Source organism: Burkholderia sp. Tr-862 (assembly GCF_011753085.1).
Taxonomy (GTDB): Bacteria; Pseudomonadota; Gammaproteobacteria; order Burkholderiales; family Burkholderiaceae; genus Burkholderia; species Burkholderia ambifaria.
On the sequence record NZ_VWWG01000032.1, the window covers coordinates 1 to 53,742 of the forward strand.

At 68.0% G+C, this 53,742-nt stretch carries 51 protein-coding genes and 1 pseudogene; 17 read left to right on the plus strand and 35 right to left on the minus strand.

The features are described from left to right. Positions 1-50: 50 nt before the first annotated feature. A complete protein-coding gene (locus F3J14_RS12355; protein ID WP_011660790.1) occupies positions 51-1,277 on the minus strand; it encodes an aromatic ring-hydroxylating dioxygenase subunit alpha in 1,227 nt (408 codons plus the stop codon). Positions 1,278-1,550: 273 nt separating this feature from the next. Here F3J14_RS12355 and F3J14_RS12360 point away from each other — a divergent pair, with 273 nt between their 5' ends. Next, a complete protein-coding gene (locus F3J14_RS12360; RefSeq protein WP_166723226.1) occupies positions 1,551-2,111 on the plus strand; it encodes a DNA-binding protein in 561 nt (186 codons plus the stop codon). Positions 2,112-2,168: 57 nt separating this feature from the next. Here F3J14_RS12360 and F3J14_RS12365 read toward each other — a convergent pair whose 3' ends face one another. The 3 genes and pseudogenes from F3J14_RS12365 to F3J14_RS12375 all read right to left on the minus strand — a co-directional run. Further along, positions 2,169-3,485, minus strand: a complete 1,317-nt coding sequence (locus F3J14_RS12365; RefSeq protein ID WP_166723227.1) for a Zn-dependent hydrolase — start codon at positions 3,483-3,485, stop codon at positions 2,169-2,171. Further along, complete coding sequence (locus tag F3J14_RS12370) at positions 3,485-4,462, minus strand: dihydroorotate dehydrogenase (protein WP_166723228.1); 978 nt, start codon at positions 4,460-4,462, stop codon at positions 3,485-3,487. The genes F3J14_RS12365 and F3J14_RS12370 overlap by 1 nt, the downstream gene beginning before the upstream one ends. Continuing rightward, positions 4,455-4,937: pseudogene (locus tag F3J14_RS12375) on the minus strand (dihydroorotate dehydrogenase electron transfer subunit); the annotation flags it as partial. The pseudogene F3J14_RS12375 and the gene F3J14_RS12370, both read right to left, overlap by 8 nt. A gap of 489 nt (positions 4,938-5,426) precedes the next feature. Here F3J14_RS12375 and ispH point away from each other — a divergent pair. Together ispH and hpnH are read left to right on the plus strand one after the other, a co-directional pair. Next, positions 5,427-6,368 (plus strand): 4-hydroxy-3-methylbut-2-enyl diphosphate reductase, encoded by a 942-nt coding sequence (gene ispH / locus F3J14_RS12380; RefSeq protein ID WP_166723229.1) that lies wholly within the window; start codon positions 5,427-5,429, stop codon positions 6,366-6,368. A gap of 12 nt (positions 6,369-6,380) precedes the next feature. Then, positions 6,381-7,541, plus strand: coding sequence for an adenosyl-hopene transferase HpnH (gene hpnH / locus F3J14_RS12385; protein WP_166723230.1), 1,161 nt, complete (start codon positions 6,381-6,383; stop codon positions 7,539-7,541). 152 nt (positions 7,542-7,693) lie between these two features. Here the strand turns inward: hpnH and F3J14_RS12390 are convergent, their stop codons facing one another. The 4 genes from F3J14_RS12390 to F3J14_RS12405 all read right to left on the minus strand — a co-directional run bounded on the left by F3J14_RS12390 (position 7,694) and on the right by F3J14_RS12405 (position 9,216). Then, positions 7,694-7,954 carry a hypothetical protein gene (locus F3J14_RS12390; RefSeq protein ID WP_166723231.1) on the minus strand — a complete coding sequence of 87 codons (261 nt, stop codon included), beginning with the start codon at positions 7,952-7,954 and terminating at the stop codon, positions 7,694-7,696. 181 nt (positions 7,955-8,135) lie between these two features. Further along, positions 8,136-8,615 carry a hypothetical protein gene (locus F3J14_RS12395; RefSeq protein ID WP_166723232.1) on the minus strand — a complete coding sequence of 160 codons (480 nt, stop codon included), beginning with the start codon at positions 8,613-8,615 and terminating at the stop codon, positions 8,136-8,138. Next, the gene (locus F3J14_RS12400) at positions 8,612-8,824 is read right to left on the minus strand and encodes a hypothetical protein (protein ID WP_166723233.1); all 213 of its coding nucleotides are present in this window, start codon (positions 8,822-8,824) and stop codon (positions 8,612-8,614) included. The genes F3J14_RS12395 and F3J14_RS12400 overlap by 4 nt, the downstream gene beginning before the upstream one ends. Before the next feature lie 14 nt (positions 8,825-8,838). After that, entirely contained in the window at positions 8,839-9,216 is a 378-nt protein-coding gene (locus F3J14_RS12405; protein WP_166723234.1) for a hypothetical protein, read from the minus strand. Between the two features lie 494 nt (positions 9,217-9,710). Here F3J14_RS12405 and F3J14_RS12410 point away from each other — a divergent pair, with 494 nt between their 5' ends. Together F3J14_RS12410 and F3J14_RS12415 are read left to right on the plus strand one after the other, a co-directional pair. After that, positions 9,711-10,064 (plus strand): DOPA 4,5-dioxygenase family protein, encoded by a 354-nt coding sequence (locus F3J14_RS12410; protein ID WP_166723235.1) that lies wholly within the window; start codon positions 9,711-9,713, stop codon positions 10,062-10,064. A gap of 101 nt (positions 10,065-10,165) precedes the next feature. Further along, positions 10,166-10,597 carry a nuclear transport factor 2 family protein gene (locus F3J14_RS12415; protein ID WP_166723236.1) on the plus strand — a complete coding sequence of 144 codons (432 nt, stop codon included), beginning with the start codon at positions 10,166-10,168 and terminating at the stop codon, positions 10,595-10,597. Positions 10,598-10,630: 33 nt separating this feature from the next. Here the strand turns inward: F3J14_RS12415 and F3J14_RS12420 are convergent, their stop codons facing one another. The 5 genes from F3J14_RS12420 to F3J14_RS12440 all read right to left on the minus strand — a co-directional run bounded on the left by F3J14_RS12420 (position 10,631) and on the right by F3J14_RS12440 (position 16,005). Then, positions 10,631-11,251 (minus strand): hemolysin III family protein, encoded by a 621-nt coding sequence (locus F3J14_RS12420; RefSeq protein WP_006761278.1) that lies wholly within the window; start codon positions 11,249-11,251, stop codon positions 10,631-10,633. Between the two features lie 211 nt (positions 11,252-11,462). Continuing rightward, positions 11,463-11,669 carry a YbdD/YjiX family protein gene (locus tag F3J14_RS12425; protein WP_006480280.1) on the minus strand — a complete coding sequence of 69 codons (207 nt, stop codon included), beginning with the start codon at positions 11,667-11,669 and terminating at the stop codon, positions 11,463-11,465. A 12-nt stretch (positions 11,670-11,681) separates the two neighbouring features. Then, the gene (locus tag F3J14_RS12430) at positions 11,682-13,760 is read right to left on the minus strand and encodes a carbon starvation CstA family protein (RefSeq protein ID WP_166723237.1); all 2,079 of its coding nucleotides are present in this window, start codon (positions 13,758-13,760) and stop codon (positions 11,682-11,684) included. Positions 13,761-14,045: 285 nt separating this feature from the next. Beyond that, positions 14,046-14,474 carry a PRC-barrel domain-containing protein gene (locus F3J14_RS12435; RefSeq protein ID WP_105832582.1) on the minus strand — a complete coding sequence of 143 codons (429 nt, stop codon included), beginning with the start codon at positions 14,472-14,474 and terminating at the stop codon, positions 14,046-14,048. A gap of 400 nt (positions 14,475-14,874) precedes the next feature. Beyond that, entirely contained in the window at positions 14,875-16,005 is a 1,131-nt protein-coding gene (locus tag F3J14_RS12440; RefSeq protein WP_012367089.1) for a 3-deoxy-7-phosphoheptulonate synthase, read from the minus strand. Positions 16,006-16,266: 261 nt separating this feature from the next. On the opposite strand from F3J14_RS12440, the gene F3J14_RS12445 reads away from it, so the two are divergent. Genes F3J14_RS12445 through F3J14_RS12455 form a run of 3 tightly spaced genes read left to right on the plus strand, consistent with a single transcriptional unit; the run spans position 16,267 to position 18,538 of the window. Continuing rightward, positions 16,267-16,821, plus strand: coding sequence for a hypothetical protein (locus tag F3J14_RS12445; protein ID WP_166723238.1), 555 nt, complete (start codon positions 16,267-16,269; stop codon positions 16,819-16,821). Positions 16,822-16,847: 26 nt separating this feature from the next. Beyond that, positions 16,848-17,273: a hypothetical protein gene (locus tag F3J14_RS12450; RefSeq protein WP_244103676.1), complete on the plus strand. Its 426-nt coding sequence runs from the start codon at positions 16,848-16,850 to the stop codon at positions 17,271-17,273. Continuing rightward, positions 17,273-18,538 (plus strand): hypothetical protein, encoded by a 1,266-nt coding sequence (locus F3J14_RS12455; RefSeq protein ID WP_166723239.1) that lies wholly within the window; start codon positions 17,273-17,275, stop codon positions 18,536-18,538. Before F3J14_RS12450 ends, F3J14_RS12455 begins: the two co-directional genes overlap by 1 nt. 43 nt (positions 18,539-18,581) lie before the next feature. Here the strand turns inward: F3J14_RS12455 and F3J14_RS12460 are convergent, their stop codons facing one another. Further along, a complete protein-coding gene (locus tag F3J14_RS12460) occupies positions 18,582-19,292 on the minus strand; it encodes a YceH family protein (protein WP_166723240.1) in 711 nt (236 codons plus the stop codon). A gap of 424 nt (positions 19,293-19,716) precedes the next feature. On the opposite strand from F3J14_RS12460, the gene F3J14_RS12465 reads away from it, so the two are divergent. Continuing rightward, entirely contained in the window at positions 19,717-20,481 is a 765-nt protein-coding gene (locus F3J14_RS12465) for an SDR family oxidoreductase (protein ID WP_166723241.1), read from the plus strand. A 17-nt stretch (positions 20,482-20,498) separates the two neighbouring features. Here F3J14_RS12465 and F3J14_RS12470 read toward each other — a convergent pair whose 3' ends face one another. From F3J14_RS12470 to F3J14_RS12480, 3 genes are read right to left on the minus strand one after another with little or no spacing between them, the layout of a single operon-like run. Beyond that, positions 20,499-21,203, minus strand: a complete 705-nt coding sequence (locus F3J14_RS12470) for an MOSC domain-containing protein (protein WP_166723242.1) — start codon at positions 21,201-21,203, stop codon at positions 20,499-20,501. Further along, complete coding sequence (locus F3J14_RS12475) at positions 21,200-22,096, minus strand: dihydrodipicolinate synthase family protein (protein WP_166723243.1); 897 nt, start codon at positions 22,094-22,096, stop codon at positions 21,200-21,202. The genes F3J14_RS12470 and F3J14_RS12475 overlap by 4 nt, the downstream gene beginning before the upstream one ends. A 50-nt stretch (positions 22,097-22,146) precedes the next feature. Next, complete coding sequence (locus F3J14_RS12480) at positions 22,147-22,929, minus strand: aldolase (RefSeq protein ID WP_166723244.1); 783 nt, start codon at positions 22,927-22,929, stop codon at positions 22,147-22,149. A 134-nt stretch (positions 22,930-23,063) separates the two neighbouring features. Between F3J14_RS12480 and F3J14_RS12485 the strand changes: the two genes are divergently transcribed. Together F3J14_RS12485 and hutC are read left to right on the plus strand one after the other, a co-directional pair. Then, positions 23,064-23,606, plus strand: coding sequence for an XRE family transcriptional regulator (locus tag F3J14_RS12485; protein ID WP_166723245.1), 543 nt, complete (start codon positions 23,064-23,066; stop codon positions 23,604-23,606). Positions 23,607-23,637: 31 nt separating this feature from the next. Next, positions 23,638-24,375: a histidine utilization repressor gene (gene hutC, locus F3J14_RS12490; protein ID WP_166723246.1), complete on the plus strand. Its 738-nt coding sequence runs from the start codon at positions 23,638-23,640 to the stop codon at positions 24,373-24,375. A 100-nt stretch (positions 24,376-24,475) separates the two neighbouring features. Here hutC and F3J14_RS12495 read toward each other — a convergent pair whose 3' ends face one another. Both F3J14_RS12495 and F3J14_RS12500 read right to left on the minus strand, forming a co-directional pair. Continuing rightward, complete coding sequence (locus tag F3J14_RS12495; RefSeq protein WP_166723247.1) at positions 24,476-25,324, minus strand: phytanoyl-CoA dioxygenase family protein; 849 nt, start codon at positions 25,322-25,324, stop codon at positions 24,476-24,478. A gap of 58 nt (positions 25,325-25,382) precedes the next feature. Next, positions 25,383-26,186, minus strand: coding sequence for an ABC transporter substrate-binding protein (locus tag F3J14_RS12500; RefSeq protein ID WP_166723248.1), 804 nt, complete (start codon positions 26,184-26,186; stop codon positions 25,383-25,385). A 531-nt stretch (positions 26,187-26,717) separates the two neighbouring features. On the opposite strand from F3J14_RS12500, the gene F3J14_RS12505 reads away from it, so the two are divergent. After that, positions 26,718-27,584 carry a LysR family transcriptional regulator gene (locus F3J14_RS12505; RefSeq protein WP_166723249.1) on the plus strand — a complete coding sequence of 289 codons (867 nt, stop codon included), beginning with the start codon at positions 26,718-26,720 and terminating at the stop codon, positions 27,582-27,584. 67 nt (positions 27,585-27,651) lie between these two features. Here the strand turns inward: F3J14_RS12505 and F3J14_RS12510 are convergent, their stop codons facing one another. Together F3J14_RS12510 and F3J14_RS12515 are read right to left on the minus strand one after the other, a co-directional pair. Next, positions 27,652-28,140, minus strand: coding sequence for a nuclear transport factor 2 family protein (locus F3J14_RS12510; RefSeq protein WP_011659839.1), 489 nt, complete (start codon positions 28,138-28,140; stop codon positions 27,652-27,654). 64 nt (positions 28,141-28,204) lie between these two features. Then, positions 28,205-29,389, minus strand: a complete 1,185-nt coding sequence (locus tag F3J14_RS12515) for an amidohydrolase family protein (protein ID WP_166723250.1) — start codon at positions 29,387-29,389, stop codon at positions 28,205-28,207. Between the two features lie 556 nt (positions 29,390-29,945). On the opposite strand from F3J14_RS12515, the gene F3J14_RS12520 reads away from it, so the two are divergent. Further along, the gene (locus F3J14_RS12520) at positions 29,946-30,572 is read left to right on the plus strand and encodes a glycine zipper 2TM domain-containing protein (RefSeq protein WP_166723251.1); all 627 of its coding nucleotides are present in this window, start codon (positions 29,946-29,948) and stop codon (positions 30,570-30,572) included. A gap of 274 nt (positions 30,573-30,846) precedes the next feature. After that, positions 30,847-31,353, plus strand: a complete 507-nt coding sequence (locus F3J14_RS12525; protein ID WP_166723252.1) for a GNAT family N-acetyltransferase — start codon at positions 30,847-30,849, stop codon at positions 31,351-31,353. A gap of 52 nt (positions 31,354-31,405) precedes the next feature. Here the strand turns inward: F3J14_RS12525 and F3J14_RS12530 are convergent, their stop codons facing one another. Then, complete coding sequence (locus F3J14_RS12530; RefSeq protein ID WP_166723253.1) at positions 31,406-33,400, minus strand: glycoside hydrolase family 28 protein; 1,995 nt, start codon at positions 33,398-33,400, stop codon at positions 31,406-31,408. A 325-nt stretch (positions 33,401-33,725) separates the two neighbouring features. Between F3J14_RS12530 and F3J14_RS12535 the strand changes: the two genes are divergently transcribed. Then, entirely contained in the window at positions 33,726-35,084 is a 1,359-nt protein-coding gene (locus F3J14_RS12535; protein ID WP_166723254.1) for an aspartate aminotransferase family protein, read from the plus strand. 58 nt (positions 35,085-35,142) lie between these two features. Here F3J14_RS12535 and F3J14_RS12540 read toward each other — a convergent pair whose 3' ends face one another. The 5 genes from F3J14_RS12540 to F3J14_RS12560 all read right to left on the minus strand — a co-directional run bounded on the left by F3J14_RS12540 (position 35,143) and on the right by F3J14_RS12560 (position 41,206). After that, positions 35,143-36,429, minus strand: coding sequence for a serine hydrolase (locus F3J14_RS12540; RefSeq protein WP_166723255.1), 1,287 nt, complete (start codon positions 36,427-36,429; stop codon positions 35,143-35,145). Further along, entirely contained in the window at positions 36,429-37,625 is a 1,197-nt protein-coding gene (locus F3J14_RS12545; RefSeq protein WP_166723256.1) for a serine hydrolase, read from the minus strand. The genes F3J14_RS12540 and F3J14_RS12545 overlap by 1 nt, the downstream gene beginning before the upstream one ends. 64 nt (positions 37,626-37,689) lie before the next feature. Beyond that, positions 37,690-39,105, minus strand: coding sequence for a dihydropyrimidinase (gene hydA / locus F3J14_RS12550; RefSeq protein WP_166723257.1), 1,416 nt, complete (start codon positions 39,103-39,105; stop codon positions 37,690-37,692). 10 nt (positions 39,106-39,115) lie between these two features. Further along, complete coding sequence (locus F3J14_RS12555; RefSeq protein WP_166723258.1) at positions 39,116-39,844, minus strand: aspartate/glutamate racemase family protein; 729 nt, start codon at positions 39,842-39,844, stop codon at positions 39,116-39,118. A gap of 63 nt (positions 39,845-39,907) precedes the next feature. Continuing rightward, complete coding sequence (locus tag F3J14_RS12560) at positions 39,908-41,206, minus strand: MFS transporter (RefSeq protein ID WP_166723259.1); 1,299 nt, start codon at positions 41,204-41,206, stop codon at positions 39,908-39,910. Positions 41,207-41,378: 172 nt separating this feature from the next. On the opposite strand from F3J14_RS12560, the gene F3J14_RS12565 reads away from it, so the two are divergent. After that, entirely contained in the window at positions 41,379-42,092 is a 714-nt protein-coding gene (locus F3J14_RS12565) for a GntR family transcriptional regulator (protein WP_166723260.1), read from the plus strand. 66 nt (positions 42,093-42,158) lie between these two features. Here the strand turns inward: F3J14_RS12565 and F3J14_RS12570 are convergent, their stop codons facing one another. Together F3J14_RS12570 and F3J14_RS12575 are read right to left on the minus strand one after the other, a co-directional pair. Further along, positions 42,159-43,343, minus strand: coding sequence for a M20 aminoacylase family protein (locus F3J14_RS12570; RefSeq protein WP_166723269.1), 1,185 nt, complete (start codon positions 43,341-43,343; stop codon positions 42,159-42,161). A 38-nt stretch (positions 43,344-43,381) separates the two neighbouring features. Further along, positions 43,382-44,626 (minus strand): diaminopropionate ammonia-lyase, encoded by a 1,245-nt coding sequence (locus F3J14_RS12575; RefSeq protein ID WP_166723261.1) that lies wholly within the window; start codon positions 44,624-44,626, stop codon positions 43,382-43,384. A 181-nt stretch (positions 44,627-44,807) separates the two neighbouring features. Here F3J14_RS12575 and F3J14_RS12580 point away from each other — a divergent pair, with 181 nt between their 5' ends. Beyond that, complete coding sequence (locus F3J14_RS12580; protein WP_166723262.1) at positions 44,808-45,284, plus strand: Lrp/AsnC family transcriptional regulator; 477 nt, start codon at positions 44,808-44,810, stop codon at positions 45,282-45,284. Between the two features lie 2 nt (positions 45,285-45,286). On the opposite strand, the gene F3J14_RS12585 is transcribed toward F3J14_RS12580, so the two are convergent. The 6 genes from F3J14_RS12585 to F3J14_RS12610 all read right to left on the minus strand — a co-directional run. After that, positions 45,287-45,904 carry a 3'-5' exonuclease gene (locus F3J14_RS12585; protein WP_166723263.1) on the minus strand — a complete coding sequence of 206 codons (618 nt, stop codon included), beginning with the start codon at positions 45,902-45,904 and terminating at the stop codon, positions 45,287-45,289. 230 nt (positions 45,905-46,134) lie between these two features. Continuing rightward, on the minus strand, positions 46,135-47,856 hold the full coding sequence (locus F3J14_RS12590) for a tannase/feruloyl esterase family alpha/beta hydrolase (protein WP_166723264.1): 1,722 nt from the start codon (positions 47,854-47,856) through the stop codon (positions 46,135-46,137). A 28-nt stretch (positions 47,857-47,884) separates the two neighbouring features. Further along, positions 47,885-49,033 (minus strand): porin, encoded by a 1,149-nt coding sequence (locus tag F3J14_RS12595; RefSeq protein WP_166723265.1) that lies wholly within the window; start codon positions 49,031-49,033, stop codon positions 47,885-47,887. Between the two features lie 64 nt (positions 49,034-49,097). After that, complete coding sequence (mhpT, locus tag F3J14_RS12600) at positions 49,098-50,303, minus strand: 3-(3-hydroxy-phenyl)propionate transporter MhpT (RefSeq protein ID WP_166723266.1); 1,206 nt, start codon at positions 50,301-50,303, stop codon at positions 49,098-49,100. 230 nt (positions 50,304-50,533) lie between these two features. Further along, a complete protein-coding gene (locus F3J14_RS12605) occupies positions 50,534-52,441 on the minus strand; it encodes a feruloyl-CoA synthase (protein WP_166723267.1) in 1,908 nt (635 codons plus the stop codon). Beyond that, a partial coding sequence (locus F3J14_RS12610) for an aldehyde dehydrogenase (protein WP_166723268.1) occupies positions 52,438-53,742 on the minus strand: 1,305 nt, incomplete at its 5' end. The genes F3J14_RS12605 and F3J14_RS12610, both read right to left, overlap by 4 nt.

Here is a 53,742-nt window from a genome sequence, read left to right on the forward strand (position 1 = left end):
TCCCGTCAGCATGCCGGCGCCGCGGCCCGGCCCGCCGAGCGCACGGCCGCTCAAGCGCGCATCACCGGCGAGTTCGCCGGGATCTCGTATTCGACGTGCGACTCGTCGAAGATGTCGCCGAATTCGCGCTGCTGGCGGAACGTCGGGTCCGGCGCGCAGCTCATCGGCAGATAGCCGCCCATCCATGCGCGCAGGTCGGTCACGTCCGGCGCGCCGCCGTACACGTTCGCGACCGGCCGCTCGCCGCGCGCGACCGCGTCGATCTGCTCCTGCAGCATCTGGCGGAACATCACGATCCCGCGATCGGACGCGCCGAGGTTCTCGCGCGAACGATCGAAGATCGGGCCCTGCGTCTCGACCGCCATCGCATCCTGGCTCATGAACGTGTCCATCAGGTAGCGGCCCGCCGCGTCTGTGCGCGCCGGCTGCCGGACGATCTTCGGCGCCTCATCCGCGGGCGGCTGCGCGCCGTCCGCGTTCGGCGTGAACGACACCCAGACGATCCGCGTCGTCGTATCGTCGACCGGCACGCGCCAGTGCATCTCGGTCATGATCCGCAGCATGTTCGGGAACACCATCAGGTTGCCCCAGCCACGGCCCTCGCCTTCGTATTCCCAGCTCTTCACGATGCCCCAGTCGAAGCGCTGGAAGCCGAACCGCTTGAACGGCTTGCCGAACCCGGACGCGTCGCGCATGCCGAGGTGCTCGAAGTATTTCGAGTGCGTATAGAAGGTGTGCGTGACGTCGACAGCGTTTTCCTGCACCTGGAACCAGTTGCACGCGAGATCGTCCTGCACCTCGAAATGGCGGACGCCGTCGTTGCGCACGAGGATGTCCCAGTTCGGAAACGCGGGCTTCTGCTCCGCCGGCCCCATGTATGCGAAGATCAGCCCGCCGCATTCGTGCGTCGCATAGCTGTCGATCAGCTTCTTGCAGACGCGGCTCGCCTTCGCCGATTCGAACGGCCGCTCCACGCATTCGCCGGCCGCGTTGTACTGCCAGCCGTGATACGCGCAGCGGATCGTGGCTTCCTCGACGAAGCCGTACAGCAGCGATGCACCGCGATGCGGGCAACGCTCCTGCACGAGCAGCACGCCGCCGTTGCCGGTGCGCGCGAGCACCAGATCCTCGCCGAGAATCCGCACGCGTTTCGTCTGGCCGGCTTCGGCCAGCTCCGACGAATAACCGACCGGATGCCAGTAGCGACGCAGCAACTCGCCGCACGGCGTGCCGGGCCCCACGCGGGTCAGCAATTCGTTGGTGGCGTGGTCAAGCATGAATACACCTCTCTCTCAGGTTGTAGCGGGCTGTATCGCCCCGGAGACGTCTGCGTACCGGCGAACCCTCGAGTCGCGATACGCCCGTCGATAAATCTATTTTTTTAGACTAAATAAAGTGAAGGAAAAATGCAAGGCGGGAAAATCCACAATTTTCAGCCTGTCATCGCCGTCCCATCGCCAGAAATCGGCCGATGTGTATAATTAAAAAGACAACGGCACGCGCGCTCGCTGAAATCGACGCGCCGCGCGTCGGCCAACCAGGAGGACAAGATGGCGATCATTGGCGTGATGGGCTCGGGCAAGAACGAATGGCCGGAGTTGGCGACGCCGCTCGGAACGTGGATCGCCGCGCAAGGATTCGACCTGCTGACCGGCGCCGGCCGCGGCGTGATGCTGTCGATCGCGCGCGCCTACGCGACGACGCCGGGGCGCCGCGGCCGCTCGATCGGCATCGTGCCGAGCGAAGCGCACCCGCTGTTCGGCTTCGTGCCGATCGCCGGCTATCCGAATCCGTTCATCGACCTGCCTATCGTCACGCCACTGCCGCGCAAGGAAGCGGATGCGCCGGACGACGCATTGAGCCGCAACTACGTGAACGTGCTGACGAGCGACGTCATCGTCGCGCTGCCGGGGAGCAAGGGCACGCTCGACGAGATCCGCCTCGCGACGCGCTTCGCGAAGCCGTTGATCTGCACCGGGCCCGCGAGCGCGTTCGATGGCGTCGCGGCCGGCACGCGCATCGTGTCGGCGCTCGATGACGTCTACGCATTCGTGCTCGCGCAGGTGAACCGCGCGGAAGGCGGCGCGGGCGCACACGTTCCGTCGGCGTGAACCGGACGCCTTCCGGATCCACAGCGCGTCGGCCGCCATCGCTTCCCGTGTCGCCGGTCACAGCCGCGCAATCGTGTCGGCGAGCACGCGCACGCCCAGCATGAAATCATCGATCGACATCGCCTCGTGCGGGTTGTGCGACCCGTGATCGTTGCGCACGAACAGCATCCCGCTTGGCACGCCCGCGTTCGCGAACAGCGCCGCGTCGTGGCCCGCGCCGCTCGGCAGCGTCGCATACGGCACGTCGAGCCGCGTGCACGCGTCGGCAAGCGCGGCGCGCAGGGTGGCATCCATCCGCGCCGGCGCGCTCGCCAACCGCCGGTCGAAATCGAATCGCACGCCACGCTCGCGCGCGATCGAATTGCATTCGGCGATCAGCAGCTCATGGAAGACGTCGAGCGTCTCCGTGCTCTCGCTGCGCGCCTCGAAGCTGAAATGCACCTGGCCGGGAATCCGCGAAATCGAATGCTCGTCCTGGTCGGTCGACACGATGCCGGTTGTCACGACGAGATCGATGTTTCGTTCGAGCAGCCGGCGCCAGTGCTCGTCGAGCCGCGTGATCAGCTCGGCGACCGCGAAGATCGCGTCGTGCCGCAGGTCGCGCGGCACCGCGCCGGAGTGGCCGGCCTCGCCGATGCAGCTGATGGAGTTGTGCCGCACGTTGCCGCGAATGCCGGACACGACCGCGACCGGCAGCCCGCGCGCGACCATCACGGGCCCCTGCTCGATGTGGAGCTCCAGATACGCATGCGCGCGCCGCACGTCGAACAGCGGCTTGCGCGCCCGCACCGCGTCGATGTCGACGCCCGCCGCCGCCATGCAGTCGGCCAGCGGGCGGCCGGTGCTGCGATGCTTCATCGCGAGATCGTCCGGCGTCAGCCGGCCGAACAGCGCGCTCGATCCCATGTAGGCCTTGCCGAACCAGGCGCTCTCTTCGCCGCGCAGCGCGATCACGTTCAACGGGTGCGGCGACGCGGGGCCGCTGCGCCGTTGCGCGACGAGGCACAGCAGCCCCGCGACGATGCCCGCGAGCCCGTCGTAGTTGCCGCCATGCGGCACCGAGTCGAGGTGCGAGCCGACCCAGATCGCACGCGCATGCGGGTCCGCGTCGGGCAGGCTGAAGATCAGGTTGGCCGCGCGGTCGGCGCGCACCGCGATGCCCTCGCGTTCGGCGTGCGCCGCCAGCCGCTGCGCGGCCGCCGTTTCGCTGTCGCCGTAGCTCTCGCGCGTGACGCCCACGCCGTCGGCCGACAGCACGCGGATCTCGTCGAACCACTGCTCGGCGAGCGCCGTCAGTTCGGCAAGCGGCAGCGCCGCCGCGTCGTGCACTTCGATGTCCGCCGGCGCGTCCGGCCTGTCGGTATGCGCGTTCATCACGCCCCCGCCGTCGTGCCGCCCGCGCGCGCCGGCGCCGCGCAAAAGCGCCGCCAGCGCTCGCTCAGCTCCGCGTCGAGCCTGACCTGCCCGGTCAGCGACGCGATCGCGCCGATGCCCTCGTCCGCGCAAAACTGCTCGAGCCCATCGATGATCGTGCGCATCACGCCCGGATCGCGGAACGACGCAGTGCCCACCTGCACCGCGCTCGCGCCGGCGAGCAGGAACTCGATGGCGTCGGCGGCGCTCCGGATGCCGCCGCAGCCGATCACCGGAATCGACACGGCGCGGTAGCACTGGTGGACGAGCCGCAGCGCGATCGGCTTGATCGACGGCCCGGACAGGCCGCCCATCACGTTGCCGAGCGACGGCCGGCGCGTGCGCACGTCGATCGACATGCCGAGCACCGTGTTGCCCATCACGATCGCATCGGCGCCCGCGTCCTGCGCCGCTTGCGCGATCTTCGCGATGTTGCCCGCGTTCGGCGTCAGCTTCACCCACAGCGGATGCCCGGTGCGCGTGCGGATCGCGTCGACGACCTGCCGGGTCATGCCCGCGTCCATCCCGAACGCCATGCCGTCCGCCTCGAGATTAGGGCACGAGATGTTCGCCTCGATCGCCGCGACGTCCGGCCGCGACAGCGCCTCGCACGCGCGCGCGAACGCGTCCGCCGTATCGGCGGACACCGACGCGACGACCGGCGTGCCGTGGCCCGTGTACGCGGGCAGCACGTGTTCGAGATAGTCGTCGATGCCGCGGCTCGGAATGCCGATCGAATTCAGCATGCCGTCACCCGCGTCGGCGACACGCGGCGTCGGGTTGCCCGGGCGGCTGACGGGCGACACGCTCTTGATCACGAGCGCGCCGAGCCCGGTCAGGTCGAGCGCATCGCGATACTCGATCGCGAAACAGCCGGATGCCGGCATCACGGGATTGCGCAGGCGCAGTTCGCCCACGCGTACGCTCAGGTCAGCCAACTTCCACCTCCACCTCCGTCACCACGTCGCGAATCGCGAACACCGGGCCCTCGCGGCACACGCGCCGGAATGCGCGGGTCGCGCCGTCGTCGAACATCCGCACGCACGACAGGCAGACGCCCATCCCGCATGCCATCCGCTGCTCGAGCGCGACCTCGCCGCGCATCGACGGATGGCCGGCGAGCACGCGCTGCAGCAGCGCGAGCAACCGTTGCGAGCCGCACGTGTAGACCGCGTCCGGCCGATCGCGTGCGATCCCGGCGCGCAGCAACGCGTCCACGTTCGCGACCGCCGACGAGCCGTCGCTGTCGAACACCGCATGCACGTCGGCCGGCGCGCCGCGCAGGAATTCCGCGGTCATCAGGTCGTCCGGCGTGCGCGCCGACATCACGACCGTCAGCGCAATGCCCGCCCGCGCCGCGCGCTGCACGAGCGGCGCCATCGTCGCGAGACCGACGCCGCGCGCGACGAGCAGCACGATCCAGATCAGCAGCGACAGGCCGGACACCAGGAAGGTAATCGCCAGCATCATCGGCAAGCCTCCTGCCGGACACCGGCACGAACGGCCCGGCCGCCCGCGGCGCACGATCGGTCGAGCATATTGAGGGTCGGAGTAAAAGAGCCCGTGACCGCAGGGGCGGCAGGGCAATACGCGTAAGAATCGACGGTCATCGAATGGCCTTGAAATGAGCGCGACGCCGGGCAGCCGGACCGGCTACCCGCGAAACCGCGCAGTTTACCGGGTTCCGCGCGCGCCAGCGCCGACGCGGCTCTGGTGCGGATGCAACACGATGGATACAGCACCAGAGCACGGACGGCCCGATAGGGTTAAAATGCGCGATTAATTCGGGGTTCCGGGGCCTGGCCTGGCCGGTTCGTTCCTGCCTTCATAACATCAAGCCGGGGCGAGCGAGCCGTGCCAGCTCCTCGAACCCCGGCGTCTGTCGTCGGAGTTCGCTCATATATGCGAGTCATCCTTGCCCAGCCCCGCGGCTTCTGTGCGGGGGTTGTCCGCGCAATCGAGATCGTCGATCGCGCGCTGCAACAGCACGGCGCGCCGGTCTATGTGCGTCATGAGATCGTGCATAACCGGCATGTCGTCGAAAATCTGCGTAATAAAGGGGCACGATTCGTTGAGGAGCTCGACGAGGTGCCGCACGGCGCCGTGGCGATCTTCAGCGCACACGGTGTCGCCCAGACGGTCGAACGCGACGCCGAAACGCGCGGGCTCGACGTGCTGGACGCCACCTGCCCGCTCGTCACGAAAGTGCACGTGCAGGGCCGCCAGTACGTCGCGGCGGGCCGCCGGCTGATCCTGATCGGCCACGCGGGCCATCCGGAAGTCGAAGGCACGATCGGCCAGATTCCGGCCGAGGTGATCCTCGTGCAGAGCGAGGCAGAAGTCGATACGCTGACGCTACCGGTCGATACGCCGGTCGCGTACGTCACGCAGACTACATTGTCGGTCGACGACACGCGCGGCATCATCGAAGCGCTGCAGCGCCGGTTCACCGACATCGTCGGCCCGGACACGCGCGACATCTGCTACGCGACGCAGAACCGCCAGGCCGCCGTGCGCGAACTGAGCCGCCAGGTCGACGTGCTGCTGGTCGTCGGTGCGACGAACAGCTCGAACTCGAACCGCCTGCGCGAGATCGGCACCGAAAGCGGCGTGCCAAGCTATCTCGTCGCCGACGGCTCGGAAGTGAAGCCCGAATGGTTCGCGGGCGTGCAGACGGTCGGCCTGACCGCCGGCGCGTCGGCACCCGAGGAAATGGTTGAGGATGTAATCGGCGCGCTGCGCGCGCTGGGGCCCGTCGATGTCACGACGATGGCGGGCCGTGAAGAAAAAGTCGAATTCAAGTTGCCGGCGAAGCTTACGCAAGCTGTCGCCCGCGAAGTTTAAGGAGGACAACTCTTGTCTATTCCGCTGCTCCAGCAAGTCCGCGTCGGCGCATACATCATGCGTCAACACCTGTCCGGCAACAAACGCTATCCGCTCGCGCTGATGCTCGAGCCGCTGTTCCGCTGCAACCTCGCGTGCAACGGCTGCGGCAAGATCGACTATCCGGACCCGATCCTGAACCAGCGCCTGTCCATCGAGGAATGCCTGGAAGCCGTCGACGAGTGCGGCGCGCCCATCGTGTCGATCGCCGGCGGCGAGCCGCTGCTCCACAAGGAGATGCCGGAAATCGTCAAGGGCATCATGAAGCGCAAGAAATTCGTGTACCTGTGCACGAACGCGCTCCTGATGGAAAAGAAGATGGACGACTACGAGCCGAATCCGTACTTCGTCTGGTCGGTCCACCTCGACGGCGACAAGGAGATGCACGACCATTCCGTGTCGCAGGAAGGCGTGTACGACAAGGCGGTCGCGGCCATCAAGGAAGCGAAGCGCCGCGGCTTCCGCGTGAACATCAACTGCACGCTGTTCAACGATGCGATCCCCGAGCGCGTCGCGAAGTTCTTCGACACGCTGGGGCCGATCGGCGTCGACGGCATCACCGTGTCGCCGGGCTACGCATACGAGCGCGCGCCGGATCAGCAGCACTTCCTGAACCGCGACAAGACGAAGAACCTGTTCCGCGAGATCCTGAAGCGCGGCGAAGGCGGCAAGCGCTGGTCGTTCAGCCAGTCGTCGCTGTTCCTCGACTTCCTGGCCGGCAACCAGACGTACAAGTGCACGCCGTGGGGCAACCCCGCACGCACCGTGTTCGGCTGGCAGAAGCCGTGCTATCTGGTCGGCGAAGGTTACGTGAAGACCTTCAAGGAACTGATGGAAGACACGAACTGGGACAACTACGGCGTCGGCAACTACGAGAAGTGCGCGGACTGCATGGTCCACTGCGGCTTCGAAGCCACGGCCGTGATGGATACGATCTCGCATCCGCTGAAGGCGCTGCGCGTGAGCAAGAAGGGCATCAAGACCGACGGCCCGTTCGCACCGGACATCTCGATCGCGAAGCAGCGTCCGGCCGAGTACGTGTTCTCGCGCCACGTCGAGATCAAGCTCGACGAAATCCAGCGCGCCGGCAAGGGCAAGCTGCAGAAGCCGGCGAAGCCGGCAACGGCGGCTTAAGCGCGTGTCGCTGCGCGGGGGCTGACGCCTCCGCGCCGGCAGGCGGCAAGGAAGCGCCACGGAGTTCGCTCCGTGGCGCTTTTGTTTTGTCGGGCCTCGTCAAGGGGACCGCCGCGCATCCGCGCACGCATCAGAATGCGCACACCGCTCGCCTAGTGTCTCGACTCCGCCGCCGCGATCAGCTGCCATGCGGTCGGGCCGGGATCGAGCAGCGGGTCGGACGGCGGATCGAGATCGTGCCGATGAGTCTCCTCGGACGGCAGCGTCTGCCACTTCGCAATGCCAATCTCGTCGCCGCACACGGTGCACCGATAGATGCCCGCGATCTTCACTTCGCTGCCCGGCGGCAGGTTCTCGCGGAATGCGCGGCCGATTCCGCACGTGAAGTAGCCGCCGATCCTGTATAGCGCCATCGCTCCTCCTGACCGAAACGAATGCGTTCGCGCCGACACGCACGATCGTCGCAAACGCGAGGATGGATCGTCATCGACCGAACCCGTTCGGCTCCTGTCGTGACATTAGACGGCGAGCGTCAGCCCCCGTGAATGGGACTCGTACGAAACACGGCCCGGGCGTCGGTCGCGTGGCCGCCGCTCAATGCAGAACGGCCGGCTCCCGCATCTTCGCCGCCGCCTGCGCGACCAGTGCCGGCTGTTCGGCCGACGCAAACGTGCAGACGTGATTCCATAGCTCGGCGAGCCGATGTCGCGTGAGCGTCGCGACGCACGCGTCGTTCGCGGCGAGCACGCGCTCGAGCACCGCGCATTCGTCGTCGTGCAGCGTCCATGCGCCGCTTTGCGCGGCGCGCGCCACGCTCGCGTCGAGCACGCGCTCCGCCTCGACGCAGAGGTCGATGCTCGCATCGGCGGATACCGCATCGTCGAGCGCGAGGAACACCAGATAGACGCTCGTACGCAGCCGCATCAGCAACGTTTCGCTGCCGTGCTCGCCGCGCAGCGCGACGAGCGCCATGTGGCATTTCAGCGAGATGTCGCGCACATGCGCGGGCGGCAGCGGCAGCAGCCACTCGCGCGTCAACGGCGGGCGGCGACGGCCTTTCCGGACGGCCTTCATGATTCGTCCTCGCTTGCGGCGACGTCGTCCGCATCGAATGCCGGCCACCCGGTGCGGCACGCGACGCCACCGCGGCTCGCGTCGCGATTGCCGCTCGCGCGGCGCCGCGCGCCGTACACGTCGTCCCGCCGCCGCGTCGCGCACGCCTCAGGCAGCCGGCGAATCAGCGACGCGCGCAACGCAGCGGGGAGTCGGTTCGCGCATGCCATGCTCGTCTCCCGCATCAGAACGTGTTCTCGCCCTTCAGGTAGTACGCGGTCTTCACGAAGAACGCCTTCACCGGATGGCCGCTCTGCGCGTCGCGCGCGGCACGCTGTTGCATCGCCGCCTTCTCTTCCTGCGAGCGGTCGGGCAACGGGTTGCGCACGCGCTCGAGCGCACGCTGCATCGCGAGCGGATAGTTCTGGTTGCCGGCTGTCGTCGCACGATAGCCGGCGCGCGTCATCTGCATCAACTGCACGTCGGTCTCGGCGCGTGCCGCCTTCCAGTTCAACGGTGCGGCGTTCGACTGCCACTCGGTGTCGACGGACTGCGCGAAGCTCGTGGCGGGCAGCACGACAAGCGCGCCGGACAGGACGGCAAGGGAAACAAGGGATCGCATCATGGCCTCCAGATGGTTGCTTCCGCATCGATCTTGATGATCGATGCGGTGCAATCATCGTATGTCGCGGGGCCGTGCGCTTGAATAGCCGATTCCGCAATTGATATTTTCGGCACCGGCAGCCGGTGCGCGATCCGCGCATTTCGCCACTACCGCCTGACCGGAATTTCTTTATTTCATTCAACTACCTGATCGCGTTTTCGCAGACGATTCGAAGCGGCACGTGAATCGCCTTTGCAGTTTTCGAAATGACATATTGCCGTCGAGATTTCGACCGAAGGCCGGCCCGACAAGGCTTTCGGCGCGATGCAGGATGCGGGGACGAAAGCGAGAAAAAGTCTCGTCGAACGACCCGGTTTCCCTGACGCGCGACAAATCCTCCGCGCCGATTTACCGCTCCGAGACAAGACGTGTCCGACGAGTAAGCGCGATAATTGAGCATTAGCCGTATGCCACGGCTCTCATGCCCTCCCTATTCTTCACTCGAGTCCGCCATGTCCGCCATCGACACCACCACCATCGACAGTTGGCACGCACACGTCTACTTCGACGCCGCGAGTCGCGACGCGGCCTGGGCGTTTCGCCTCGTCGTCGAAGAACGGTTCGGCGCGATCATCGAGCTCGGCCGCTTTCACGAACGCCTCGTCGGCCCGCATCCGGCGTGGTCGTACCAGATCGCGTTCGACGCCGCGCGGTTCGACACCATCGTGCCGTGGCTCGTGCTGAATCACGGCGCGCTCGACATCTTCCTGCATCCGAACACGAACGACGAACTGCGCGACCACCGCGACAGCGCGGTGTGGATCGGCCAGTCGCATGAACTGAATCTCGGCGCGCTGGGGGGCTGACGGGCGGCTTGCGCGACATCCACGTTTCGGTTCGCGCTGAAACGTCCGGCGGCGTTGCATCAATACAGTGGTGCCGTTATCCACGCTTGCCGGAACCCGTCATGACACACGCCGACACCGATGCGCAACGCATCCATCGAGACTGGCACGCCGCCGTCGTCGCACGCGACCTCGATGCGCTGATGTCGCTGTACGCGGACGACGCGATCCTCGAAACGCCGCTGATCGTCGTCACGCTGCCCGATCAGGGCACGGGCGTGCTGCACGGCAAGGCCGCGATCGGCGCGTTCTTCGCGGCGGGCCTGCGCAATCCAGGCAACAAGCTCGGACGCTGGCACCGCACGGGCCTGTTCTTCTCGAACGGGCGGCAACTCATATGGGAATATCCGCGCGAAACGCCGGAAGGCGATCAGATCGATCTCGTCGAGGTGATGGATCTGCGCGACGGGCTGATCGCGCATCACCGCGTCTACTGGGGATGGGTGGGGTTCATGGCGCTGCGCGGCGCAGCACAAGCGGCCGGACGCGAATGACGCGCACCGTGCCGTCCACGCTCACGCTCACGCTCACGCAACGTACATCGCGACACTGACGAACTGGCACAGGCTGCCGGCCAGCACGAAAAGGTGCCAGATACCGTGCCCGTGGCGGATGCGCTCGTCGTTGATGAAGAAGTAGATGCCCGCGCTGTAGATGACGCCGCCGGCCACGAGCCATGCGGTACCCACCGGCGGCAACGCATGGATCAGCGGGCGGATCGCGACGAGCGCGAGCCAGCCCATCAGCACGTACAGCACCATCGACACGATGCGCGTGCGCCGTCCGAGCGTGAGCTCCTGCGCGATCCCGAATGCGGCGAGCCCCCAGCTCACACCGAACAGCGACCAGCCCCACGGGCCGCGCAGCGTGACGAGCGCGAAGGGCGTGTAGCTGCCCGCGATCAGCAGATAAATGGCCGAATGGTCGCACTTCTGCAGGATCGCCTTGAGCCGCGGGTTGCGCACGCTGTGGTACAGCGTCGAAATTGCATAGAGCAGGATCAGCATCGCGCCGTACACGCTGAAGCTCACGATCTTGTAGGGATCGCGATCGAGCGCGCCCATCGTCACCAGCGCGACCAGCCCTGCCACCGACAACACCGCGCCGACGAGATGGGAAATGCTGTTGAAACGCTCACCGACATGCACGACGGATTCTCCTGCGCGGATTCATCGGAAAAAGCAAAAACTCTATGATACCGGCGCGGCGAGCGAGCCATGCTGAAGCCGGTCAAACGCCGCGGCGACGGCCGCGCCGCGCGCGCCGCCCGGCCCCAAAGAAAAAAGCGCCGCGAATGCCTTCGCGGCGCTTCCTGGTCCGGCACCGGACCGCCCTACCGGGCGGCTTCACCGGCCCGGTTCAGCAACACTTCCCCGCCCCCGACCCGTACCGCGCATTCTGACGCTCGCGGAAGAATTCCTCGTACGTCATCGGCTCGCGGTCCGGATGGGTTTCGCGCATGTGCGCGACGTAGGTGTCGTAGTCGGGCAGGCCGACCATCAGCCGCAACGCCTGCCCGAGGTAACGCCCCGCGCTGCGCAGGTCGCTGCCGAGATCGCTGAACATCGCGGCCTCCCGTTATCGTCCGCTGCCGAGCGCCTGCGCGGCCGGCATCGGCTCGTACGGCGTCTCGCGCACGGTCGGCTTCGACTCGCGGCGCGCGCGCAGCACGGCGAGCAGGCCGTACACCGCGATCGCCACGACGACGAAGATGAACAGGCCCGCCAGCGCCGCATCGATGTAGTCGTTGAAGATGATCCGCTGCATCTGCGCGATCGACTTCGCCGGCGCGAGCACCTTGCCTTCGTCCACCGCGGCCTGCAGCTTCGCGGCGTGCGCGAGGAAGCTGACCTTCGGATTCGAATCGAAAATCTTCTGCCAGCCGGCCGTCAGCGTGCAGATCAGCAGCCACGCGGTCGGCACGATCGTCACCCACGCGTAGCGCTCGCGCTTCATCTTGAACAGCACGACGGTGCCGAGCACCAGCGCGATCGCGGCGAGCATCTGGTTCGAGATGCCGAACAGCGGCCACAGCGTGTTGATGCCGCCGAGCGGATCGACCACGCCCTGGTACAGGAAATAGCCCCACGCGGCCACGCACAGCGCGGTGGCGACCAGGTTCGCGGGCAGCGACTCGGTGCGCTTGAGCGCCGGATGGAACGTGCCGAGCAGGTCCTGCAGCATGAAGCGGCCCGCGCGCGTGCCGGCGTCGACGGCCGTCAGGATGAACAGCGCCTCGAACAGGATCGCGAAGTGATACCAGAACGCCATCATCGCTTCGCCGCCGATCACCTGGTGCAGGATGTGCGCCATGCCGACGGCCAGCGTCGGTGCGCCGCCCGCGCGCGCGATGATCGTCGTCTCGCCCACGGCCTTCGCGGTCTGCGTCAGCATGTCGGGCGTCAGCACGAAGCCCCATTGCGTGACCGTGTTCGCGACGGCTTCCGGCGTCGAGCCGAGCACGGCCGCCGGTGCGTTCATCGCGAAGTAGATGCCCGGCTCGATCACGCACGCGGCGACGAGCGCCATGATCGCGACGAACGATTCCATCAGCATCGCGCCGTAACCGATGAAGCGCGCGTTGGATTCGTTGTCGATCAGCTTCGGCGTCGTGCCCGACGAGATCAGCGCGTGGAAACCCGACACCGCGCCGCACGCGATCGTGATGAACAGGAACGGGAACAGGTTGCCCGACCACACCGGGCCGGTGCCGTCGACGAACTTCGTCAGCGCGGGCATCTTCAGTTCCGGTGCGACGACCAGGATGCCGATCGCGAGACCGAGGATCGTGCCGATCTTCAGGAACGTCGACAGGTAGTCGCGCGGCGCGAGCAGCAGCCACACCGGCAGCACCGACGCGACGAAGCCGTAGCCGATCAGGATCCACGTGAGCTGCGTGCCGTTGAACGTGAACCACGCGGCGAGCGTCGGCGAATCGTGCACGTGCTGGCCGAACGCGATCGATGCCATCAACAGCACGAAGCCGATGATCGACACTTCGCCGATGCGGCCCGGACGGATATAGCGCGTGTAGACGCCCATGAACAGCGCGATCGGAATCGTCGCGGCGACGGTGAACGTGCCCCACGGCGAATTCGTCAGCGCCTTCACGACGATCAGCGCGAGCACCGCGAGGATGATCACCATGATCAGGAACGCGCCGAACAGCGCGATCACGCCGGGCACCGTGCCGAGCTCCATCTTGACGAGGTCGCCGAGCGAGCGGCCGTCGCGGCGCGTCGAGATGAACAGCACGATGAAGTCCTGCACCGCGCCGGCGAACACGACGCCGGCCAGGATCCACAGCATGCCGGGCGTGTAGCCCATCTGCGCGGCGAGCACGGGGCCGACGAGCGGCCCGGCGCCGGCGATCGCGGCGAAGTGATGGCCGAACAGCACGTACTTGTTGGTCGGTACGTAGTCGAGGCCGTCGTTGTACTTGACCGCCGGCGTCATCCGCAACCCGTCGAGCTGCATGACCTTGCTGGCGATGAAGCGGCTGTAGAAGCGATATGCGATCAGATACACGCAGACTGCGGCGATCACGATCCAGAGCGCGCTGACGCGTTCGCCGTGCGCAAGTGCGATCGTCCCGAATGCGAACGCGCCGAGCAGCGCGACCGCGATCCAGAGCAGGGTACTGGAAGCCCGATTCATGGCGTCTCCTGGTCTCCAATGTGTTTTTGAGTGGATGCGGCGAGGGGCCGAACCCGCGTGACGTCGATGCGTCGTGCCGCGTCTCGAGAAAGCCGCGGCGGTGGGCCGTAGTATTCCGCGCGATGGGGGCGGCTTACAAGCGCACAACTACGTATGCGGGGCTACGTAGAATTACGTAGACAGGGAGGGATGAGGGTGCGCGGCGGTGAGGGATCGCCGCGCGGTGCGGCACTACGTGGCAATCGGCCGGCCCGGCACATCGCGCACCGGGCCGGGCTGCTTGCATCAGTGCTTGTCGTCGACCTTCTTCGGCTTCGGCGGCGACGGCACCTTCGCGTACTGGAACGCCGGCGTCGCCTTCAGCGCATCCTTCGTCGCGCCCGGCAGGTAGATGTTGCCGTTGCGCACGTCGAGCGACCCGATCGGCACCGCGACGTCATGCGCGGCCACGCCGAGGAAGCCGCCGGCCGACACGATCGCCGCCGACACCGAGCCGTCCGGCGCGACGATCAGGTCGCGCACCGTGCCGACTTTCTGGTTCGCGTCGTTGTACACGACCTTGCCGAGCACGCTCTTCTTCACGCTCCAACCTTCGAGCAGCGCCTGCGATTGCTCGACGGTCACGCTGAGCGGCTGCGCGCCGGCGATCTGCGCGTGCGCGCTGACGCTCGATGCGAGGACGGTTGCTGCGATGAGGGTCTTGTAGAACTTCATGTAGTTGCACTCCGGTTCGGTTGTTGTTGATTCCGGGAGCGAAGCGACGCGGGCGCAACGGCTGATCGGTGAGCACCCCGCGCTTCGTCGGTCGCGTGGCGGTCGGCCGCGCCGCCACTGCGTGTGTGCATGACGGACCGGCATGGCCGGGCCGCAGCGTGCAGCACGGCTTCATGGTAGCGACATTCGCCGGATCGTGCGTCCAGCGTGCAACGCGGCAGGCGGATCGAGCCGGAGCCAGATCAATGACCATGCGGATAGTTGGTGCGCGCGGCGCGGAAAAAGCGACGTCGCGGCCTGTCGATCAGGAGAACATGGCAAACAGCCAACCGGTCGTCACCGGCGCATCGAACTACGCGGCGGGCGCCACCCCGCCACCCTGCCCCGCAGCCACGCCGCGTCACGCGTTGCGCGAATACACCCGGCGATGCCGCACCGCCTCGGCCAGCACATCGAGCACCGGCTCGGTCTGCGACCAGCTCAGGCACGCATCGGTGATCGACACGCCGTACTGCAACGGCACGCCCGGCTTCAGGTCCTGACGCCCGGCCTCGAGATGGCTCTCCACCATCACGCCGACGATCCGGTGCTCGCCCTGCCCCAACTGCCGTGCGAGATCCTGAGCGACGTCGATCTGCCGCTCATGCGACTTGTTCGAGTTCGCATGCGAGCAATCGACCATCACCTGCTCGCGCAACCCGCTCTTGCGCAGCACCGCGCAGCTCGCCTCGACGTGCTCGGCGTCGTAGTTCGGCCCGTTCTTGCCGCCGCGCAGGATCACGTGCGCATCGTCATTGCCGCGCGTCTCGAAGATCGCGGCCATCCCCATCTTCGTCATCCCCATGAACGCGTGGCTCGCGCGCGCGGCGACGATCGCGTCCGACGCCACCTGCACGCCGCCGTCGGTGCCGTTCTTGAAGCCGATCGGGCAGCTCAGCCCCGACGCGAGCTGGCGATGGCTCTGGCTCTCGGTCGTGCGCGCACCGATCGCGCCCCACGCGATCAGGTCGGCAATGTATTGCGGGCTCAGCAGGTCGAGGAATTCGGTCGACGCCGGCAGGCCCAGCGCGTTGATGTCGAGCAGCAGTTGCCGCGCGGCGCGCAGCCCTTCGTTGATGCGGAAACTGCCGTCCAGCCGCGGATCGTTGATGTATCCCTTCCAGCCGACCGTCGTGCGCGGCTTCTCGAAGTACACGCGCATCGTGATCAGCAGGTCGTCCTTCAGTGCATCGGCGGCGGCCTTCAGGCGGCGTGCGTAGTCGAGCGCCTGGTCGTGGTCGTGGATCGAGCACGGGCCGACGACGAGCAGCAGCCGGTCGTCGCGGCCGTGCAGGATGTCGCCGATCGCGCGGCGGGTGTCCTCGACGAGCGTCTGCGTGGCGGCCGGCACCGGCAGCTCGTCCTGCAGCAGCGCGGGGGAAATCAGCGGACGCACGGCGCCGATGCGGACGTCGTCGATGCGCGTGGTGTCCTGCGTCGCGTCGGCGCTGCCTACCTCGCGATCGTGGGAAGGATTGTCGAGGTTCTGCATGGGAATTCTCCGGGGGACGTCTGGATGATTGGCAGCCTCGATTATGGCACTCGCGCAAGGCGGCACGCCGCTCGCGCAGAACTTCCGCGCGAGCGCGCGCATCGCGAAGCGAGCCGGCCGTTCGGCCGAGTGGTCGCACGTCACCGAAGTACCGTACGATCGTGGCTGTCCCCTGCCGATTCGGGCCCTCGTTCGACGCCGGCGGCACGACGCACCATCCGTCCGTGATTGAGCGTTCGCAACTTGATCCAACCCGCCAAGATGACCGTATCCGAACTGCTCAGCGCCATTCGCCAGCCCTACGCCGACCTGCTCGCGCAAGCGGCGGCGCAACCGGCGGCCGTTGTCGAACCGGCCTACCGGAAAGCCGACGGCACGCTGGCCACCGAAGGCCCGCTCGCGCTGCCGTGCCGCGCCGACCTCGTTCACACCGGAGGCGAATCGGCCGGCCAGCCGGCGATGGTCGACTCGACCTCGCAACTGGATTTCGGACCGTTCGCGTTCGAACTCGACACGGCGGCCGTGTCGATCCGGCCGTTCGTGTGGGACTGGGTGACGGTCGAAGCCGACGGCCTCGACGAAGCCGCGGCCACCGACGCGTTCAAGGCATGGTTCTTCGCGTGGTTCGACACCGACGACGCACGCGCGCCGGCCGAGGACGGCCTGCACGGCATCGTTCACTATCTGTCGGAGCCGGTGCGCACGGAGCACGGATGGCGGGTCAACGCGGATCTCGGTTCGGCGCCGGGCGCGGCCGTGGAGGACCTGCTGTTCCGGCTCGTCGACGCAGGCGCCACGCGAATCGTGCTCGGTTGATGCCGCACTTTACCCTTCGTCGGATCATGATGAAAAAAACCCTTATCGCCCTACTGCTCTTCGCGTCACTGCCCGCGTTCGCCAAGGTTTCCACCGACGTGTACTGCTTCAAATCGGACGGCGACAAACCCGTACGCTTCGAGATGCGCACCTACTACGACGACGCCGTCGATTGGTCGGGCGGCATGGTCCGCTATGCGAAAGCGAAAACGGCGCTGCCGCTAGTGGTCGAGCACGTCGATGAGGAAGTGCTCGTCGAAGGCCGCCCGCATCAGTTCACGACGACCTGGGTCGAAATGGTGGACGGCAGGATCAATGGGCGGTACGAGATGATGTCGCAGGGTGCGATGATCTATTCGATGACCTATACCAGCGCGCGCACCGGCAAGCGAACCGCGTTCAGCAGGGCACTGGACGTCGACGCATCCGAGCAAACCGGGTGCCGCTGGTGATGCGCGCACTGATCCGGATTGTGCTGGCGCTGATCGCGCTGCGCGCTGCGGCAGCCGACGCCGCGCCGCGCGTCGTCTATCGCGGCATGCTGCAAGGCGCCGGCGAGGTCGTGATGGAACTCGACCGCCGGCCGGCGGCGGACGGCACGATCTCGGGCCGCTATTTCTATACGCAGTACGGTGTCGACATTCCGCTGCACGGCCAGCCCACGCAGCTCGTCGAGCCGCTCGAGCGCACCGCGTTGCCGGACGAGGTGCGCGACATGACGCGAAACAGCGGCGGCGCCGATTTCGCCCATCCAGCGGCAACCTGGCGCGGCACGCGGGACAACGATGGCTATCGCGGCCAGTGGACCGACGCGCGTACCGGCAAGACGCGGAACTTCACGCTGCGACGCGTCGCCGAATACGATCCCGATGCGGTTGCGCCCGGCTCCGTCGAAGCCCTCTCCGATCGTATCGCCGGCGGCGTCGGCAGCGGCATCGCAAGCGGCGCGGCCATCGACATGCGGCAGGCGCCTTATGCGACGCTGAAGCTCGCCGGGCACGCACAGCCGGCCGGCCGCGAAATCGGCGACGGCACCGTCGCATACCGGATGTGGCGCGATCCGCGCACGAAACTCATGTATCCGCGTCTGAGCCGCCACCCCGATTCGGGGGTCATGGCACGGGTCAACCGCTTGCTCGAGCAGCAGCACTGGCAGATGAATCTCGCCGCGCTCGAATGCGCGTCGACGCGCTATACCGACGACGGGCCGGCCGCCGGCTCGCTCGGCGGCTTCGACGACGAACAGGTAACGGTCACGTGGCTGTCACCCGTGGCGCTCGGCATCGTGGAATCGGGCAGTACGTACTGCGGCGGCGCCCATCCGAACAATCACTACGATCCGGTCACCTTCGACCTGCTGCGCGGTGCATACCTCGACTGGAATCGCATGATCGATGCGGCTGCGCCGGCCAAGGACGATGAATCGGCAACGAGCGCCGCGCTGGTGAAGTTCATTGCGCGGCTGCGCGACGCAGCCGCACCGGGAAAACAGCCGACGAGCGACGACGGCGATTCGCTGTCGTGCGCCGACGTGTTCCCGCAGTATCTGGCATTCGAACTCGATGCTCCCGGCAAGCTGTCGTTCGTCGTATCCGGAATCGGCCACGCGGCGGGCGCGTGTCTGGGGCCGCAGCTCGACGCGCCGTTTGCCGCGCTCGCGCCGATCCTCAGACCGGGCGGTGCGCGTTACCTCGTCCCGGGCGTCAAGCTAAAGTAATGCGGCGCGGCGCAGGCGCCGCCGTCATCGCATCGGGAGCCCGTCAGCCCGCGTCGCCTGGCGCGTCGACGTCGATCCCGAGTTCGGCCGCCATCCGCTGAACGAGCGCGTTCAGCCGCGCCACTTCATCCGCAAGCCGCTTCTGCTCGGCCTTCAGCGCCTCGAACTCGGACGGCGGAACGGAATCCGTGCCGCCACCGGTATCCGAACCGGCGAAGTCGGCGACGTTCACCTCGCCGCACATCAGGTGCATCCAGCGGTTCTCGCGCGCACCGGCCGCACGCGGCAGCCGGATGACGAGCGGCTGCGCACGCGCCGCGAGTTCGTCGAGGAAGGCCTCGACCGACGAGATGTCCGCGAAGCCGTGCAGGCGCGCGCTGTTCAGGCGCAGTTCGGCGGCCGTCTGCGGGCCGCGCAGCAACAGGATCGTCAGCAGCGCGATCGCCTGGCTCGGGATGCCGAGCACGCGATTCATGTTGTGCTCGAAACGCGGCACGCGGCTGCTGCTGCCCTCCATCACGAGGCTCAGGTGCTTGAGGCTGTCGAGCGCGGTCGTGACCTCGTCCTCGCTGACGTTCATCACCGGCGAGCGTGCGGTTTTCTGGTTGCAGCCCGCGGTCAGCGCATTCAGCGACAGCGGATAGGTGTCCGGCACCGTGTGCTGCTTCTCCACGAGCACCCCGAGAATGCGGGCCTCCAGGGGCGTGAGTTCGCGCAAGGCGCGTGGCGTGGGCATATCCGGCGTGGTGTTCATGGATGGCGTCGCAGCGTGCAGCAGGTGAAGGGAAACGTCGCGGCCCGTCCGGCGTCGCGAACGGGCGAGCCATATGATAGCTCGCGGCGTGGGGGCCGGCGCCACTTGCCGCCGCGCCGCGCGCACTTGCCGCAGACGGCTTTCGTCCAACGTATCCGCCGTGCGGCGGCGCGCGACGATGCGTGCATTCGGCGCCGCGCATTCACGCCGCGCGGCCGTGCCTGGCATCGCCGCGCGTTTGCGCGTCGTGCAAGCCGGCGCTACGATACGCGTTCAGCCGGAGAGGCGGCGCCGCAAGCGGCCGCCTTCGCACGCCACGCCGGCACCGCGCATCGCCCGTCGCGCACGCCGGGTTGCCGCGCATGCGCGCCACTCGCCACTCGCCACTCGCCAACACGGCTCAACTGTTCACTCGTTCACCACCATGACTGCATCCTCTTCAGCGCCGAACGTGCGCGCCATCGTCACCGGACACACGCGCGGCCTCGGCGCGTCGCTCGCGGAACAGCTGTTGCAGGAAGGCATCGCCGTGCTCGGCGTGTCGCGCAGCCGTCATCCGTCGCTCGCCGCGCAGGCCGGCGACCGATTCGCCGAAATCGAACTCGACCTGTCGGATACGTCGGCCGTCGCGGCGTGGCTGGCCGGCGACACGCTGCGCAGCTTCGTCGACGGCGCGTCGATCGTGCTGCTCTTCAACAACGCGGGCATCGTCGATCCGATCGGACCGCTCGACGCGCAGGATCCGGCGCTCGTCGCACGCACGGTCGGCCTGAACGTCGCGGCGCCGCTGATGCTGTCGGCCGCGCTCGTGCAGGCGGTATCGGCGCCGACCGAATGCCGGATCCTGCACGTGTCGAGCGGCGCCGCGCGCAACGCATACGCGGGCTGGAGCGTCTATTGCGCGACCAAGGCCGCGCTCGATCATCACGCACGCGCCGTCGCGCTCGACGCGAACCGCGCGCTGCGGATCTGCAGTGTCGCGCCGGGCGTCGTCGATACGGGCATGCAGGCGACGATCCGCTCGACCAGCGAAGAGAACTTCCCGATGCGCGAGAAATTCGACCAGTTGAAGGCGAGCGGCGCACTGTCGACGCCCGAGGCCGCCGCGCGGCACCTGATCGGCCACGCGCTGAGCGACACGTTCGGCGCCGAGCCGACGGCCGACGTGCGGAACCTGCCGGCGGGTTAAGCCGCGCACGCGGCGCGTCAGCCTTCGAGCCGCTTCGTCCAGTCTTCGACCTGCCGCTGCGTCCGGCGCTTGTCGAGCATCTTGCGCCAGCCGGACGGCAATACCGGAACGCCGCACAGCGCATCGAGCGCGGCCATGTCGAGCGTGCGCCGGTACAGCACATCGAGCACCGTCGACAGTGGCCATTGCGGATACCGGCGCTCGCGCAGCGCCAGCACATCGCCCGGCGCCACCCAGCCTTCGTCCAGCACACGGTAATACCAGCCGGTCCGGCCGCTTTGCTGCACGAGCGCCGCCATGCGCGGATGGTCGAAGCGCGCATTGAGCTTCCAGCACGGCTGCCGCGACTGCGACACCTGCAGCACGGCGCCGCCCAGCGTGAACACGTCGCCGAGACACACGTCGTGCTCGGTCACGCCGTGCGTCGACAGGTTCTCGCCAAATGCGCCCGGCCGCCCGAGCACGTCACGCACCCCGATCTGCGCGGACCACCACGCATAGTGATCGTACGCATAGTGATGGACCGCCTTGTCGGGCCCGCCGTGATGCCGCGCATCGGCCTGCCCGTCGCCCGCAAAGCCGAGCGCGCCGAGCCACAGACGCGCGTCGACCGGCTGCTTGTCGATCGCACTCATGTGCGGCGTGCCGGCCAGCGGCCGGCTCGTGCCGACCCGCACCGCGGCGATGGCGACCGCGATCGCCGGCCGCGCGTCGCCGCTCATGCCGGCACACCGTCCGGCAGTGCCGCAAGCAGGCGTTCGAGCTCGCGCGTGCGCACGTCGCCGAGCGGCAGCAACGGCCGCCTCGGGTCGCCCGCGTCGAAGCCGCGCAGCCGCAACCCGGCCTTCACGGTCACCGGCAGGCCGCCGTCGACGATGAACCGCAGCAGCGGCAACTGCGCGTGAAAAACCGTCCTGGCGCGCGCCAGGTCGCCCGCGCGCATCGCATCGACCAGCGCAATCGGCAACGCGGCATTCAGGTTTGGCGCGGCCGTGCACCATCCGGCCGCGCCCGCGGCCAGCGCGGCAAGCGCCATCGGATTGCTGCCGTTGTAGAACGGGATCGTCCCGTCGCTCAACTGCGCGAGCCGGTGCATCCGCCCGATGTCGCCGGTGCTCTCCTTGACCATCGTCACGTTGTCGACGGTCCTGCAAATCGTCGCGATCAGGTCGGGCGACATGTCGACGCCGCTCGTCGCGGGGTTGTTGTACAGCATGATCGGGATGCCGATGGCGTCGCCGATCGCGCGGTAGTGCGCGACGATCTCGTCGTTGCCGAGCTTCCAGTACGACACGGGCAGCACCATCACGGCGTCGGCGCCGGCCTGTTCGGCGATGCGCGCGCGGCGCACCGCACCGGCCGTCGTGAGATCGGAGATGCCGACGACGGTCGGCACGCGCCGGCGCACCGCGCGAATCGACGCGGTGGCGACCGCCTCCCATTCGGCGTCGGACAGGTACGCGCTCTCGCCGGTACTGCCCAGCGGCGCGATCGCGTGGACGCCATCGGCGATCAGGCGCTCGATCAGCGCATCGAGCGCCGGCAGGTCGATGCCGCCGTCGGCGACGAACGGCGTAACCGGATAGGCGATGATGCCTTGCAGCAGGATGGACACGATGTGGATTCCTCAATGATGAATGGACGAGACGGAAGCGATGCGTCCGCTCATGCAATACAGTCCCGATGCGTGCGCAATGCGCGACGCGCGTAGTAGTCGAACGTCACGGCATCGCGCTTCGGCTTCGAAATCCAGTCGTGCGCTTCCCGCGCGAGTGCCGGCGGCACCGGCTTGATCTCGCCGGCCGACATCGCCAGCAGTTGCAGCTTCGCGGCCCGCTCGATCAGCAGCGCGAGGATGCAGGCTTCCTCGATCGTCCTGCCGACCACGAGCTGGCCGTGATGCGACAGCAGGATCGCACGCTTGTCGCCGAGCGCCTTCGAAATGATCTCGCCTTCCTCGTTGCCGACCGGCACGCCCGGCCAGTCCTTCAGGAACGCGCAATCGTCGTACAGCGGGCAGGTGTCCATGTGCGACACGACGAGCGGCTGCTCGAGCATCGACAGCGCCGCGACATGCGCCGGATGCGTATGGATGATGCAGTTCACGTCCGGGCGCTCGCGATAGATCCACGTATGGAACCGGTTAGCCGGGTTCGGAATGCCTTCGCCGTCGACGACGTCGAGATCCTCGTTGACGCGCAGCAGGTTCGCGGCCGAGATCTCGTCGAAGCCGAGCCCCAGCCGCTGCGTGTAGTACGTGCCGGCGTCGCCCGCGCGGCAGGTGATCTGCCCGGCCAGGCCCGAATCGTGACCGGCGTCGAACAGGATCCGGCACGTGAGCGCGAGCTTTTGCCGCGCGGACCAGCCGCTGTCGCCCACCTCGTTCTCGAGACGCCGCTCCGCCAGCGCGACCAGCGCCTCCTTCGTCAAATTCAGCGTTTCCGCCATGTTCACCTCCTGATTGGATCGGATCTGCCGCGCCGTCCGCGGCCGTGTCCGTGGACACGCAAGACACACGATACACCACAGGACACGTTGTGTCATGCGTTACAATCGACTTTTCGAAGGACACCTGGCGCCCCATGACGATTCGCCTGAAGCTGCTCAGAAAACAGAAGGGCTGGACGCTCGATGTGCTGGCCGACGAGACCGGCCTGACCAAGAGCTACCTGTCGAAAGTCGAGCGCGGCCTGAGCGTGCCGTCGATCGCGGTCGCGCTGAAGCTGTCGAAGGCGCTGAACATCGACGTCGAGCAGCTGTTCTCGGAAAGCCACAACCGCGAGCTGATCACGGTCACGCGCGCCGGCGAGCGCACGGCGATGGGTGCGGCGGCCGACGGCCACGCGCACCGCTTCGAAAGCATCGCGGCCGGCGTCGCGCCGAAGAAGATGCTGCCGTTCGTCGTGCATCCGCCGCACGAATTCGCCGCGTCGACGTTCCGCGAGCACGAAGGCGAGGAATTCCTGTTCGTGCACAAGGGGCGCGTCGAAATCGAATTCCCGAACGAGACGGTGCAACTCAAGACCGGCGATTCAGTCTATTTCAACGCACTCATCCCGCACCGCACGCGCAGCCTCGGCACCGCGCAGGCGGAGATCCTGGTCATCGTCAGTCACGACGACTAGCCTCGTCACTTCTTCGCGCAAGGATCTTCCGATGGTCACCAAGACCACCGCACCGTTCCAGCAGATCAAGACGCTCGTTCGCCAGAATGTCGACGCGGGCGACTGGCGCCCGGGCGACCGCATTCCGTCCGAACTCGATCTCGCCGCGCAATTCGGCGTCGCGCGCATGACGGTCAACCGCGCGCTGCGCGAGCTGACCGAGGAAGGCGTGCTCAAGCGCATCGCGGGCGTCGGCACCTTCGTCGCCGAAGTGAAGCCGCAGTCGAACCTGCTGATGATCGCGCACATCCGCGACGAGATCCGCGCGCGCGGGCACGAATATCGCTGCCGCGTGCTCAGCCAGTCGCGCGAGCCCGCGTCGTTCGACGTCGCGGCCGCGTTCGGGCTGGCGGTCAACACGCCGGTCTTTCACGTGGTGTGCGTGCACGAGGAAAACGGCCGCCCGATCCAGCTCGAGGATCGCTACGTGAATCCGGCCGCCGCGCCCGAATTCATCGATCAGGACTTCCAGGCCGAGCCGCCGTCCGAATACCTGTTCAACAACGTGTCGCACTACGAACTGGAGATCGAGCACGTCGTCGACGCGTCGCTGCCGACGAGCGAACAGGCGCGGCTGCTCGACATGCGCGCCGACGAGCCGTGTCTCACCCTCACGCGCCGCACCTGGACGAACGGGCTGCCCGTCACGTTCGTGCACTTCCTGCATCCGGGCAACCGCTACCGGCTCGGCTCGCGCTTCAAGCCGGGCGCCGGACGGCATCAGACCTGAACCCGCTTCGGCACCTGAAAACGACCACGCGCGGCGGCCGCTTCATCGCGAAACGGCCGCCGCGCGTGTGACGGCGCTCGATGTCGTCGATATTCGCCGCTCAGATCGCCCCGACCTGCCCCGCGTCGCGCGTCCACACGACCGGAAACAGCGGATGCTCGAGCGGCGCGCCGTCCGGCAGTTCGTCGGCCAGCCCCGGGAAATCGGGCGACGTCTTCCAGCGGCGCGGCGCGTGACGGATGTCGTCGCCGACGAAGCGGATCGAGAACGCGCGCCGGCGGTTCTGCGTACCGCCCGACGCATGCAGCGTCAGCATCCGGAAGCACACCATGTCGCCGGGCTCGAGCGCCCAGTGCCGAATCGGGAATGCCGAACGGTCGGCCTCGATGTCGGGCAGATCGGCGAGGCTGCCTTCGGGGAACCACTTCGCCTCCTTGTCCATGAACGTGCGCGGCATCAGCCATGGCCCCTGGTGCGAACCCGCGACGAATTCCAGCGTCGATTCGAGCGGTACCGGGTCGACCGGAATCCACATGCTGACGTTGTCGTCGCCTTCGATGTTGTAGTACGGCTGGTCCTGGTGCCACGGCGTGCGCTGCCGCGTGCCGGGCTCCTTCACGAGCAGATGGTCGTGATGCAGGCGAACAGTCTTCGTGCCCATCAGCGCGGCGGCCACCGACGGCGCGGGCGACCGCACGATGAAGTCGCGATACGCATCGTTGTGCCGCCAGTTGCAGAAGTCCTCGAAGAACCAGCCCGGATCGTCGGGCCGGCTCGCGACCTTCGCTCGCACGCTCGGCTGCGCGAGGTTCGCGTCGATGCCGGCGCGCAGCGCGGCCACTTCGTCGGGCGAGAAAATGCCCTTGATGCACACCGCGCCTTCGTCGCGGAAGGCGGCGATCAGTTCGGGCGTCACGGCTTTCGCGACGCGGTCCTGGATACTCGTCATGGCTTGCCTGTCGATTGAATGAAGCACGGGATCATGGGGGGGCATGGGGCGCATGCGGTCACGGCGCGGCGGTCAACTGCTGCTTCGCGCCGTAGATGTCGAAGTCGAAGTATTTCGCGGCGATCTTCTGGTACGTGCCGTTCGCGCGGATCGCGGCGATCGCGTCGTTCAGCCGCTTCTTCATGTCGGCGTCGCCCTTGCGCACGCCCATCGCGACGCCGTAGCCGGTGATGCGCACGTCGGTCACGTCGGGGCCCGCGAACGCGTAGCCTTTGCCGCGCGGCGTCTTCAGGAACGAATAGCCGGCCTGCGTCTTGTCCTGGAAGGTCGCGTCGAGACGGCCGTTCACCAGATCCTGATACACCTGGTCCTGGTTCTGGTACGACACGATCGTCACGCCCTTGGTCGCCCATTCGGCCTTCGCGTACGCCTCCTGCGTGGTGCCCTGGTCGATCCCGACGCGCTTGCCGGCGAGCGACGCCGCGGTCGGCAGCAGCTTCGAGCCAGCCGGCGCGACGAGCGCGCCCGGTGACGCGTACAGCTTGTTCGAGAAGTCGATCTGCTTGAGCCGCTCGTCGGTGGCCGTCATCGCGGACATGATCACGTCGAACTTGCGCGCGCGCAGCCCCGGAATCATCCCGTCGAAGCCCTGCTCGACCCACACGCACTTCGCGCGCAGCTGCTCGCAGATCGCATCGCGCAGGTCGATGTCGAAGCCGGCGAGCGAGCCGTCGGGCTGCTTCGCCTCGAACGGCGGATAGGTGGGATCGATGCCCCAGCGGATCGTCGCCGTGTCCTGCGCGAACGAGACGAGCGGCGCGAACGCCAGCGCGGAAACGACGAGCTTTGCAGTGCGGTTCATGGTGTGTCCTTGTGGTCTCGACGTGGCGGGCAAGCGCCGGGCGTCCGTTGGGGAGCGTCGTGCCGGCGGGCCCGGCGTGGTACGCGAAAGACTGGGACTTCCTTCGATGAAACTGCGATGCAGTCTAGACCGCTCGATTTTTGGGCGCAAGCGCGGAGAGCGAGTTGGAAGAGGCCGGACGGCGAGATCGGGACGAAGTGCGGGATTGATGGCCCGAAGTCGCGGGATTTTCCCGGAATTTCGAGTGTTTACCCGGCGTGACGTTGGATCGCCACAGAACGAGTTTTTGCGGATATCCGCCGGAGGAAAATGTCTATACAGCGCGGTCTATCGACACATTTTTCCACCGTTCCGCCCATGCACCCTATACCGCACCAGCAACCATGAGTGGCGACGAGTATCGTCGAGGCGCGTCGCGAGCAGCCCTATCCGCATGTCCGGCGAACCCACGATTGCCCACGGTCCCCGGCCATGCTAAAAGTCGTCGCACGCATTTGGAAATGAAATGCTCGAATCCAGAAAAGTGCAGAAATGAATCGACCTTTGTTCGACCTCGACCTGTTGCGCGCACTCGTGATGGTCGCCGATTGCGGCAGCTTCACGACTGCGTCCGCACGCCTGCATTCCACGCAGTCGACGGTCAGCCAGAAGGTGCGGCGGCTCGAGGAGATCGCCGGGCATCGCCTACTCGACCGCGGCACGCGCGACGTGCGGCCGACCGACGCCGGCGTGACGGTGCTCAGCTACGCGCGGCGCATGATCGCGCTGAACGACGAGATGCTGGAAGCGCTGTCGGGCGCGACCGTCGCGCTCACGATCCGGCTCGGCGTACCCGACGATTTCGCGGCGGGCCGCACGACCCATGCGCTCGCCGCGTTCAAGCGCGATCATCCGCAGGTGAAACTCGAAGTGACGTGCGGGCTGAGCCGCGACATCTGCGCGGCCTACGATCGCGGCGAGCTCGATCTCGTGCTGATCAAGCAGCGGCGCGACAGCCGCGAGGCAGTGGTGCGCTGGCCGGAGAAGCTGCGCTGGATCGATAGCGCTCAGCATCCGACGATCGAGCTCGACCCGGTGCCGCTCGTCGTGTTTCCGCCGCGCGGGCTCTATCGCGACGACATGATCAAGGCGATCGAGGAGCGCGGCCGCCGCTGGCGAATCAGCTTCACGACGTCGAGCCTGAGCGGCATCCAGGCGGCCGTCGCGGACGGCCTCGGCATCAGCGTGCTGCCCGCGCGCGTGGTGACCGACGAGCACGTGGTGCTGACCGAGGAGCGCGGCGGCTTCGCGCCGATCGAGAACATGGACATCGCGATCCTGCATCGGCCGACGGCCGATCCGATGGTCAGCGAACTAACGAAAGCGCTCGCGGCGATGCTCGAACACGAGCCGGAATAAGCGCAGCCGTCGCGATGCGGATCGGCTGCGACGGAGCAGCGGCGTAAACCGGGCAAGCCCGCGCCCGTCAGAACATCGTGTTCCCGTTCGCCGCATGCTCGGGCACCGGCTGGTTCACGTCCCAGTGCTCGACGATCTTGCCGTGCTCCAGCCGGAAGATGTCCATGATCGCGCTGCCGCGCGTGCCGGGCTCGCGCACCGCATGCACGTGCAGGATCACGTAGTCGCCATCGACGAACGCGCGCTTGATCTCGCTGTGCGACTGCGGATATTTGTCGCGCAGGAACGCGACGAACTTGCGGAAACCGTCGCGGCCATCGGCCGCGTTCGGGTTGTGCTGCACGTACTGGTCGCCGACATACGCGAGCGCGGCATCGGCATCCTTCTCGTTCAGGCCTTTCTCGTAGAACGCCAGCACCGTGCGGCGATTCGCTTCCTGCTGCGCTTGATCCGGCCCGGCCGCCGCCGCATGCGCGGCCGTCACCGCGAACGTCGCCGCGGCCATCCATCGCGTCCATCGCGCGGCCCGTGCCGCCATCGTGCGTGTGCGTCGCATCGTCGTCTCCCGCGGGATCAGGCTGAAAGAGCCCGATCATACCCGGCGCGATGCGGCACCGGGCTCAGACCAGCGCGCCGTCGCGCGCGACGATCCGCCCCGACGACACGACGAGCCGGCGCGTCGGCCGCGCGACGACGGCCTCGGCGAACGTCAGCGCATCCACGAGCACGACGTCCGCACGCTTGCCGGCCTCCAGCCCATAGTCGGCGAAGCCGCAACCGCGCGCCGCGCTGTGCGTCACGCAGTCGAGTGCGACTTCGAGCGCGTCGTCGCGGCGGAAATCGTTGCGCATGCCGATCAGCATCGCGCGTTCCAGCATGTCGGGCGAACCGTACGGCGTCCACGTATCGCGCACGCCGTCGTTGCCGCCGATGACGGTCACGCCGGCCGCGCGGCACGCGACGACCGACGGCACGGGCACCGCGGCCGGCGCGGTCGTGACGATCGCGACGCCGAGTTCGGCCATCCGCGCGAGCAGCGCGTCGCGCTCGCGGTCGGCAACGTCGCCGAGGCAGAAGCCGTGGCTGATCGTGACCTTGCCCTGCATGCCGAGCGCGGCCGTGCGCTGCAGGATCAGGTCGAGCGAATACGCGCCCATCGACCCGCGTTCGTGCAGGTGCAAGTCGAGCCCGCAGCCGTGGCGCTCGGCGATGCCGAACAGCACGTCCACCGCTTCGACCGGATCGCCTTCGATCGCGCACGGGTCGAGGCCGCCGAGCAGGTCGGCGCCCGCGCCGAGCGCGTCGGACAGCAGCGTGGCGGTGCCGGGCCGCTTGAGCACGCCCGACTGCGGAAACGCGACGATCTGGACGTCCACCTGGCCGCGCAGCGTCTCGCGCGTCGCGAGCACGCCGTGCAGATGCCGCAGCCCGGCCTCGGTGTCGACGTCGACGTGCGTGCGGATGCGCGTCGTGCCGGCCGCGAGGAACGCGCGCGACAGCGCGAGCGACGCGGCGCCCGCATCGTGACCGCTCGTCGCGCGGTAGTTGCGCTCGTTCTCGATGCGGTCGACGAGGCGCGGCCCCACCGCGTTGCGATACCACGGCATGCCCCAGTGGGTCTTGTCGAGATGCGTGTGGCCTTCGACGAGGCCGGGCAGCGCAAGCGCGTGCGCGCCGTCCTCGATCGCGCAGCCCGCGGGCGCGTCGAGCGACGGGCCGACGCGTGCGATGCGCTCGCCTTCGATCAGGATGTCGAGCGCTTCGTCGGCGTGCGTGCGGACGTTGCGGATCAGCAGGTTCGTCATGTCGGTTCCGGGGTGGTCGGTCGGTGCAGGACCGTCACGATGCACGCACCATGACGGCGGTCAGGTCGTTATCGCGTGAAACGCGGCGCCGGCGCGGACAGGGAAAGGAACCGCGGCCGGCGCGGCGCGACCGTTGACAGGGAATGCGGTCACGATATCGGACGGGGCCATCCGAGGCCAATTAAATGTCGCGATGCCGCGCATTCGATTTCGCGATGCCCGGCGCGCATGCCCCGCTCGCCGGACGCGACGATGGGGCGGGATCGCGGTGGAAGCGGTGGAAGCGGTGGAAGCGGTGGAAGCGGTGGAAGCGGTGGAAATGCCGACGGTCGTGCAGCGCGCCGCGTCATCGGATATGGGCGTCGGGCGGCCGCGTCGCGCCATGGCGGGCGCTCGCCTCAACACCCCGCCGTGCCGGCGAGTTGCTCGGCAACAGACTTTACACGTTGTTACCCGGCCGCACCGGACGCGCATCCGCCCATTCCTTATACTCACGCCGAGTTCGCCACCCGTCCCGGAATCCATCGGCGAACACGTTGCCGATGCAGGAACCATCATGATGCGCATGCCTTCCACGAAGACCGTTCTGTTCGCCTCGCTCGTCGCCGTGGCGGCGCTTCCGCTGACCGCCTGCGTCGCGCCCGGCTACTACGGTGCGCAACCCGGCTATCCGCAGCAGCAATACGCGACGCCCGGCTACGCGCAGCCCGCGTATTCGCAACCCGGCTACGTGCAGCCGCAGCAGCCGGCCTATCCGAATCAGGCGCCGCAGTACGACCAATACGGCAATCAGCAGCCTTACGGTGGCCAGTACGGCAACGGCTACGGCACGCAATACGGCACACAATACGGCACGGTCGCGAACATCCAGCCGGTCAACGGCTCGGTCGGCACGTCGGGCGTGGCCGGCACCGTCGTCGGTGCGCTGGTCGGCGGCGTGCTGGGCAACCAGTTCGGCCGCGGCCACGGCCGTGATGCGGCTACCGTGATCGGCGCGCTGGGCGGTGCCGTGGCCGGCAACCAGATCGGCCAGCAGATGGGCGCGGCCCAACCGCCGAGCAGCTACCGGATCGACGTGCGGGTCAGCGACGGCTCGACGCGCTCGTTCGACGTGCAGTCGCCGGGCGACCTGCGCCCGGGCGATCGCGTGCAGATCAACGGCAATCAGCTGTCGCGTTATTGATCCAGACCGCATGCGCCTGACCTGATCAGGCGCATCGCGCAGATTGCGCGCCCTCGACGCCGCGCGCCGCCGCGGCGCCGTGGCGCGACAGCGGGCGCGCTTCGCTTCATCTCCTTCCTTCTGTCAGCGCAGCATGCTTGCCGCGCGGACACGTCACCGTCAGCTTCCGCACACCGCCGATACTCGCGCGAACAACCCGTTTGCGCTTAGCATTGTCGATGCCCTGCCGCGCATCGCGCAGCAGATTCCGACACCCCAACAAGAACCGCATTCCATGATCACGATCCGCCTGCTCGACGCCGCCGATGCGGCGCAGTTCCAGTCCGTGCGCCTGCGCGCAATCGACACGTCGCCGACCTCGTTCCTGCCGACCCGCGACGAAGAAGCCGGCATCACGGTCGACGAATTCGCGACGCGCATCACGCCGAGCGGCGTGCGGGCCGTGTTCGGCGCGTTCGACGGCGCAACGCTCGTCGGCATCACGGGCGTGCGCCGCGATGCGCGGGCGAAGGTCGCGCACAAGGCGGTGATCTGGGGAGTGTTCGTCGATCCTGCGTATCGCGGGCGCGGCATCGCGCAATTGCTGCTCGACAGCGCGACCGCGCATGCGGCGCAAGCGTGGCAATGCAGGCAACTGATGCTGTGCGTCAACGAGATCAACGGCACCGCCGAACGCCTGTACGCATCGCAAGGGTTCGTCCGGTTCGGCACGGAACCGCGCTCGCTGCTCGTCGACGGCCGCTTCTACGACGAGCACCACATGGTCAAGACGCTGGCGTAACGCGTCCGCATGCATCGACCGGCCGCATGCGAACGCCTGCTCGCGCGTTACCTCACCGCACGTCGGTGACCGTCATGTTGACGGCCTGCCCGGCGATCGTCACGTTCGTCAGCGTCATCGCGCTCACGTTGAACGCGTAGATCGGCCCCGGCGACGTGACGGTCGGCGTGCCCGACGCGACCGGCGTGCCGAAGTCGCAGTTGCTGATCGTCACGCCGGAGATCGGCTGCACGGCCGGCGTCGGCGGCGTGCCGTTGTAGTCGAACGCGACCGGCCCCTGCGCGACGATCGCCTGGAAGCACGACGCGGTCACGCCGTTCAGCGTCACGTTGCTCGCCTTCACGTCGGAGATCGTCACGTTCTGCACGACCGGCGGCCGCGTGCGCACGGCGTCGTTCGCGGGCTGGTAGTCGCAGTCGAACGTGACGATGCCGCCCTGCGCGGCCGACGGATTGCCGGCCGACGGCGTCACCACGCCGAGCGGCACGCTCGCGTTGACCGGGCTGCCCGCGAGCAGCGCGCTGCCGTAGCCCCCGCCCTTCAGCGTCACGCCGTTCGGCAGCGTGACGCCCTTCACGTGGAAGTCCTTCACGTAGCCGCCCCGGTTCATGTTCGTCTTCACGCGAATCGCGATGTTCAGCGGGTTGGTCTGCCAGTTCGCGTTCAGCATCGACAGGTGGGTCGCGTAGATCTGCTCGACGCCGCCGCCCATCTCGCTGCCGAGCGTGATGCCGCCGTGCCCGCTGTTCATCGTGCAATTGCGGATCAGGTGCCGCTTCGCGGGACCGTATTCCGTGTCGCGGTCCTTGCCCGACTTGATCGCGATGCAGTCGTCGCCGGTGTTGAACGTGCAGCCTTCGCACAGTACGTCGGTGCACGCGTCCGGATCGAAGCCGTCGTTGTTCGGGCCGATGCTGTTCGTCGTCACGCCGCGCATCACGACGTTGCGGCTCGCGGTCGGATGGTGCTGCCAGAACGGCGTGTTTTGCGTCTGGTAGTGCTCCATCAACACGTTGGTGCAGCCGATGAATTCGACCATGCACGGGCGCAGGTAGTGGCCGAGGCCAAAGATGCGCTGCTCGACCGGCACACCGGCCTCGGACAGCGCGGGCAGGTAGTTCTGATCCTGCTGCCACGGCGTGACGGGCGACGTGAGCAGCGCATAGAGCGCGTCGGGGATCGCGGGCGCAACGATCCGCAGGTCGACGTTGTTCGGATTCGCATAGTTCTGGGCCGGCACCGTCGCGCCGGCACCGTATGCACCCGACGAGCCCTTGTAGGTCCACCAGCACACGCTGCTGCTGCCGGCGCCGGAGAACGGCGTCATCGCTTGGCCGTTCAGCACCGACGTCGGCCCTTCGCCGGTCAGCGCGATGTTCGTCGCGTTGCGCGCATAGACGGGGGCGCCATAGTTCAGGCAGTCGTTCGCCTGCCAGCGGCTGTAGTACAGGCGGCCATTCGCGCCGCAGTCGACCGGGCCGTCCTTCGCATAGTCGGCCGGGTTCGGGCTGAAGTAGATCGTGCAGTTCGCGCTCAGGTGGAAATTCACGTTGCTTTGCAGCACGATCGGCCCCGCGCAGTACCAGTTGCCGGGCGGCACGACCACGCGGCCGCCGCCTTCGCGCACGCACGCGTCGATCGCCGCGAGAAACGCCGGACGCGAGTCGAACGCGCCGGGCGCGGTCGTCAGTTCGGAACCGGGGCTGACCGGAGATTTCCCCGCCGGGTACGGCGACGTCTGCGCGACGGTCGCGCACGCGCGTGCGCCGTAGTGCGTGACGTCGAAGTCGTGCCTGCGGAACGCGAGGCGCGACACATGCGCGAGCGATGCCGCGATGCGCGCCGCCGCACCGTGCTCGCCCCAGATCAGGTCGACCGCCGCATTGGGCGACGTGCCGGCCGCAAACGCGCGGGTCGCCGCGAGCGGTCCGCCGAGTGCGGCGCCGCCTGCGAGCGCGCCGGTCCAGCCGATGAAGTCGCGACGCGATAGCCGCCGCGGCGCGGGCGATCCGACAGACGAGGACGAACGGCGACGGTTCGCAGCCATGGGCACTCCTTCAGGGATTAGGGGATCGATACGCCGGACGGCGGATCGTTATTCATACGTCGTCGTACTACATTGCGCAGTCTAGACGCGATCCCAGACGAGGACGTATCTGTCGTTTACCCTGTTTCTACTGGCTTGATGTCGGATATGTGAGCGCACACTCACTTCTTGATCCGCGCATAAAGATATATGTTGTCGTATCTTTATGCGCAAAAACTCGATGTCCGACAGCGACGCGGTCGAGCCCGAATCGACCTCGCGCGTGGAATATGACAAGCTCGCGGAGGCCTCACCCGTCCATTCCAACCCGTCACAGGAGCCTCAATTGCAGACCCGACACGGAGTCGACCTCATCCGCGCCCGCGCGCTGTTCGATCGCAAGCGACTTGCATTCACCGAAGCCATGCCGACCTCCCGCGCGTTGTCCGCGGAAGCCGCCGAGCATTTGCTGTTCGGCGTGCCGTTGCACTGGATGCAGGACTGGTCGACCCCGTTCTCGCTCGTCGTGAAGGAAGCGCGCGGCGCGACCTTCACCGACGTCGACGGTCATCGTTATGCGGACTTCTGCCTCGGCGACACCGGCGCGATGTTCGGCCATGCGCCCGAGCCGGTCGCGCGCGCGCTCGCCGACCAGGCGACCCGCGGCTACACGACGATGCTGCCAAGCGAGGACGCCGCCTGGGTGTCGCGCGAACTGGCGCGCCGCTTCCGGCTGCCGGTCTGGCAGTTCGCGCTGAGCGCGAGCGACGCGAACCGCTTCGTGCTGCGCTGGGTGCGCGCGGCCACCGGCCGCAACACGATCGTCGTGTTCAACGGCTGCTATCACGGCACCGTCGACGACGTGTTCGTCGACCTCGTCAACGGCCGCCCCATGCAGCGCGACAGCCTGCTCGGGCAGTCCTACGACCTGCTCGCGAACACGCGCGTCGTCGAGTTCAACGATCTCGCCGCGCTCGAAGCGGCGCTGAAGGATGGTGATGTCGCATGCGTGCTCGCCGAGCCCGCGATGACGAACATCGGGATGGTGCTGCCGGAGCCGGGCTTCTGGGAGGCGGCGCGCGCGCTGACGCGCCGCTACGGCACGCTGCTCGTGATCGACGAAACGCACACGATCAGCAGCGGCCCGGGCGGCTACGCGGCCGCGCACGGCCTCGACGCGGACGCGCTGGTGGTCGGTAAGCCGATCGCCGGCGGCGTGCCGTGCGCGGTGTACGGTTTCAGCGCCGAATTCGCGGAACGCGCGAAAGAGGCGAAGCTGAACGCGCCGCCCGGCCATTCCGGGATCGGTACGACGCTCACCGCGAACATGCTCGCGATGCGAGCGATGCGCGCGACGCTCGCCGAAGTCGCGACCGACGCCGCGTATGCGCACATGTTCGAACTGGCCGCGCGACTCGCCACCGGGCTCGAACAGGCGATCGCGAAACACGGTCTGCCGTGGTGCGTGACACGCATCGGCGCGCGCACCGAGTTCCAGTTCACGCCCACGCCGCCGCGCAACGGCACGATCGCGGGCGAACAACTCGACAGCGAGCTCGAGCACATCGTGCATCTGTACCTGCTGAACCGCGGCGTGCTGATCACGCCGTTCCACAACATGATGCTCGTGTGTCCGCAGACGACGGCCGACGACGTCGACACGCTCGTCACGCAGTTCGACGCGTGTCTGGGTGAGCTGGCGTGATGTGACGAGCGGCGCGTCGGGCTCGCCGGCATGCGCGAGCCCGACGCCTGCGCCCAAGCTACTTCGGCAGATCCGTCGGATCGACCTGCGTGCCCGGCACGCCTGCAGTGCGTGCGCTCACTTCAAGCTCGTCGCGCAACGCCGCGCGCGTATCGCCGCCGCCCGAACCCTGCACCGACGCAGCGCCACCATCGAGCGCCGGCAGGATGTAACCGTTCACCATCCGGCGAAAGAGCTTCACGTTCTCCGCATCGCGCAGGCCGCCGTCCACCGGCAGCACGCCGGTCATCACGATCACCGTATTGCGCTTCGGCAGCACCGTGATGAATTGCCCCTTGAAGCCCATCGCGTCGAATTCGGGTTCGCGCTCGACGATGTTGTTGATCCACCAGTAGTAGCCGAAATGCGGCGACACGCGCGGCGCCGTCATCTGCGCGATCCACGCTTGCGGCACCACCTGCCGCCCCTGCCAGCGCCCGCCGTCGAGCACGAGCATGCCGATCTTCGCCATGTCGACCGCGCGCAGCCGCAGCCCCCAGCCGGCCGACACGAGCCCCGTGCGGTCCGCGCGTTCCCATGCGGCCCGCTTCATGTCCAGCGGGCCGAACAGATGCGTCTGCGCATAGCGCTCGACGGGTTCGCCGGCCGCCGCGCTCAACATCGCCGATGCGAGGATCGGGTTCACGTCGGTGTACTCGAACGCGGTGCCGGGCGCGACCTTCGGTGCGGCCGACGCGGCGAGCTTCAGCCGGTCCGGCGCGGTGTAGTAGATCGGATCGTCCTTCGGGCTGAAGTCGTAATGCAGGCCGCTCGACATCGACAGCACGTGCGTCAGCTCGATGCCGCGCTTGTCCGCGAGCGCGCCGCCGAGGTCGGGGCGCCATGCGGCGAGCCGCGCGGCCACCGGCTCGTCGAGATGCACGGCCCCGCGATCGACCAGGATGCCGGCGACGAGCGACGTCACGGCCTTCGTCACCGAGTACAGCTCGTAGGTCGAATCGCGCGACGCATTCGCAGCGTAGCGCTCGAAGATCAGCTTGCCGTCCTTCACGACGAGCAGGCTGTACACGTCGAGCTTCTGCTCGCGGATCCAGCGCGACAGGTCGACGAGCTTGCGCGAATCGACGCCGGCGTCTTCGGGTGCGGCTGCCGCGAGGCCGGTTTCGTGCAGCGGTGGCAGCACGTCGGCCGCGTGCGCCGCAGACAGCATCGGCACCGGCGAAAGCGCACCGCCGCCGATCAGCAGCGCCGCAAGCCGCGCGAGCAGCCGGCGCACGAGAGGCGCTGCGGGCCGCCGCGCATCGGGCCACGCGGACGATTGGTCAATGACGTTCGTGATCCTCATCAAATCTCCGGTGCATCGTTGAATGCGGCGGCGGTACCGGGCACGCCCTTCGTCTGCCGGCTGCGCGCCAGTTCGTCGCGCAACGCCTGCGTGGCCTGCGCACTTTCGACCGGCGGCTGCGCCGGCGTGAGCGCCGGCAGGATGTAGTCGCCGACCATCCGCCGATACAGGTTCAGGTAGGTCGCATCGCGCAGGCCGCCGTCCGTCGGCAGCAGGCTCGTCATCACGACGACCGCGCGCTGCGCGGGCAGCACCGTGATGAACTGCCCCTTGAAGCCCATCGCGCCGAATTCCGGCGTGCCGTGCTCGACGACGTGACTGATCCAGCAGTAATAGCCGTAATCGGCCGCGGCAGGCGACGGCGTCGTCATCTGCCGGACCCAGCCGGCCGGCACGACCTGCTTGCCGTTCCAGCGCCCCTGGTCGAGCAGCAGCATGCCGATCTTCGCCATGTCGATCGCGCGCAGCCGCAGGCCCCAGCCGCCCGCCACCGCGCCAGTACCGTCGGCGCCACTCCAGCGGTAGTGCGCGAAGCCGAGCGGCGCGAACAGCCGCTTGCGCGCGAAGTCGTCCTCGCGCTCGCCCGCGGCGATCGACACGGCCGTGCCGACCAGCACCGGGTTCACGTCGATGTAGTCGAAATGCGCGCCGGGCGGCTGCGCGGCACGGCTCGTCACCGCGACGCGCAGCCGGTCGGGCGCGTCGTAGTACAGCGGGTCGGTGCCTTCGCGCGTCGTGTAGCGCAAGCCGCTCGACATCGACATCAGGTGCCGCAGCTCGATGTCCTGCTTGTCCGCGAGTTCGCTCGCGAGATCGGGCCGCGCGGCGCCGATCAGCGGCGCGACCTTCGTCGACGGAGCGAGCTTGCCCTCGCCGTCGAGGATGCCGGCGAGCAGCGCGGTGATCGTCTTCGTCACCGAATAGAGCTCGTAGTTGTTGTCGCGCGTGAGGCCGTCGCCGTAGCGCTCGAACACGATCTTGCCGTCCTTCACGACGACGAGGCTGCGCACGTCCATCCGGTCGCGGCGCAGCCATTCGGACATCCGCACGAGCGGCGCCGAATCGACGCCCGCCGCTTCGGGCACCACGCTCGGCAGATCCTGCGGCGCGCCACCGGCGGCCAGCGCCGGGCCGCCGCACGACCCGGCGACGATCGCGACGGCCGCGATGCCGCGCATTGCTTGGGAAACGCTCATCGTTGCTCCTGTTGAAATGCGCAACCGCCGTCTCCGGCGGAACGTCACATCACCTGCCGTGACGTCAGTCGAGACACGGTTTGCCGGCCGGCAGGAACTGTCCGCGCCCCGGCTCCGCCGCGAGCAGCCGGCCGTCCTCCACGAGCAGTTCGCCACGCGACAGGCAATGACGCGGCCAGCCCGTCACCTCGATCCCTTCATAGGGCGTGTAGTCAACCGCATGATGGAGCGACGCATTCGCGATCCGCACGCGCTTGTCCGGATCCCATACGACGATATCCGCATCGGCGCCGACCGCGATCGTCCCCTTGCGCGGATACAGCCCGTACAGCTTCGCGGGCCGCAGCGACGTCAGCTCGACGAACTGGTGCAGCGATAGCCGCCCCTTGCGCACGCCGTCGAACAGCAGCGGCAAGCGCGTCTCGAGCCCCGGAATTCCGTTCGGGATATGGTCGAACGAAACGGCATGGCCGCCCGGATGCTTGCCGCACGGATCGTCGTAGTTGAACGGCGCATGGTCCGAGGAAAACACCGAGAACACGCCCTGCTTCAGCGCCTTCCACACGGCCTGCTGGTTCGCCGGATCGCGCGGCGGCGGACTGCACACGCACTTTGCGCCTTCGTAGCCGTCGTGACCGCCGTGGCCGAGATCGTCGGCCGTCAGGTACAGGTACTGCGGGCAGGTTTCGGCCAGGATCGGCAACCCGCGCGACTGCCCCCAGCGGATCTGCTCGATCGCTTCCGCACCCGACACGTGCACGATCAGGATCGGCACGTCGACCAGTTCCGCGAACGCGATCGCGCGATGCGTCGCCTCGCGCTCGACCACGGCCGGCCGCGCATGCGCATGGAAATGCGGCGCGACGTGGCCGTCGCCGAGCAGCCGCTCGGTCAGCCAGCCGATGCAGTCCGAGTTTTCCGCATGCACCATCACGAGCGCGCCGTGCTCGCGCGCGACCGACAGCACGTCGAGCATCTGCCGGTCGTTCAGCTTCAGGTCGTCGTAGGTCATGTACACCTTGAACGACGTATAGCCGTTCGCGATCAGCCGCGGCAGTTCCTCGGCCAGCACGTGCGGCGTCGGATCGGCGACGATCAGGTGAAAGCCGTAGTCGATCAGCGCGCGCCCTTGCGCGCGCCGGTGATAGTCGTCGACGGCCGCCTGCAGCGACTGCCCCTTCGCCTGCGCGGCGAACGGAACCACGGTGGTGGTGCCGCCGCACAGCGCGGAGCGCGTGCCGGACAGGAAGTCGTCGGCCATCTTCAGTCCGTCGGGCATCGGCTGGTCGAGATGGCAGTGCGCATCGACGCCGCCCGGCATCACGAGCAGCCCGCTCGCATCGAGCTCGCGCGGCGCTCGCGGCAGCCCGTGGCCGAGCATGGCCACGCGCCCCGCGCGGATGCCGATGTCGCACGAGAACCGGTCCGCCGCCGTCACGACGTCCGCGTGACGGATTACGAAATCGAGATCGTTCGACATGACGCGCGCCTCAGATCACGTCGCTGAAGAGACGCCCCCAGCCCTTCACTTGCCGCGTGTCGTAGTCGGCGAGCTGCAGCGACTTCCACACGACGGTCGAGATCGTGTCGTAGATCGGGATGCCCGTCTCTTCCTCGAGCGCGGGCACCAGGTGCGCGGCGTTCAGGTTCGTGCAGAAGATCGAGATCGCGCGCGGGCCGGCCTTCGCGACTTCGCGCACCATCGCGCCGATCTGGTCGCCCGTCACTTCGGAGAACGAGAAATTGACCTTCAGGTTCAGGTGACGCTCGGCGATGCAGTTCAGGCCCGAGCGGCGATAGTTGTCGACGATCTTCGTCTGCACGTCGTCGAGATACGGCGTGACGAGGCCGAACTCGTGCGCGCGGGTCTTCTTCAGGATCTCGTTGAGCGCGAGCACCGAGGTCGTGGCCGGAATGCCGGTCGCTTCGGTGATGCGCTCGCACAGCCGCTCGTCGGCCTCGAAGCCGAGCCAGCCGGACGACGTGCCGTTCCATGCGATCACGTCGACCTTCGCATCGGCGAGCAGCATCGCGGCCTGGATGATCTTGTCGTCGTCGAACTGGCCGAGCGCCTGCCCCGTCAGCGAGATCTCGGTGACCGGAAAGCGCGCGAAGTGCGCGGACACGCCCGGCAGCCCGGCGACCATCGCGCTCGTCAGCGGCTCGAGCGACGTGTTGGAGGAAGGCGTGAGCATGCCGAGCAGGGTACGTTTCTTCATGATGAGGTTCTCTCTACCAGTGAATGCAATCGATGCGGTGAAAAGGGTCGGTCAAGGAGTCGGTCAGACCGGGAGCTTGTTTTCGTAGTCGATCGCGCTGGAGCACACGAGCAGGCCGACGCCGGCCGCCGCGAACACCATCAGCGCAAGGAAGTAGGAACCGGTGAACTGCACGATCGCGCCGACGAGGATCGGCACGGTGACGCCGCCGAGGTTGCCGCCGAGGTTCATGAGGCCGCCCAGGAAGCCGATCTTGTTGCGCGTGCCGAGCGACGACGGGATGCACCAGTACAGGCCGCACCAGCGCAGGAAGAACAGCGTCGACGACAGCAGCGCGACGCACACCACCGGGCTCTTCACGTAGGCGACGGAAAAGATCGACACGGTCGCGATCACCGCTGCGATGCCGAACAGCGTGCGCATCACGACGTTCGGGCGGCCGCCCGCGGCCTTCCACTTGTCGGCGATCCAGCCGCCGAGCAGCTCGCCGATGAAGCCGCAGAAAAAGATGATGAAGGTCGAGCCGCCCATCTGCTTGATGTCGAAGCCGTGCACCTTGTGCAGGTAGTTCGGCATCCACGTGAGCAGCCCGTAGAACACGCTGTTGAAGCACATCCAGCCGAAGAACATGCACCACACCGAGCGGTACTTGAAGAAGTCGCGCGAGCGGCCCGACGCACCGGCCGGCTCGGCCGCGAGGTCGCTCGCGTGCGACGCCTCGATGTAGTCGGCTTCGAGGTCGTTGACGCCCGGATGCTCGCGCGGCGTATTGCGGATGTAGTACCACGCGAGGAAACCGGCGAGCACCGTGCCGACGCCGGCCACCGCGAACGCGAGCCGCCACGAGCCGAGCAGCGCGATCAGGCCGGCGATCAGCACCGCGCCCAGGGCCGCGCCGAGCGGCGCGCCGCCGTCGAGCAGCGTGGCGCCGCGGCCGCGCTCGGTCTGCGTCATCCAGATCGCGTTGAGCTTGCCGCCGGCCGGGTAGATCGGCGCTTCGGACGCGCCGAGGCCGAGGCGGGTGAGCAAGAGCGACGGTGCGTTCGTGCACAGCGCGGCGATCGCCTGGAAGAAACCCCAGAACACGGTCGCCATCGCGATCACGATGCGCGGCTTGAACCGGTCGGCCAGCATCCCGCCCGGGATTTGCATGACCGCATAGGTCCAGAAAAACGAGCTGAGGATCAGACCCTCCATCGCCGGCCCGATGTGGAACTCCTGCGAGATGTAAGGCATGGCGACGGACAGCGACGCGCGATCGACGTAGTTGATCGCAATGAGGCTCAGCATGACGACGAATATCTTCCAGCGGACGGCGGACTTGCCGACCGTCATGGCAGCGACACCGGAGGTTGAAGACATGGACGGACTCCAGGGATGAACGAGGATGATCAGGACGTCGCGCAACGTTGAGCCAAGTATAGGATTAGAAATTTATAATTACAGTTATCGTAAACGATTGGTTTTATTGAATTTGTTTTGTCACTACGATGGTGCAGGGTAAGCCCCGATATCGTGATAAGCTCGCACCATCATGAGCCAGACACCCCGCAATCCCCTCCTTCTGCGCACCCGCGGCATGGCCGCGGAGATCGCCGCGCGCCTGCGCGTGATGATCGACGAGGGCGAATTGCCGCCCGGCGCGCGCATCGACGAAAAAGAGCTGAGCCTAGCGTTCGACGTGTCGAAGACGCCGCTGCGCGAGGCGCTGAAGGTGCTCGTCGCGGAAGGCGCCGTCACCCATCGCCAGTACATCGGCTATCGCGTCGCGTCGATCGACGTCGACGATCTCGTCTCGACGTTCGAGCTGCTGCACGGGCTCGAGGCGATGGCGGGAGAATTGCTGCGCAAGCGCATCGGCGCGTCCGCGCTCGCCGCGCTGCAGGCGAAGCACCGGCGGATGGTCGAGTGCCACGAGGCCGGCAAGCGGGTCGAATATTTCCGGCTGAACCAGCAGATCCATCAGATGATCATTGACGCGGCGGGCAACCCGGTGCTGTCGGGCATCTATGCGTCGCTGATGTCGAAGGTGCACCGCGCGCGCGGCGCCGCGAATGCCGACACGTTGCGCTGGGCCGAATCGCTGAACGAGCACGAGGAAATCATGGCCGCGCTCGCCGATCCCGACCATGCGGTGCTGCCGCAGGTGCTGCGCAGCCATTCGGAGAACACCGCGCGCGAAGTGCTGGCGATCCTCGATCGCACCAGCACGGCCGACGCACCCGGCAAGCGGGCGGCCGGCGCGTAGCCGCCTACCGAACGAACGCACGAACGCACGAACGAACCGGCCGCGTAGCGGCCTGCCGGCGACGCACTACGCGGCCTTCAACGCGCGCCGCGCCACTTCCGCGAAATAGCGCGCGCCGACCGGCAGGATCTCGTCGTTGAAATCGTACGTCGCGTTGTGCAGCGGCACGCCGCCGCGCCCGGCTGCTTCTCCGTTGCCGATGAACACGAAGTTGCCCGGCACCACCGGCAAGAACGCGCCGAAGTCTTCCGAGATCATCATCGGCTGCACGTTGGCGTTCACCGCATCGGCGCCCGCGACCTGCGCGGCGGCCTGCACGGCCGTGTCGACCCATTCCGGAGAATTCACCGTCGGCGCGAACTCGTGCGTGTACTCGAACGTGCAGGTCGCGCCGTGCGTGCGGCAGATTCCCTCGCTGATCTCGCGCATCCGCGTTTCCAGCAGCGCCTGCACGTCGCGCGAATAGCTGCGCGTGTCGCCCTTGATCGTCACCGTCGACGGAAGCACGTTGCGCAGCCCGTCGGTGATGAACTCCGTGCACGAGATCACGGCCGGCTGGCCCGGATCGAGATTGCGCGACACGATCGTCTGCAGCGCGAGCACGATCTGCGCGCCGATCACGATCGGATCGATGCCCATGTGGGGGCGCGCCGCATGCGTGCCGCGCCCGTCGATCCGGATCACGAAGTTGTCCTCGCTCGCCATGATGCCGCCCGCGCGCGTCGAGAACGTTCCGGCGCGCAGGCCCGGCATGTTGTGCGCACCGAAGATCGCGTCCACCGGAAAGCGCTCGAACAGGCCGTCGGCCATCATCGCCTTCGCGCCGCGCCCATGCTCCTCGGCCGGCTGGAAAATGAAGCGCACCGTGCCGTCGAAGTCCCGGCGCTCGGCCAGCAGCCGCGCGGCGCCAAGCACCATCGACATGTGGCCATCGTGCCCGCACGCGTGCATCTTGCCCGGCGTGCGCGACGCATGTTCGCGGCCCGGCGCGTGCTCGGCGATGTTCAGTGCGTCCATGTCCGCGCGGATGCCGATCGCGCGCGTGCCGGTGCCGACCGTCAGGTTCGCGACGATGCCCGTGCCGCCGATCCCGCGATGCACGTCGAGCCCGAGCGTCGTCAGGATCCGTGCGACGTAGTCCGATGTGTTCACTTCCTCGAAACCCGTCTCCGGGTACTGGTGCAGATGCCGGCGCCAGGTCTTCAGCTGCCCCTGCAGCGTGCTTTCTTCCGTTGCGTCGATTGCGTCCATCGTGCTTGCCTCGTCGATCGTCATGTCGTTCGGTTCGCTCAGGCCATCGCGGCCGCGTGGTTCAGCCAGTCGCGCTGGCGCGCGAGCACCGCGTCGGCCGTATCGCCGAGGCACTGCCGGTAGACGGACGGCGCGGTCGCGCCTTCCGTGTTGATCGCCAGCACGCGCGAATGGACATCAAGCCCCGCCTGACGCGCCAGCGCCGGATCGCGCATCAGCACGGTCAGCCCCGCGATGCCCGCCGCGCCCGACTCGCCGGACACGAACGGTACGTCGCGCGCGCTACCGGCAGCCAGCGCACGCATCGCCCGCACCGCGTCGTCGTCGTCGATCAGCATGAAGTGGTCGATGCTCGGCTCGAGAAAATCCCACGCGAGCGGCGACGCCTCGCCGCACGCGAGCCCGGCCATCACCGAGTCGACGCTGCCGGTCGCCTTCGTCGCGCGCCCGGCGAGCGCGCTCTGGTACAGGCAATCGGCCTGGCGCGGCTCGACGACGATGAAATGCGGCCGCCGCGTGCCAGCGTGCTCCCAAAGATAGCTCGCGACGCCAGCCGCCAGACCGCCGACGCCGCCCTGCAGGAACACGTGCGTGAACGGCCGGCCGCCATCGTCGGGTTCGTCCGCCGGCTGCTGCGCGAGCGCTTCGGCCGCGATCACGCCGTAGCCCTGCATCACGTCGCGCGGAATCGCCTCGTAGCCGTCGTACGACGTATCCGACACCACGTGCCAGCCGTTCTCGTGCGCGAGCCGCGCGGCGTGAACGACCGATTCGTCATAGTTGCCGGCGATCCGCACGATCCGCGCGCCGTGCTCGGCGATCGCGTGCTCGCGCTCCGCGTCGACGTGCGCGTGCAGCACGATCACGCAGCGGCAACCGATCGCGCGCGCGGCGGCGGCCAGCGCGCGGCCGTGATTGCCATCGGTCGCGCTGATCACCGTGAGGTCGGCCAGCGACGCCGCGTAGCGGCCCGTGACGAGCCCCCGCGGATCGAGTTCCTCGCGGTGCCGCAGCCGCTTCACGAGCCGCATCAGCGCGATCGGCGCGCCGAGCGCCTTGAAACTGCCGAGCGGCGAGCGGCACGCCTCGTCCTTCACGCTGACGCTCGCGACGCCGAGCCGCGCGGCCAGGTCGGGCAGCGGGCGCAACGGCGTGCGCGCGGCGCCGACGAGCGGCCAGTGCGACAGCCACGCGCCGCTCTCGTCGGCCGCCGCGATGTTCATGACACGGCGCAGCGTATCGGGATAGGTGGTGCGCGACGCGCGGGGGTTGGCGATCAGCATGGCGGGAAGGGCTCCGGAAAAGGGCCGCGCGGGCGGCCCGTCGGTGGATGCGGTGCGGGCGCATACGGGTTGCGCTCGCCGTCGGTCCGAAAAATAATATTGCGCGGGCCGGTCAAAAAAATCGCCAAATCGACGGATCGGACGCAAAAATTTCTCATTCTTTCGAGGTTGCCGCGCCATCATGCCCACCCTACTCGATGCGTTCGATCGCAAGCTGCTGATGGAAGTCCAGCGCGACGCGCACACGCCGCAGAACGAACTCGGCGCCCGCGTGAACCTGTCGACCGCCGCCGTGAACCGCCGCCTGCGGCGGCTCGCGGACGACGGCGTGATCGAGCGCTATACGGCGGTCGTCGCGCCGGACAAGGTCGATCATCCGCTGACGATCGTCGTGAACGTGGAGGTCGAGAGCGAGCAGATCGACCTGCTCGACGCGATGAAGCGGACCTTCGAGCGCTGCCCGCAGATCCAGCAGTGCTACTACGTGACCGGGGAATGGGATTTCGTGCTGATCCTGGCCGTGCGCAACATGGATCAGTACAGCGCGCTCACGCGCGAGCTGTTCTTCGCGAACAACAACGTGAAGCGGTTCAAGACGCTGGTGAGCATGAGCCGCGTGAAGGTCGGGCTCGAGGTGCCGGTGGACCTTGGCGAGTGATGTCAGCGCCCGTCGGCGGCCAATGACCCGAAAAACGTCGCGACCTTGGCCTTGCTCGTCGTCTGCAAGCGCGACATGAGCCCGTGATCGATGTGCCGCAGGCCGTAAGTCGCGCCGATGTCGCGCTGCAACCGGCACCACAGATGGCTCGCGATCTCCGCGTCGACCATCGCCCGGTGAGCGCGGCCCGTCTGCGGCAAGCGCAGCATGTCCGCCAGGCTCGACAGGCGGTGACTGCGCGCGTGCGGGTAGACGCGCCGCGCGACGAGCATCGTGCACGCAAACGCATGCTCGGCCGCCATGCCGAGCATCCCGAGCTCGGCCTGCCAGAACCGCTTGTCGAAGCCGGCGTTGTGCGCGACGACCGGATGGTTTCCGACGAACGCGGCGGCTTCCTTCATGACCTTCGATACCGGGGGCGCCGACGCAATCATCTCGTTCGTGATCCCGGTGAGCGCGACGACGTCGGACGGAATGCGGCGTCCCGCGTTCATCAGGCTCTGGTAACGGTCGACGATCTCGCCGTCGCGCAGAAGGATCACGGCGATCTCGGTCGCCCTGTCGCCCAGGTTCGGAGAAAGCCCGGTGGTTTCGAAGTCCAGTACCGCTACGGTTTGCATGGTTGAATCAGAGGAAAGATACCTGGCGAGGAACGTCGGTCAGAACGCGTCGCGCCGACAAGAAAGCGCCATAGTATCCCGGGACGCCGCCTGCGGCGGCAATCGCCCTCGTCACGCGCGGCTCACCGCCGCTTTTTCCCTGCGCACCGGCGCGCTCGCCATTGCCGCTGCGGAGCCACCGCGGATGTGCCGATCCACGCCCCCTTCGGCACATCCGCACACGGGCACGGTCAGCGACAACTGAAGCTCGCCGCCGAATTCACGTCGCCCGAGCCGTTGTAGCGCGCGACCTGCGGATACGGGCACAGCGGACGCGTGCGGCCGGCCCCCCACGCGCTCGGCACGTCCGCATTCGGCACCGCGTTCGTCGCGTCGCGCGCGGTGGCAACGATCGCGGCGGGCGCCTGCCCCTGCTCGACCCACGCCACGAGCGGCGTCAGCATGTCGAACTGGTCGGCCGCCGGCCCGCCCGAGCAGTGGTTCATCCCCGGCACCGGATAGAAGCGCGCGAAACTCGACGCATCGCCGCCGTTTGCCTGGGCGACCTGCGCATACCAGTCGCGCGTGTCGTTGAACGAGAACACGGGATCGCCGGTGCCGTGATAGACGAGCAGCTTCGCGCCGCGCGACTTCAGCGCGGACAGGTTGGTCTCGTCGGGCGGCGTCATGAACGACCACGACGATTGCGTGTACACGCCGTTCGTCGCGAAGATCGCCGGCGCGTCGTTGTCCATGTCGAAGCCGAGCGCGAAGCCGGCGAGGTTCGCGAGCGTCGCGGCGGTTTTCGGCGGCGTCATGAACGTGAACGCCATCGCGGCCGGGTCGAGCGTGATCGAATTCGACTGCTTCCAGCCGGCCCAGCCGGCGGCGGCCACACCCGGATCGTATGGAAAGCTCGCGTAGAGCGCCGTGCCCGCGCTGTTGCGCGCACCCGCGAACACGTTCTCGAGCGCACTCTTCTGCGCGGTCGTCAGGCAGGATCCGGTGCGCGTGCCGTTCGCGCAGGCCGGGATGTCCGTCTCGACGCTGAAGTGCGCCTGACAGGCGGCGACGTCCTGCACCATGCCGTCCGTCGCGCCGTCGAGCGCATCGCACTTGTCGAGAATCTTCGCGCCGACGAACTGGCGCTCCGCGTCGTTGAAGCCGCTGCGGATGTCCGGCAGCCCGTTCGAGCCGGTCGCCGACGCAATCTTCGCGAACTGCTGCGCGCCGTACATCTCGCCGATCGCCGCCTTCGGCAGGTGAAAGCCCGGGTCACCGGCGATGATCCCGTCGTAGTCGCCCGGGTTGCGCACGGCCGTGACCATCGCGTGACGGCCGCCGTTCGAGCAGCCGCCGAAATAGCTGCGGTCGGGCGCTTTCCCGTACGCGAGCCGGATCACCTGCTTGGCCATCGGCGTGAGCGCATCGACGGCGCCGTAGCCGTAGTCGAGCCGTGCCTGCGGATCGAGGCCGAACAGCGGGTTCTGCGCGGCGCTGTGCCCGGAATCCGAGCTGATCACCGCGAAACCCATATTCAGCGCGTCGGTCAGCGGCCCGCCGCCGCCGATCTCGCCGGTCGCGGTCACGACGTTGCCGTCGAGCCCGCCGTTCGCCTGGTAGAAGAAGCGGCCGTTCCACGCCTTCGGCAAGCGCATCTGGAAGCCGATCGCGTAGGTGTTGCCGTCCACCGCGCTCACGCGCTCGTTCATCTTCCCGGCGATCACGCAGTGCTCGGCGATCGGCTTGCCGGCCACCGTCAGCGCGCCGGCGGCCGCGGTCGTCACCGATGTGAACGACGTGTTCGCATACGCGAGCTTCGCGGCGAGCGCGTCGCACGTCTGCGTCATCGCGGCCGGCGTCGCGGCGCTCAGATGCGTCGGCGCGGAGCTGACCGAATCGTCGCCGCCGCAACCGGCGAGCATGGCCGCCGACAGCGGCGCGATACAGAGGAATGCAGATTTTCGGTTCACGATGTCTCCCGTTCGTCAGGCTGCCAGATCAGAACATGTGCCGGACGCCGACCATCGCGCCGAGCTGCCCCATCCCCTGGCCGGGCGTCGTGCCGGCCCCGCCGCCGCTGACCGCGTAGCGCGCATGCGCGCTGTTCCACAGATACGACGATTGCGCGTAGACGGCCGTGCGCTTGGTCAGCAGATAGGTCGCGCGCAGCGTGGCCATCGTCGCGCGCGTGTCGTGCGCGCTGTTGACGATCCGGTAGCCTTCGCCGTCGACGACGAAGTCGGGCTTGATCGCATACGACGCGCCGAGGAAGAACAGGTCCGAATGCGCGCCGGCCGCGGCCGGCGAACCGGTCGACACGCGCCGCCCGATCCAGCCCGCGCCGATGCGCGCGCCGGCCGCCTGCGCGTAGGCGCTCACGTGCGTGCGTGCATCCTTGCCGCCGCTGCTGGTGAAGGCGACCGGCGCGACGCCGTCGAAGAAGTTCGCGGCGGCGCCCGTGCCCCCGCGCTGCTCTTCGTACGACGCCGCCGCACCGAAATACGCGCTGTCGTACTTGAGCATCACCGACCAGTTGCGGCATTGCACCGCGTCGCCCGGCACCTGCCCCGCGCACGTGCCCTGCCCCGGCGAGTTGCCGGTGCCCGCGCCGTCGCGGCCGAACGAATACGCGGCGCCGAGCGTCACGCCGCGATACGTGCCGACGTAGGTCACCGCGTTGTCGGCGCGGCCGTTCGGCACGTACGCGTCGAGCGAGCCGAGCCCGTAGATGTCGGGGCCGATGATGTCCGCGCCCTGCAGCGCGAGATACGTCATCGTGTACTGGCGGCCGAACGCGAGCGTGCCGAAGCCGCTCTTCAGCCCGACGAACGCCTGCCGCCCGAACAGCCGCCCGCCCTGCCCGAGATCGCCGCCGCGCACGTTGAAACCGCTTTCGAGCGTGAACACCGCCTGGTAGCCGCCGCCGAGATCCTCGGTGCCGCGCAGGCCCCAGCGTGACGGCAGCTCGCCCGTCACGCCCGGCATGCGCACCACGTGGTCGCCGGCCGCGTTCGCGTGCGACACGAACTCGACGCCCGTGTCGATGATCCCGTACAGCGTCACGCTCGACTGCGCGTGCGCGCCGGGCGCGGCGAGCGCGCAGCAGGCGCCGGCGGCCAGCAGGCCGTTCCTGGTTTTCGTCTTCATTGCGTTGTGTCTCCAGACCTTGAGTAGGCACGCTCTGACGGCGCGCATCGAAAAACCGTGAAAGTCAGTCGCCGGCTTGCGGGCGGCGAATCAGCACCAGCGCGGCGACGGCCGCGACGAGCGTGACGGGGATGCTCGCGCCGATCACGACCGGCGCGCTGCGACCGGCAGCCAGCAGCGTCGCGGCCGCGAGCGGCCCGACGACGGAACCGAGCCGGCCGACCGCCACCGCCGCGCCGACGCCCGTGCCGCGCATCGCGGTCGGGTAATAGATCGCCGCGAGCGCATACAGCACCGACTGCCCGCCGACCACGAACATCCCGGCGGCAAACGCGGCCGCCGCGAGCGACGCGAAGCCGGGCGCGGCCGAGAGCGCGGCAAGCGACAGCACGATCCCGACATACATGCCGCCGACCACGCGCGACGCGCGCATCCGGTCGAGCGCCGCGCCGATGCCGAGCGCACCGAGCCCCGCGCCGACGTTGAACGCGATCTGCACGAGGCCGACATGCTCGCGGTCGAGCCCGCGCGCGGCCATCAGCGACGGCAGCCAGTTCAGCAGGAAGTAGAGGACGATCAGCGTGCAGAAGTAGCTGATCCACAGCGCGAACGTCGACGTCGTGCGGCCGTCGCCGAACAGCGTGTGCGCGACGCTGGTGCGCGCGGCCGGCGTGCCGGCGACGTCGAGATACGCACGCGATTCCGGCAGGCACCACGCGAGCAGCGGCACGAGCAGCAGCGGCCCGGCACCGCCGACGTAGAAGATGTGCCGCCATTCGGTGTCGCCGGCGAGCAGCACGCCGATCAGCGATGCAATCACGCCGCCGAACGGAATGCCGCAGTACATCGTCGCCACCGCGCTGCTGCGCGAGCGCGGCTCGACCGCTTCGGACGACAGCGCGATCAGGTTCGGCATCGCGCCGCCGAGGCCGATGCCGGTCAGCACGCGCACGACGACGAGCATCCAGAAGCTCGACACCTGTGCGGTAGCGATCGACAGCAGCCCGAACAGCACGGCCGACGCGATCAGCACGCGCTTGCGGCCGATCCTGTCGGCGAGCCGCCCGCCGAGCATCGCGCCCGGCAGCAGCCCGAAGGTGCCCGCGCTGAACGCGATGCCCATCTGCGACACGGTCAGCCCGAATTCACGCGCCATGCGCGGCGCGGCGACACCGACCGACTGCAGGTCGAGCCCTTCGAGGAGTGCAACCGCGAAACACAGCGCGAGCGTGGTCGCGACCGTGGATTTTTCGGCAACGTAAGTGTTCATCCTGTCTCCAATCCCATGTCTTGTAGTCGGTCGGCTCTGCAACGGCCGTCGCGCGCCGCCGCCGGACAGTGGCGGATCGGCGCGCAAGGGGTCGTCCGAACGGCCGCCTTTATCAGGCAGCCTGATTCGCTGGCCGCAAGAATGCCTGCCGGTGTCGTGGCCGGCCGGTCGTTATGCCTGCTTGGTCCTGCTTGGTCCTGCTCGTTCCTGCTTATGCCTGCTCGTGCTGCCTACGCGTAAATCACGTCGGGATCGCGCCGCGCCGGGTCGTACAGCGCGTCGATCGTCGCCGCGCGATGCTGCTGCACGGCCGCCTGGTTCAGCGACCCCTTGTCGGTCACTTCGCCGAGATCGAGCGACGGCGGCGTGTCGATCAGCCGGATGCGCGCGACGAACGTCGAACCGCCGCTGGCATGCCGGTTCAGCGCGGCAAGCCACGTCGCGAACGCCGCGCGCACGGCCGGTGCGCGCAGCACGTCGGATACCGGCGCGTCGGCGGCGAGCCCCGCCAGCGCGCGGCACGCGTCGACGCGCGGAAACACGAGCAGCCCGATGTCGTCGCGATTGATCCCGGTGACGACCACGTCCTGCACGTATGGCGCGCCACTCGACACCGCGTTCGCGCGCAACGGCCCGACGCTGACGAAGGTGCCGCTGCTCAGCTTGAAGTCCTCGGTCAGCCGCCCGTCGAACTGCAGCCCGAGTTCCGGCCGCTGCGGATCGGCAAAGACCCCCGCGTCGCCGCTGCGGTAATACCCTTCGTCGTCGAACACGTCGCGCGGATCGACGTCCGCGTGCCAGTAGCCGCGCATCACGTTCGGCCCCTTGAAACGCAGCTCGAGCTTGCCGCCGCACGGCACCAGCTTCGCGTCGCAGCCGGGCGCGGGCAGCCCGATATAGCCGGCGCGCATCAGCGGCCCCGTCGTGAACAGGCACGACGGCGACGCCTCCGTCATCCCGAGGCCGGCCATGATCCGGATGCGCTCGCCGCAATGCGCGTAGGTCACGCGGTCGAGCCGGTCCCACGCGGCCTGCGACAGCCCCGCGCCGCCGAAGAAATACAGCTTCACGCGCGAGAAGAACGTGTCGCGCAGCGCGGCATCGCGTTCGAGCGCGACGGTCAGCTCTTCCCAGCCCTTCGGCACGTTGAAGTAGATCGTCGGCGCGATCTCGCGCAGGTTGCGCACGGTTTCGTCGAAGCGGCCCGGCATCGGGCGGCCGTCGTCGATGTACAGCGTGCCGCCGTTGTACAGCGCGATGCCGAGGTTGTGACTGCCGCCGAACGTGTGATTCCACGGCAGCCAGTCGACCAGCACCGGCGGCTCGCGCGTGAGCTCGGGCATCGTCTGGCGCAGCATCTGCTGGTTGCTGCACAGCATCCGGTGCGTGGTCGGCACCGCCTTCGGCTGCTTCGTCGAACCGGATGTGAACAGGATCTTCGCCAAATGATCGGGGCCGACCGCCGCGTGGATCGCGTCGATCGTGCGCGGGACCGTGGCGAGCAAGCGCGAGAGCGGCACCGCGCGGCCCTTTCCGTGCGCGCCGGCATCGTCGTCGCGTGCGACGAGCAGCGCCGCATCGGCCGGCAACGTGGCGTCGAGCGCACGCGTGAACGGCGCGCGTTCGGCGACGAAGACCGCACCCGGGCGCAGGACGCCGAGCGTGTGGCGCAGCTTGCCGTAGTCGGTCGACACGAGCGAATACGCGGGCGAGATCGGCGCATACGGCACGCCGGCCAGCATGGCCGCGAACATCAGTTGCAGATGCTCGAGATCGTTGCCGGACAGCACCGCGAGCGGACGCTCGGCCGACAGCCCGAGATCGACGAGGCCCTGGCCGAGCGCGCGAGCGCGCTCGAGCATTTGCGCGTAGGTAATCTCGATCCAGCGGCCGTCGGCGCCGCGCCGCGCGGCCAGCACGCGGTCGGGGTGCGCTTGCGCGCCGCGCACGAGGCAGTCGGTCAGGCGCGTCGGGTAGTCGCCGAGCGGTTCGCGCGAACGCAGGTACCACGTGCCGTTTTCCGCGCGGCGAATCTCGGCCGCGCCCACGGCGACGGCCGCTGCGCGATAGCGCATGCCGCCCGTGTCGTTCACCGGCCCGCTCGCGGGCTTCGATGCATTCATCGTGGCCTCGCTCATATGGGGTAATGCCGCGGCGTGGTCTGCACGGTGATCCAGCGCAGCTCGGTGAATTCGACGATCGACGCGCGGCTGCCGAAGCGGCCGTAACCGCTCGCCTTGGTGCCGCCGAACGGCATCTGCGCCTCGTCGTGCACCGTCGGCCCGTTGATGTGGCAGATCCCCGACTCGATCCGTCGCGCGAGCGTCATCGCCCGTGCGATATCGCGGCTGAACACGCTCGCCGACAGTCCGAACTCGCTGTCGTTCGCGAGCGCGACCGCTTCGTCGTCGCTGTCCGCGCGCAGGATCGCGACCACCGGCGCGAACGATTCCTCGCGATAGAGCCGCATGTCGCGCGTGACGCCGTCGACGATCGCCGGCTGCATCGTCGCGCCGTCGATCCGGCAGCCGAGTGGCAAGCGCGCGCCGTGCGCACGTGCATCCTCGACGAGCGACGCCGCGCGCGCGGCGGCCGCCGCGTCGACCATCGTGCCGAGCGGATGGCCGGCCAGCGGATCGCCGGCGACCAGCGTGCGCGCCTTCTCGGCGAGCCGTTCGACGAGCGCATCGGCGATCGGCCGCGCGGCGATCACGCGCTCGGTCGACATGCAGATCTGCCCCTGGTTGAAGAACGCGCCGAATGCGATCGCGTCGACGGCTGCGTCGACATCCGCGTCGTCGAGCACGAGCACCGGTGCCTTGCCGCCGAGTTCGAGCAGCACGGGTTTCAGGTGCGCGGCCGCGTGGCGCGCGATGATGCGCCCAACGTGCGTCGACCCGGTGAAGTTGATCCGCTTCACGTGCGGATGCGCGATCAGCCGCTCGACGAGTTCCGGCGCATCGGCCGCCGCGTGCGTGATCACGTTGACGACGCCCGCGCCGAGCCCGGCGTCGTCCAGCACCGCGCCGATCAGCGCGTGCACGCCCGGGCACGCCTCGGACGCCTTCAGCACGACCGTGTTGCCGCACGCAAGCGGCATGGCCAGCGCGCGCGTGCCGAGGATTACCGGTGCATTCCACGGCGCGATGCCGAGCACCACGCCGCACGGCACGCGCATCGCGAGCGCGAGATTGCCGGGCACGTCGGACGGGATCACGTCGCCGTCGATCTGGGTGGTCATCGACGCGGCCTCGCGCAGCATGTTCGCCGCGAGCGTCACGTTGAAGCCGAGCCAGCCGGGCGTCGCGCCGGTTTCGGCGACGCCGGTCGCGATGATTTCGTCGATGCGCGCGTCCATCAGGTCGGCCGCCTTCAGCAGCCGGCGGCGCCGCTCGGTCGGCGCGAGCGCCGCCCAGGCGGGAAACGCGCGGTGCGCGGC

Bases quoted from the DNA above. Each gene is read 5' to 3' on its own strand.
- F3J14_RS12530 (WP_166723253.1), bottom strand. From the start codon at position 33,400: ATGGCTGCGAACCGTCGCCGTTCGTCCTCGTCTGTCGGATCGCCCGCG.
- F3J14_RS12460 (WP_166723240.1), bottom strand. From the start codon at position 19,292: ATGAACACCACGCCGGATATGCCCACGCCACGCGCCTTGCGCGAACTC.
- F3J14_RS12470 (WP_166723242.1), bottom strand. From the start codon at position 21,203: ATGAGCGGCGACGCGCGGCCGGCGATCGCGGTCGCCATCGCCGCGGTG.
- F3J14_RS12400 (WP_166723233.1), bottom strand. From the start codon at position 8,824: ATGGCATGCGCGAACCGACTCCCCGCTGCGTTGCGCGCGTCGCTGATT.
- hydA (WP_166723257.1), bottom strand. From the start codon at position 39,105: ATGTCGAACGATCTCGATTTCGTAATCCGTCACGCGGACGTCGTGACG.
- F3J14_RS12365 (WP_166723227.1), bottom strand. From the start codon at position 3,485: ATGAACGCGCATACCGACAGGCCGGACGCGCCGGCGGACATCGAAGTG.
- F3J14_RS12410 (WP_166723235.1), top strand. From the start codon at position 9,711: ATGTCCGCCATCGACACCACCACCATCGACAGTTGGCACGCACACGTC.
- F3J14_RS12540 (WP_166723255.1), bottom strand. From the start codon at position 36,429: ATGAGGATCACGAACGTCATTGACCAATCGTCCGCGTGGCCCGATGCG.
- F3J14_RS12405 (WP_166723234.1), bottom strand. From the start codon at position 9,216: ATGCGATCCCTTGTTTCCCTTGCCGTCCTGTCCGGCGCGCTTGTCGTG.
- F3J14_RS12555 (WP_166723258.1), bottom strand. From the start codon at position 39,844: ATGAAGAAACGTACCCTGCTCGGCATGCTCACGCCTTCCTCCAACACG.
- F3J14_RS12355 (WP_011660790.1), bottom strand. From the start codon at position 1,277: ATGCTTGACCACGCCACCAACGAATTGCTGACCCGCGTGGGGCCCGGC.
- F3J14_RS12465 (WP_166723241.1), top strand. From the start codon at position 19,717: ATGACTGCATCCTCTTCAGCGCCGAACGTGCGCGCCATCGTCACCGGA.
- F3J14_RS12360 (WP_166723226.1), top strand. From the start codon at position 1,551: ATGGCGATCATTGGCGTGATGGGCTCGGGCAAGAACGAATGGCCGGAG.
- F3J14_RS12390 (WP_166723231.1), bottom strand. From the start codon at position 7,954: ATGGCGCTATACAGGATCGGCGGCTACTTCACGTGCGGAATCGGCCGC.
- F3J14_RS12580 (WP_166723262.1), top strand. From the start codon at position 44,808: ATGCCCACCCTACTCGATGCGTTCGATCGCAAGCTGCTGATGGAAGTC.
- F3J14_RS12500 (WP_166723248.1), bottom strand. From the start codon at position 26,186: ATGAACCGCACTGCAAAGCTCGTCGTTTCCGCGCTGGCGTTCGCGCCG.
- F3J14_RS12545 (WP_166723256.1), bottom strand. From the start codon at position 37,625: ATGAGCGTTTCCCAAGCAATGCGCGGCATCGCGGCCGTCGCGATCGTC.
- ispH (WP_166723229.1), top strand. From the start codon at position 5,427: ATGCGAGTCATCCTTGCCCAGCCCCGCGGCTTCTGTGCGGGGGTTGTC.
- F3J14_RS12515 (WP_166723250.1), bottom strand. From the start codon at position 29,389: ATGACGAACCTGCTGATCCGCAACGTCCGCACGCACGCCGACGAAGCG.
- F3J14_RS12560 (WP_166723259.1), bottom strand. From the start codon at position 41,206: ATGTCTTCAACCTCCGGTGTCGCTGCCATGACGGTCGGCAAGTCCGCC.
- mhpT (WP_166723266.1), bottom strand. From the start codon at position 50,303: ATGAACACTTACGTTGCCGAAAAATCCACGGTCGCGACCACGCTCGCG.
- F3J14_RS12585 (WP_166723263.1), bottom strand. From the start codon at position 45,904: ATGCAAACCGTAGCGGTACTGGACTTCGAAACCACCGGGCTTTCTCCG.
- F3J14_RS12440 (WP_012367089.1), bottom strand. From the start codon at position 16,005: ATGCAGAACCTCGACAATCCTTCCCACGATCGCGAGGTAGGCAGCGCC.
- hutC (WP_166723246.1), top strand. From the start codon at position 23,638: ATGGTCACCAAGACCACCGCACCGTTCCAGCAGATCAAGACGCTCGTT.
- F3J14_RS12495 (WP_166723247.1), bottom strand. From the start codon at position 25,324: ATGACGAGTATCCAGGACCGCGTCGCGAAAGCCGTGACGCCCGAACTG.
- F3J14_RS12450 (WP_244103676.1), top strand. From the start codon at position 16,848: ATGATGAAAAAAACCCTTATCGCCCTACTGCTCTTCGCGTCACTGCCC.
- F3J14_RS12595 (WP_166723265.1), bottom strand. From the start codon at position 49,033: ATGAAGACGAAAACCAGGAACGGCCTGCTGGCCGCCGGCGCCTGCTGC.
- F3J14_RS12565 (WP_166723260.1), top strand. From the start codon at position 41,379: ATGAGCCAGACACCCCGCAATCCCCTCCTTCTGCGCACCCGCGGCATG.
- F3J14_RS12455 (WP_166723239.1), top strand. From the start codon at position 17,273: ATGCGCGCACTGATCCGGATTGTGCTGGCGCTGATCGCGCTGCGCGCT.
- F3J14_RS12605 (WP_166723267.1), bottom strand. From the start codon at position 52,441: ATGAGCGAGGCCACGATGAATGCATCGAAGCCCGCGAGCGGGCCGGTG.
- F3J14_RS12520 (WP_166723251.1), top strand. From the start codon at position 29,946: ATGATGCGCATGCCTTCCACGAAGACCGTTCTGTTCGCCTCGCTCGTC.
- F3J14_RS12415 (WP_166723236.1), top strand. From the start codon at position 10,166: ATGACACACGCCGACACCGATGCGCAACGCATCCATCGAGACTGGCAC.
- F3J14_RS12525 (WP_166723252.1), top strand. From the start codon at position 30,847: ATGATCACGATCCGCCTGCTCGACGCCGCCGATGCGGCGCAGTTCCAG.
- F3J14_RS12485 (WP_166723245.1), top strand. From the start codon at position 23,064: ATGACGATTCGCCTGAAGCTGCTCAGAAAACAGAAGGGCTGGACGCTC.
- F3J14_RS12480 (WP_166723244.1), bottom strand. From the start codon at position 22,929: ATGGCGGAAACGCTGAATTTGACGAAGGAGGCGCTGGTCGCGCTGGCG.
- F3J14_RS12575 (WP_166723261.1), bottom strand. From the start codon at position 44,626: ATGCTGATCGCCAACCCCCGCGCGTCGCGCACCACCTATCCCGATACG.
- F3J14_RS12445 (WP_166723238.1), top strand. From the start codon at position 16,267: ATGACCGTATCCGAACTGCTCAGCGCCATTCGCCAGCCCTACGCCGAC.
- F3J14_RS12505 (WP_166723249.1), top strand. From the start codon at position 26,718: ATGAATCGACCTTTGTTCGACCTCGACCTGTTGCGCGCACTCGTGATG.
- F3J14_RS12425 (WP_006480280.1), bottom strand. From the start codon at position 11,669: ATGTTCAGCGATCTCGGCAGCGACCTGCGCAGCGCGGGGCGTTACCTC.
- F3J14_RS12430 (WP_166723237.1), bottom strand. From the start codon at position 13,760: ATGAATCGGGCTTCCAGTACCCTGCTCTGGATCGCGGTCGCGCTGCTC.
- F3J14_RS12395 (WP_166723232.1), bottom strand. From the start codon at position 8,615: ATGAAGGCCGTCCGGAAAGGCCGTCGCCGCCCGCCGTTGACGCGCGAG.
- F3J14_RS12570 (WP_166723269.1), bottom strand. From the start codon at position 43,343: ATGGACGCAATCGACGCAACGGAAGAAAGCACGCTGCAGGGGCAGCTG.
- F3J14_RS12510 (WP_011659839.1), bottom strand. From the start codon at position 28,140: ATGCGACGCACACGCACGATGGCGGCACGGGCCGCGCGATGGACGCGA.
- F3J14_RS12435 (WP_105832582.1), bottom strand. From the start codon at position 14,474: ATGAAGTTCTACAAGACCCTCATCGCAGCAACCGTCCTCGCATCGAGC.